A 57,671-nucleotide genomic window follows, 5' to 3' on the forward strand; every position below is an offset into this window, starting at 1 on the left:
TGAATAACACCGAAGCAGGCTCTTGGCAAGAATATTTAAATGGCGTAACCAATGACACATCTGCCGAAGGCGACGTAAGACTGTTCACGTCGAAGGTAGAACGTGCGGGCATCCCCAATATTGCCAACCGTATGCAGTATTACGGCGACGTTTCCAGCCATTACGTAAACGGTATGTCCCTTTACGACTCTGACCCGTCTAAGGTAAAACAACTCACGCCTGAACAGAGAGCCGAAAAAGAAGCGAAACGGTTGCAGCAATATTACAATACGCTCAACAAAGCCGCCGATACGCTCGAAAAAGTTGTTGGAGAAAAGTATAAGTACGCTATGGATGTTATCAATGAAGACCAGCAGTTGTTTGGTCAGAACATGGAAAACACTGGCAAGCAGCTCGACACCTACCAGGCGAAACTTGTGGACGACGTAAATATTACGGAGCAGTATTCCAAGGTGCTTGAAAAAGTTGTCAACAACTTGAGCGATGCTGACTCACAGCGGCTTTTCCATATGGGTAAAGACGACTTTTTGAAACTTGAACTGGAAGAGCAGCAAAAGCTTATTGCCGGGATTGATGCAGAATCAGCCCTCTATAAACCTATTCTGGCAACTTTGAATGAGATTGTCAAGGTTAAGCAAAAGATTCGTGAGTCGGATGAGCAATATCATAAAGACCAAATGGAATGGGTTAAGCTGTATCAGAACCGCACAAAGCTTCGGTATGACAAGCCAATCCAAAGCGAAAACGACGACATCCGGGAATGGGAAATTACGCATAGCAATGAAAGATATGATGCGTTTTATCGTAATATTTTCGAACAGCAACATCTTGAAGAAATCGCAAGACTTGCCAAGGAAAAATACGACGAAATGATGCAGCCTATCTTGGATGCGGAAGGGAACCCTGTGTATGACCGAGCTGGCAATCAGTTGTTCGGTGGTTCTCCCGAAGAAATCGAAAAGCAGAAACAGGCATGGCTTGAAGCGGATGCAGCAGCCAAAAAGTATGCGGCGACGCTCAAGAACGACGTAAACCAGCAGTTTACCGAGTTTACTAAGAGTGTACTAATCCAAGGAGAAAGCTTGCGGGATAAACTCAAAAACCTTTGGAAGCAGCTTGGCGAAGATGCTTTAACGTTACTTTTGAGCGGTGGCAAAGAAGGGACAAATTCGCTTCTTGGAAACATCCTGCGTCAATTCGTAAATCGTCATCGTGACCAGAAAGACCAATTTTTAGATGGCCCATATGGCTATAAAATGCCATATGACACAACCTTTACAACGTATGCGACTGGTCCCATGTCGGCATATATGAGCAACGGCACCTATCGGCCTAGTATGGCTTCTTGGGGACAAGCAATCGGAGCAACCGAGCCAGTTGTAGGGGTTGACCCGTTGACAGGTAGCCACTTCTCGACCATCAATACAGCCACATTGGCGAATCCGACACCCGTGTACGTAACTAACGCAGCTAACATTGCAGGTGGAATCGGGAACGCAGTTAACTCACTCACTGATGGGCTACCTGCAGGCACGGCTATCCCTGATATGAAATATTCTTTTGGCGTCGACGGAAGCGTAACCAATATGGCTAAAACTTTGCAAGGTATAGCCGGTTTTACGACTAAATACAACTGGGGGATGCCAACCTCCGGTGGCGGTTGGGGAGATTTAGCTCTTGGCAATAAGCTTGGTATTTTTGCTAATACACTTCCTTGGCTGTTCCGTTTATTTGGCCATCATGCGAGCGGTGGCAAAGTAGATGAAGAAGAAATAGCAACCCTTGGCGAAAATGATAAGACCGAATACGTCATCCCTACGGAGCAGAACCGCCCTCGTGGTGTGGCTCTTTGGAAGAAAGCTGGGGAAGATTTGGGTGTACTCTCAAAAGGTTCCCCGGTAGTCCCGAACTTCAAGAACAAGGAACTTGCCACGAGGGGTGTCATGTCAGTACAAGTCAAACAGCAGGCAGTCTACATGGAGCAGATGAAGCGGCAGAATCAGACGTTGCTTAACATCCTTTCGGCGATGGCTAATAACCAGGCCAACAACGGCGGTGGCGGAACAGCCGTTATGCAGCCGGTTGTCGTTAAGCAGTCTATGGACATGAACGAATTCACTCGGATGTACCAGAAAGGGAAAAGCTACAACTACTTGAAATAAATATTCTCTCTCAAATAATGCAAAAATGTGTCACAAACCGACACTTTGGGACATTATATATAGAGGGGTAATTTTTAGGGACTCTCGCGTGGGAGTCCCTTTCTTTTTACTAGGTGATTTATATGAAAGAAAATTTGAATAAATATATTGGGAAAGTCCATGAGTACCAAGGGGCAGGCGACACCTGCGACTGTCTAAATCTTGTGCAGCAGTTTTATAAAGACCACGGCTACGAACAAGATTTTGACGACGGCAGGCCCAGACCTGCGACCTACGACGAATATATTAAGCACGAACCAACACGGCTCATTCGGTACCTTTTGAAGCACTTTGCCGTAACGGAAAACCCCGACGAGCTAGAATACGGAGACGTTATCCTTGTGTTGGTCGATGGCGACCCCCACGTCGGCGTTTATGTGGGCGAGGGGAAAGCTCTTGCAATGGAAATTCCGGTAATTTATGGGAAGTCAAAGAGTACGATTTATAGGGCTAGATATTGGAAGCCTTTCTTTCGTGCGGGATTTAAAAGGAGAAAATAAATGGCATTACAGAAATTTCCGTTGCCATATATCTTCGAAATAGACAAGAGTAAAGCGTATGCTACCAAATCGGTCAAATTCTACTCCCAGAAGGAACAGGTGCAGATTCAGTCGTTGAACCCTGTTCGCACATGGAAAATTAATGTAAGGGGGACTGCCGACGAAGCGGCTGTATTAGAGTCCTTTTTTGACGATTGTGTAGGCGATGCTTATCCTTTTCTTTTTACAGACGAAAATGGCGACGAGCAGCAAGTGCGTTTTGCAGACGCAACACTAAATATAAAGAAATATAGAGATTTTGACAAAGGAAGCGCAACGCATGGCTTTGTGGTTGGTTTTGAAGCGGATATTAACTTGAAGGAGGTGTTATAACTTGGCAGTATCGTTGCCTGTATCAATGGCCGGAGCAAAAGAGTCCGGCACGACGTTTTTCATTGAACTGTATCGGATTGAGTTACCTAGTTATGACCTCTTGATTGCTTCGTGCGACCAAGACATCCCCTTTGCAGGAGAAACCTACATGGCTTATCCTGTCAAGCGTGGGGAAATCACAAAGACGGTAGATAGCCGTGTCGATAACTGCGACATCGAAATTAGCAACACCAATGACTATTTTACGCTGGCTTTATTAAACGGTAAAAATTTCTTGGGGTGCCGCTGCTATATCTATCGGATTCAATACCCCGAAAGCCTGACAGACCCGAATTGTGTGTCGCTAGTCTTTTACGGGCAGATAGACAGCCCGGAACTCTCCGAGGACGCAACATTTAAGTGCTCTATCGTGTCGGACATCCCAAACATGGATAGTTGTCGTACAATGGGGTATAACTGTAGCGCAGAATTCGGGGACGAGAATTGCAAACACTCCATCGCAACCGCAAGCGGCTCCTGCCGTCTTGAGACGATGAAATTTGACGGGGTGATGCGGCCAACGTGTTACAGTACCGTCTTGGGCAACGGGTATTGGCTCAACGCAATCATAACCATTGACGGCCTGTCTCGCAGGGTTGTTGGGCAGGGGCCAAATTATGTTGTCCTTGAATACGAATTTCCTTCGGAGATTGATACAAGTGGCGGATTTAAGATTGCACAGAATTGCGACAAGACGGTTCCCTCGTGCAAAGCATATGGCAACTTACATCGCTACGGCGGATTTTTGTACGTACCGTTTGAATATCAGGTTAAGACGTAATGAGAGGTGAATTAATTGGGTAAAGGCGGAGGCAAAGGCGGAAAGTCAGGCTTAGGGAAAGCGTTAGGCCTTGTTGGGGCTGTGGCCGGGTTTGCATTTCCAGGGATGTTTGGGATTTCTTCTGGGCTTTTATGGGTACAGAGAACAGCCGGAGCCATTATGGGGTTGTCTTTAGGCCAGACAATCGGGTCGGCATTAGACCCTATTGACCAAGAGACAAAGGCAAGTTCGTTCGATTCCAAGATGAATACCGTCGACTCGGATGCTCGTATTCCTTTGGTGTATGGGACCCGAATGATTGGCGGATTACAGTCTTGGCACCAAACCAATTCAGATGATAAATGGTTAATTAAAGACGTAATCCTCGGTGAAGGGCAGTTCAGTGGTGCATACGGCTTGACAGCCAATGGCTACTTATTGAAACCGAACGGGAATATCCCGACGGTTGTTCGTCAGTACACGACAAACAGCCACTATATGTCCTCTATCAGCACTGGGAATAATCCTGTTTTTGGGCTAATTAACTGGAAATATCCAGACGCATCCGTTGAAATTAAAAATGGCGGATGGGGACGGCCCACTGATAACGATAAGCAGCTTATTCTTCGTTGGGGAACCAACGAGGTAAAGATTTGGTTGCAAGACCCAGTAGATTTAAATGACGATAGTTCCAATGATTATAATTGCTCTTTCTCTTTGTTGTACCAGTATCTCGAAGGGATTCATTATGATACCAATTTTGCAGCGGAAGGGTGGCAAGTAGTCAACCCTGTTGTTATTTCTGACCCGCCGGAAGATTTAGCTACGTGTAGTCGTACAGGCTGTTACCAAAAGCCAGTCATGTTCCGGCTGGAATCATATGACGCCACAAACGATTCATGGATTCAGTTTTTTGATGGCACACAGGGTGCGCCGGAATATTACGAAAAGTCCGGGGCATACCCCAACATGGCATATCTCCATGCGTACCTTAAATATTCCGACAAGTTGGGGGCAGGGAACCCTACAGTAGTCTGTATTGCACATGGCCGTAAAATTTACGACACACGGACCGGCAAGACCGACTATTCGGAAAACCCCGCGATGATTGTCCGAGACTTTTTGATTAACCGAACGTTCGGCGCAGGGCATTTCATCACAGCGGACATGCTTGATGAGGATTCCTTTAAGGATGTGGCGAATTATTGTGATGAAATTATTACGAGTACCGATGGCGCAGGGCGTTCCATTACGGAACCCCGTTACCGGCTGAATATCGTTGTCAACGAAAAGCAGACTTATCTTGAGACGTTGCAGAATATGTTGGCTTGCTTTGCCGGGTTCCTCGTATTTACCAACGGGAAAGTAGCACTAAAAGTAGAAAAAGCCGAATCGGCGGTTTATTCTTTTACGGACGATAATATTATCGCCGACAGTATTTCCTATAAGGCCGACTCTACGGCAGACAGCCCGAATCGCTACAACGTAAAATACATCGAACCGAACCTTAACTGGACGGCAGTCCCGGTTATCGTGGAAGATTTAGTAAGCCAGGCGGCAAGCCCGATTGGCCGAGGAAAAGTCATTTCCAAAGATGTTGAGCTGATTGGGGTTACAAGCCAGTCCCAGGCTTCACGGTTAGGGAAAATTTATCGTGACCTTGTACGATTATGCCCCATCACCATGACCTTTAAAACTGGGATGCAGGGGATGCATTTGGAACCGGGCGATGTCGTGTTGGTTTCGCATAAAATGGTCGTTGAAGGCAAAGAAGTGGATTTGTTCAAGGATATGCCGGTGCGTATCTTGCAAATCCAAGACGACAACGGCGAATACACGCTGACTTGTCGTCAATACAACGCATCCATTTATGACGACCGATTCGGTGGTAACTTACAACTTCATTCGTATACGCCGATTCAGCCCGGCGACGAGGAAGAAATTATGCCCACGGCTGTCCCTCAACCAGAAAATCTAAGTGCCTACACCGTGTATAAGCAAGGGCCAGATGGTGCGGTTGCCTACGATTTGGTTGTTAAATATGACTTGCCGGATGGTTATGGAATTGAAACTGGTTTGGTCTATTATAAAACCAATGAAGATTACGACTTGGAAAACGCCGGTGTTATTGAAGAAGATGTCCCGGCTGACGAAATTGGTTTTTCTCGTGAGTGGAAATATGCCGGTGACGCGCCTGGCGAATTCATTTTTAGTAACGTGAATGTGGGCGTAACGTATAAAATCATGGTCCGCTGCCGTAACATTAATGGCGGCGTTTCGTCCGAAGTCGGCGCGCCTACGGAAACCATTACGATTGCCCGCAAGACAGAAGTCCCGAACACTCCTGCAGGTTTCAGCGTTGTATTTGGGCAAACGTGCAAATTTGTCTGGGAGCCGGTAACAAACTCTGATGTCGACTTCTACGAATTGCGTAGCGACGAAAACGCAGGCGAACAGGAAGGATTAATTGCTAGAACAACCAACACGAGCGTTGAAGCTTCATTAACCGAACGGACTGGGACGGTCTATTTGTTCGCTCATAATGCTACAAAAGCCTATGGTTATCCTGCGGTTTTGGAATACAGCAAGGAAGAACCGCCGACGCCAGAAGTTCCTAAACTAGAGGCTAAATTAGGTGGCTTTAGCATTACTGCCGACCCAATCCCTAATGGATGCATGGGGATGAGCATTTATATTAGTGCTTCTGGTGCTGATAATGCAGATACCGTCATCTATACACAAAATAACGTCTACTCTCATATGTGTGGAGCAGGTATTTACGACGTACAGATTGCCTACAAGGACATCTTCGGCGAAGGCAATAAGTCTCAAGTCTCAAGCGTCCTTGTAAAAGTGTTGGTTGACAACGACTTTTTGGATGACGAAGCGGTCAGCGTAGAAAAAATTGATAAGGTTATCCAAGATGCTATCGACCAGGGCATTGAAGCTAAGAATCAAGTAGTCCAGTTAGTTGGCAACTTGAATTCTGAGGATGGGGCAAAGAACTATTCGGCGTTGGTACAGCTTGAAGACGCAATTAATCTGCGAGTCAAAAAGGATGATGTGATTAACCAAATCAATGTATCCCCAGAGAGTATCTTAATTGATGGTAGCAAGGTTCATGTGACTGGTGACACTATTTTTGATAATAACGTTATCACAAACGGTATGGTTCAAGCCGGAGCCATTTCGACCGATAAATTAGCGGCCCAAGATATAGCTATCGGCGTTGACCCGACGACAGGCATTGTGGGTGGCGCAGTTCGGCTTGACGAAAATGGTCTTACGGTAACAGGAGATATGGGACGTCGGTTGTCTTTGACGACCAAGGCATGAGCTTTAAAGATTCTTTAGGGAACCGCTTTGCTGGCGTCGGCCGATTTTGTACAGGTGTTGCTTCCGACGGAGACAAAGTTAGGTTTAGCACCCCTTGGGATGTTGTGCCGTCAGTGCTTATTTTCCCGTCTAATTTACAGACATCTGCTGTTGGATATTCTAATGTCAATATTTACCAAATGGTATCAGCATCTGAAATATCTACAGCCGGATTTACCGTAAACTGCCGGAGTATTTTAAAAGCCGGTTCTGGTGGACAGGTTATTGTAAATAAACAGTTTGCCGATTGGAATGGCACTGATGATGGTGGATGGAAAGAATATTCGTATACATTCCCAGTTACATCAAATGCTAACTCCATGACATTTGCTGTATCTGTTTCTGGTTGGGGACACGTTATGGAGTATCGGGACCCTCATTATTACCAATATGGGCAATGCAATGTAGATGTAAAATGGGTAGTAGATGGCGTAGCTGTTCAGGATTGGACGAATGTTATATATCACGCTCAATCAGCTACAGTAACCAAAAATATAGAAAAAACAATTCCCGTTACTGGGAAAAAGAATGTTGTTTTTTATGTAAAATTCTATGGTGGGAAAACTGGTGATGGGAGTGGGGACTTAAGCTATCCACCTTGCTCTGGCACCGCTTATGTAAACTATTACAAATCAGATGTCACCACCGACACGGTAATTACTAGAGGGAAGGCCGGTTTTATCGCAGTCGACCCCAATACTGTCCCGTATCGCATTGAATAGGAGGCATTGTGGCATACAAAATTTACAAACAAAAATTACTCCATATCCTTGCAGAGCAGCAAGAGGATGGGAGCTACGTCATCAAACCTTATAGGTACTCAGAAAACGGTGACGTGGAGTTGCTTAATGCGGATAGCACACAAACCATGCCGCAAGAAATTTTTGAACAAAATTATGAAGTAGTGGAGGAATAAGTGAAGCGACAAGCATTTCAGCGCGGGGAAATCCGCGATTCAAACGACAATATTATCCAAGCCGGTTCATATGGCAAAAAGTCGCCGTTTGTCACAAAGGATAACCAAGGTATTCTTGACTATATCATAAACAACTTCCAGGCGTTGTTTGATATGGTCAGCGGAGCCTTTATTTACGTAGACAACTATGCTTCATTGCCCGAAGCCGGCTTAGATAATGCATTTTATGTGACGAAAGATGACGGTAAGACGTATCGCTGGGACGGGGAATCATGGGTTTTAGTTTCTTCGTCCGTGGATGGTTTGTCTGCATACGAGATTGCCGTAAATCATGGTTTCGAAGGCAGCGAAGACGAATGGCTTCAAAGCCTTATTTGTCAAGTTATCGACGCCGAAGTGGATGATAACGGCAATCTGTTCTTTAATTTCAACAATGGGGTTAAGGTAGAGACACCGATTCAGCCGATTATTGATGCTATAAAATATCGCGACGAAGCAGCGGAAAGTGCGACCGAGGCGAAAACAAGTGAGACTAACTCGAAGACATCAGAACTTAATGCTAAATCTTCCGAGACAGCAGCTAAAGCGTCGGAGAATGCGGCGGCGGAATCTGAATCTAATGCCCAGGTCAGCGAAACTAATGCAAAGGCATCCGAAAATTTAGCTCAGGCTTGGGCCGTATCGGAAGGTTCCCCAGACAACCAAAGCGACAACGAAAGCCCTACAGGAAAAACTAGAAGTGCTCGTTCATGGGCGTTAGAAACGATTGCGGCGAAAAAAGCTGCGGCAGTATCGGAGGCTAACGCAAAGGTCAGCGAAACGAACGCCAAGGCGTCCGAAGTGTCTAGTGCCAATAGCGCATCTGCTGCGGCATCATCAGAAACCCATGCGGCAAGTAGCGAAACGTCCGTGGCCCAAGCGTTAGCTGAAATTAAAGTCATCCAAAATTCCCTTGAGAGCGCGCTCTCAAAAGTTACTGGCATGGCTAAGTATTGTGGCTCGGTCAATAACTACTCAGACTTGCCGACAAGCGGGAATAAAACTGGTGATGTGTGGAATGTTGTGAATGCTGATTCCTCGCATGAAATCAAAGCTGGTGACAATGTTATCTGGAATGGGGCTGGATGGGACAACCTTAGTGGCTTCGTAGATTTGTCCAATTACCCAACGAATGCGGACGTGTCAAAAGCTGTGGTTTCTGTCACTTACAGCAACGACCAATTAACATTTATTCAAAAGGATGGCAGCCGTATTTCTACTACGGTGAATAATGTTAATTCTGCCGTTAAGGCCACATATGATGGTAATGGGCGTAACATAGCCAATACTTACGAAACCCAAAGCGATGCGTCTAGTGCGCATCAAGAACTAAGCGGGTATATTAACGGTATCGTATCTGGGACAACAACTGTAGGGAAAGCCAAACAGGATGCTTCCGGCAACATCATCAATGAAACATATTTGCGACAGGATGTAGCTTCGAGTGTTTACGAGAGTAAATCGCAAGCTAATAGCTTGGTCAAAACAGTTACGGAAAATGAGGGGAAAGTCACGGTTACGACTCAAGCTGGCTCTCAGAATAGTTTTTACACCGGTTTGAACTTATTGCAACGTAATAAGAAATACGCTGTAGGCGATATAGCGTATAGCCCAAATCTTCCTAGTTGGGCATACCTAGAATGTATTCAAGCAGGCACAACGGGTGCGGCTGAACCCGACCTCCAAAGTAGTGGGGGGGGGGTACTAACGTCTGATGGGAGTGTACGTTGGCGCATTCGAGACAAAAGATGCCGCTATGAAGTTGGCGATATAGTGCCTAAATTGGTATCACCCAAGGATTACGAATATTTGCTTATATGTGACGGCAGTAGCTTTGATACGAGTAAATACCCTTTATTGGCTGAGGTGTTCCCGGATGGAGTATTGCCAGATTTAAGAGAGCGGTATCTCGAAGGAGCTGCTACATCAAAACAATATCGGGAAGCAGGGTTGCCGGGGATATATGCTGCGGTTGCTGCTAAAGACGCTGTTGCATGGGGGAGTACAGGCGGAGCCTTTTACCTTAGTGGAGATTATTACAATGGGCCATTAGGGAATGGCACGCAACCATATGCACAGAATATACTCAATTTCAATGCGTCATTGTGCAGTCCGATTTATGGCAAATCTGATACAGTACAACCTGCTTCTTATACAGTTACTTACTATGTGTGTTGCGGAGGATAAAGATTGAATATAAACGATGTGATTACAGACGGTACGGCAAAATTTGTCGTCCGCTCTATGGGATTTTTGGATTTACTGGATGCCCTTCATCCTATTGGAGATATTTATTTGACAGTAAAAGAAGGGACTCCTTTTGCCAAATTTGGTTTCGGCCAGTGGAAACTTGTAGGACAAAACAAATGTCTCTGGGGGGGGGGGTACTGATAATGTAGCAGGGACGGAAATCGAAGCAGGTTTGCCAGAAATATATGGCAACACTGATATAGGCGGATTCTCTGGGATATATTCTGAGGCTAGTGGCGCGTTCCACTCAACGATTGTTGTTCCTAATACTACTGTTGCTACGGTAGCAAGTGCGGACACTCATTTAGAAGTAGTAGATTTTATGGCTTCTCGGTATAACCCTATTTACGGCAAATCTACTACAGTACAACCACCAGCTTATATAGTATATATATGGCAGCGAATAGCATAGCAAGGAGGATATATGCAGGAAAACGATATAATTACAGATGGAGCAGCCAAGTTTAAGGTTGTAAGTAAATCAATGTTACATTGGTTTGACATTATATACCCAGTTGGGAGTGTATATGCAACAACGAAAAAAGGGAAACCCTTTGAACTTGGCGAATGGGAATTAGTCGGGCAAGACGGGACTCTCTGGGGAGTAGGAGAAGATGAAGAAGCCGGGCAGAAGAAAGATGCTGGCCTACCGAATGCGACCGGCTCTTTTGCCACCTTTAATTGGTGGGACAAGTCTGGTGCTGGAGAGACTGCGGATTATGGAGTTATTCGTAGGCGGTACAATAACAATACAAAGGCGAGCACGGTTGCTGATAATAGTGGCGGAAAAGGATTTTTTAATACGTTTATAGACGTTGAATTATCAGGCGGGAATGGTATTTATGGCAACTCAGATACAGTTCAACCCCCAGCATACACCGTCTATTTTTGGCATAGAATTGCTTAGGAGGATATATGATACAGGAAAATACAATTATTACGGACGGTTCATGTAAGTTCGTAGTACGAAATATTGGTGGGGGGGGGGTAATTTCTAAAGGTTTCATTGCGATGTTCGATGGGACTTTTCAGAACGGATACCCCATAGACGAAACCACAGGACTTCCCGATACTCATTGGCATATATGTGATGGCACGAATGGGACTCCCGATTTGAGGGATAGGTTTATTGTTGGTTCAGGAAGTTCATATAAGGTGGGCGACAAGGGCGGCGAAGAAAAACATAAGTTAGCGGTAAACGAGTTACCAGAAAGAACTGTTGTTTCTTTTAAAAACACTAGCGGGAAAGGTATTACCACCCAACCAATTAGAGTCTGGAATACCGAACTTGAGACGATGGTGAATAATGGCTGGGGAGATTGTAATATTTATGACGCTAAAAATAATGTAACCCCACCATTAACCTCTGGTAATTTATGGCAACCCCACGAAAACCGACCACCATATTACGCTTTAGCATTTATTAAAAAGATTAGATAGGAGAAATTATTGGACAATATGATTACAGACGGGACAGCTAAGTTTGCTGTCCGCAGCTTCAAATTCAAGGATATTTTAGTTGGCGTATTAGACGCCATTTTCCCCGTCGGGAGCATTTACTTGACAACAGCCGAGGGTAGCCCATTTGAAAGCTTTGAATTTGGCACTTGGGAACTTGTGTCGCAGGATAGATGCCTGATGGGGGGGGGGGCTAAACACCCTGTAGGAGAGAACGTAGAAGCAGGGCTGCCAAATATTATAGGTGGTGCTAATTTTAGAGATTGTACTACCGAAAATAGAGATACGTTAATGCAAGCACACGATGCATTTTATACTAAAAAAACTCTTTGGAAAGGCCGTCATGGGTCACTTACTATAGAAGCGAACGAAGACCCATATTATAACTATTTATATATGGATGCTTCTCGTTGTAGCAGCATCTACGGTGCATCCGATACGGTACAGCCCCCTGCGTACACGGTTTATGTGTACAAAAGAATAGCATAAGGAGAAATATGGAACTATCACAAGATTTACAAAATAAAATTAACGCTGTCGCTGTTACGAGCCAAATCAATAAACTATTAATTAAAGTAGCATTGGCGATACTTACGGGGCAGCCATACGACGACATCAAGACTGAATATGAATCAAAATTAGCCGCTGTAGATGATACAGTGGCTTTATGTATGCCAGATTACTTCCCTGCTTGGGATGGGAACGGAGTAGCTTATGAAGTTGGGCAAAGGGTTGTGTATGATAATGTTTTATATAAAGTCATCACAGCACACACATCACAAGCTACATGGACACCTGTGGATGCTCCGTCATTGTTTGCCAAGGTGCTGACCTCCGACGATGGAACGCCATTACCTTGGGAGCAGCCAGACTCGACGAACCCATATATGAAGGGCGACAAAGTGCTCTATAATGGTAAGGTTTATGAGTCGTTGATTGATAATAATGTTTGGGCACCAGACGCGTATCCTGCAGGATGGAAGGAAATAGGAGACGCAGAAACATGATGTTGAATTACTCTGTAACCGAAGTTTTAAACTTGTTAATGATTATTGGGGTTTTAGCTACATGGTTCCACTATGTAGCCTTGCGCCCTATCAAGCAGCTTTTGTTTGCGCTCAAGGATGAAATTAAAGAGCTGTCGGTCGAAATAAAAAACAGTCGGGAAGACCGCCGACATTTTGCGGAAAAGTTGTCTGGCCTTGAAGAAAGTCTCAAAGCGGCTCATGCGCGTATCAAGGAATTACGTCAAGAGCTTTTGACGTTGCGGCGAGAAGTAGAGGATGGCAAGAAATGATAGAAAAAATCGTCAACCTTTTAAACAGCGTAACATCTAAAGCTGTGGCGTTAAAAAAGCCTATTTTATGGGTTGTCATGGCTTACTTATTGGCTGTAGCTTTTATCGTTGCTGCGGTCATTGTGGGATGGGTTGCCTTATGGTACACGAGTGGCAACCCTAATATACCTCAGGGGTTGCAAATCATTCATGAATTGGTTGGCCCGTCTACGGTTGCTTTCGTGACTTTCGTTGCGGGTTGCTTCGTAGACACTAATAGCAATAATATCCCCGACAATATGGAAAAGAATGTTTCGAAAAGTGAACCTCAAAAATTGCACAATAAAAATGAAAGTCCGGCAGTTAATTATTGTCCTGGTAGACGGAAAAGTAAAAATAATGGAGGATTGAATAACTAATGTTAGGAGAATTATCAGCACGTTATGAATCAAACGGCGATTGTGGCTGCATTTCAAGCGGCTACAATGACGCCGGGGGTAAATCTTACGGTACGTATCAGTTGGCAAGCGCAGTCGGCAGCGTAGATGAGTACATCAGCTGGCTTTGCGATAAAGGGTATTGGTTCGGTAAAGAGCTGGCTAAATATCAGGTAGTTAGTTCTGAATTTGATGCGACATGGCGATGGCTTGCGGAAACCAATAAAGCCGACTTTGAAAAGTCCCAGCACGACTATATCAAGGAAAAGTATTACGACCACGCAGTTGCTCTTTTGGCTTCTAAAGGCTGGCACATTGAAAACCACAGCGAAGTCATGAAGGATGTTGTTTGGTCAAGAGCTGTCCAGTACGGCATTGGTGATGGCTCTGGGGCGAATGGCGGCGTAGATGAAATGTGGGACGATGCGGTACACCAGATGTGGAACGTCAACGATGGCGGTTATACGGGCTATCCTAATTTGTCCTATATTGACGATGCACGGTTCGACTATGACTTCATCTATGCCATCTACATTCTGGTTTGCTCAAGCCCTGAATGGAATAGCTCGGCCTTGCGGGATAGCCTGAATAACCGATTTGCGGACGAATGTAACAGAGCCTTGGCACGCTTATAGGTGACTCAATGTGGAAAGCCGTAAAAATCTTTTGCCTGTGCTTGGCGTTGTCTTGTTCATCTGCTTTTGTTTTGCCATCGCAAGCTGCGTCCACGATAGCAACAACGCAGCAAAAGCAGACAGTGACAATATCCGAATCACAGTTGAGCAATCTCAAAAGGACAGCCAGCGAGCTACGGATGAAATTGGAACTGCTCAACAGCAACTCTCAAGCGGACAAGAAACGCTTGGAAGAGCTAAATCAACAGTTGCAGACTTACGAGAATCAAATCAATCAAGCGCAGACCTCATTGGCCAATGCACAGACTTACTTGACGAACTTGACCGCCAACTTGGAGAAATTGGGAACTCAGGTAAATGAGTTGGAACATAAGTTGGCCGTCAAGAATCGTCAAAATAAGACTGGTTGGACAGTTGCTGGGATTGCGTTGTTGATGGCCGTAACAAAATGACAAAAAAGCCAAAAGAGCCAATTCTTTTGGCTTTTTTTATTAGAAAAATTAATATCAATATGGTAAAATAAAATTAAATAGCGACTATTAGAAAACCATGGAAGAGGTTTTTGTATGAATCCATATGTGCAAGATAATGAATTTCCAGATTCATTTCCTCGGAATTTTGTGAGTGAAATTTTGCCAGAAAACGCAGTCCCGATAAACTTAAATGTTTATCGAGTATGTTTAGAAGGGGTTATAAATGCAGAAGCATTTCAAAGTTCTTTTGAAGCCGAGTCTCGACTAATCAGGCCAAGAGAACTTGATTTAAAAGACCCGTCGACGTATTCAACTAGTTGTTTCGAAAAAGCAAAAGACATAAAAAGAAGTTTAAAAATGTTTCGAAAGAAAAACCATCCTAAAGCAATAGTGGCTAGAGGAGAAACTGGTACTACTCATGGACTAGTTTTACAGGCTCCGCATAAGAGCAAAACAAGCCATGTAAATTGGTGGATTTATAAAGGACATGATGTGTCTGGGAATTTTACAGATGTTACAGATGAGATTGTAGGGGGAGAATAAAGTAATGAAAATACCAAAGCCATATTTTACCAATGTCCCCCATGTTGGGGATTTAGAATTTTATTATGCTTTTTACATGCTTGAAAGACCCATTTTATTTATTTGCAAAGACGCTAACAACAACGTTTATTTGTGTTCATGTTGTGAGTTGTACCCAGAATTACAATGGGTAATAGCTAAGATTTCTATTCAAGAGATACTTTCTTTAATCGATAATAAGCTTTCACTGTTTGACATTTTCCAGTCAAGTGAAAACAAATGGGTTGCCGAATGGAAAGAAGGAGATTTAACAGAACGTATTTATGAAGTGAATTTATTTGACGATGATATGTTGCCTGACCAAGGCGAATTCCTAGATGCAGAAGATGGCGAATTTAACGATGTTGCTTCTGTGTTATTGGCAGAAAATATTGACACTAATGATATTCAATATGACCAAGACGATGGAGTTGGGGCTTCCGAATACTTCTCCGAAGGGGTTTATGTATGTAACTTTAATTGGTCAAGTGAAATTAACCAAAAAACGATTAGTCTTGCTGACAATTTCTCATCAGCGGCATAGTAAAAAAGGAGGGGTTGATTTTGGAAGAAAGTCACGTTCAGTTTAAGCAACCAATGTTAGAAGAATGTTGCTTTAGTGTTAATAAAGGTTTTTTTAAAGCGGACAAAAAAAACACAAGTAAATCCCAAAAAATAAAGTTACCATTAAAAACCGAAATTAATGTGGGGGAAATAATAGATAATAAATCGTTTGTCTCGTTATTGGTAGAAGTTGGCGAGAAAAATAACAATACCCCATTTTACGCTCGCACCAAAATGAGTAGTTTGTTTGTTTTAGGAGAAGGCTTATCAGAAGATGAATGTGAAAGTTTTTTAAAAATAAATGCTCCGGCATTATTATTGAGCTACACTCGTCCCATTATCGCATCGTTAGTTAACGATGCTGCCCTTCCTAAATATAACATTCCTTTTATAAATTTTACTAAATAAAAAAAATGATACCACCAAGAAACTCTATGTGGTATCATTTTTTTATGGTGTTTTAGAGTTAAAATAGATTGGAAAATATTGGAAAAGAGGTCTAAGGGCTACCTCCGAAAAATGGCTTAACCAAGCCGTTTATTAAGTTTTTTAACGCCGGCCTTCGCATCCGTGAGGTCGAGGGTTCAAGCCCCTTCATCTCCACCATGGAAAAGACCCTGAGCGGGGTCTTTTTTTTGTGTGAAAAATTGAATGCAGCTAGTAGCATTTTGCCGTGCGGCATGCTATAATACAGTAGCTTACTAGAAGTCATTGCAGGGAGGAAGACAAGCCGAATGAAAGTACAGCAGCGAGTACGAGTTGCCATGTCGGTTTCCGTACCGGGAATAGCCGCGCTGAAGCGGATAGAATTATATATGCGGCAAAATCCGGATTTGACGATAGCTTCGTTGTTTGCCTTAGCGACGACGATTGCCGTTCCCGTTTCGCCGGAGCAGCTGGTCGGGAGCATCAACGCGCCGCTGCTGGCGACGTTGTTCTGCCTGATGGCGATTATTGCCGGCTTTCGCCGCGGCGGCGTCTTGACCTATGCCTACGGCCGATTGTTTTCCGGAGCCGTATCGGCGCGCCGTCTCGTGCAGTTTTTCGTATTCAGCTGCTTCTTTTTCTCCATGGCCGTGACGAACGACGTGTCGCTCATCATCTTTGTGCCCCTGGCCATTGCCGTACTTTCGGCGGCAGGCATGGAAGACCAGCTATTGTTTGTCCTGACCTTTCAGACGATTGCGGCGAATATGGGCAGTATTCTAACGCCTATCGGCAATCCGCAGAACCTGTTTATCTATTCCTATTATCAGATGAATTTAGCCGAATTTCTTCGTATTACGGGGCCGCTGACGGCGTTCAGCGGGCTGCTGCTGTGGGCTGTTACGTATTATATTCCCAAGACGGCTGTCTCCGTGCCCGACGGCGAGGCGCCGACGATGGGGCGGCGAAAAGGGCTGGTCTTTGCCCTGTTGTTCGGCGTGTGTATCTTAGCTGTCCTGCGTCTGATCACGCCGCTGGTGATGTTTCTCATCGTCTGCCCGGCCTTGCTTTTGGCGGACAGGCAGGTATTTCGCGACGTCGATTACAAGCTGCTCTTGTTGTTCATCTTTCTATTTATCGGCGTAGGCAATATCGGCCGTCTGCCGATTATGGCGGCAGGCCCGGCTCAGCTGCTGCAGGGCCATGAATTTATGCTGTCCTTACTGCTCAGCCAGGTTCTGAGCAACGTGCCGACTGTCGTTCTCCTCGCTCCCTATACGGATGCAGCGCAGGAACTGCTGCTGGGCGTCAACGTCGGCGGCTTGGGTACGATTATCGCTTCCATGGCCAGCATCATCTCTTTTAAGGCCTACTTAGGAACAGCTCATTGCCGTCCTCTGCGGTATTTGGCCTTTTTCACGGCGGCAAACGTCGTGTTTTTAGCCACTGTCTTGGCAATGGAAAGCGTTTTTATCTAATTCAATACGAATCTACTAAAAGTCATCTGTGGACTTTTCCGGACATTGTCATCTTTTAGCCACACGATTGTCGTCATGCAGTCGTGCGGCTTTTTTGCGTGTAGGAGGTAATTGTATGAACGAAACCTTTATGAAAGAGAAACCGATGTTGCCGCTCATCGCGTCTATGTCGCTGCCGGCTGTCGTATCAATGATCGTCAATTCATTATATAACATTATCGACAGCTTTTTTGTCGCCATGATCAGCGAAGATGCCCTGACTGCGGTATCACTCGTATTTCCCATGCAGAACTTCGTCAACGCCGTGAGCATAGGCTTCGGCGTCGGCCTGAATGCGGTCATTTCCATCTGCCTGGGAGCTAAGCAGAACGATACGGCCCATACGGCGGCGACGCACGGCATGGTACTGTCCGTCGTCCACGGCGTCGTGCTGACAGCCGTGACCTTCGCCCTGATTCCGTCTTTCCTGCGCATGTTTACCGACGACGAGGCTGTCGTATCCATGGGGTTAACCTATGCCTATATTGTCTTTGGATTTTCTACGATATTGACCATCGGCCTGGCCTATGAAAAGATGTTTCAAGCCGTCGGCAGGATGAATGTGACGATGATAGCCCTTATCTGCGGATGTCTGACGAATATTGTCGGCGATCCCATTTTGATTTTCGGCTTCGGCCCCATTCCGGCTATGGGGATCGCCGGCGCGGCCTGGGCGACGGGACTGGGGCAGACCGTGTCGCTGGCCGTATACCTTGCCGTATGCCGGTATAAGACTCTGCAGGTACGTATTTCGTCGGCCTATCTGGTATGGAATCCCCTGCTGGATAAGCGGCTCTACGGCATCGGCATTCCCGCCGTGCTCAATATGGGCCTGCCGTCGCTGCTCGTATCGGCTCTCAACGGTATGCTGGCGCCTTTTTCGCCGATATACGTCGTCATCCTCGGCATCTACTATAAACTCCAGACCTTTCTGTATATGCCGTCCAACGGCATCATTCAGGGCGTGCGGCCCCTTATCGGCTATAATTTCGGCGCTGGGGAATATGGCCGCGTCGGCGCACTGTATAGGACGACGTTAGGGCTGAACAGCCTCATCATGATCGGCGGAACCGTTGTCTGCTTTGCTGTTCCAGATGTACTCATAGGCTGGTTTACGGAAAATCCCGAAACGGTACGCCTCGGAGCGTCGGCCCTGCGCATTATCAGCTGCGGCTTTATCGTGTCGGCCCTATCCGTTACGGCGTCGGGAGCTCTTGAAGGACTGGGGAAGGGCGTACCGTCTCTGCTGATATCCCTCCTGCGCTACGTCGTCGTCATCATTCCGGCAGCGTTTGTCTGTGTCAGCCTGTGGGGCCCCGACGGTATTTGGCACTGCTTTTGGATAGCGGAAGGCGTTGCGGCGTTGCTGGCTTTCTTCATATACAGGCGAACGGCGGCGGCTGCCATGGGGAAGGCAGGTAAATAGCTGGTTTTTTCAGGTATTTTTCTGTATAATGGTAACGATGTCACTTGTATGTCAGCAAGGAGGAACTGCGATGCTGCAAGAAAAAAACGGTATTTTTTATATTACCTTTGATATATTTAAGGCGCTGCCTAATGTGACCGCCGCCGTATCGGCGCGGAAGGGCGGCGCGAGCGGCGCTCCCTTTGCGTCTCTCAACATGAGCTTTTCCAGCGGCGACGATCCGCGGCATGTCCTGGAAAACCGCCGCCGCTATTTGTCGGCCCTGCACGTCGTGCCGGAGCACATCATCTGCTGCAATCAGGTACACGACGTCAACGTCGTTCAGGCCGGACGGGCCGACCGGGGACGGGGGGCCTTGGAGCGGGAGAGCGCGATTCCGTCGTGCGACGGCCTGATGACCGATGAAACCGGCGTGCCGCTGACGATGAATTTCGCCGATTGCACGCCCTTGCTGTTCTGCGATCCCGTGCACCATGCTGTCGCCGTAAGTCACGGCGGCTGGCGGGGAACGGCGGGAAACATCGCGGCGGAGACGCTGCGGCGCATGGGCGAGGCCTACGGCACGGAGCCGGATGACGTGCTGGCCGCCATAGGGCCGGCTATCGGGCCCTGCTGCTTTGAAGTAGGGCAGGAAGTCGTCGATGCATTTGCTAAGCTGTTTTCGCCCTTGGAGATGAAGGAACTGACCCGGCCGGCAGGGAATAAATACTATTTCGATTTGCCGAAGGCAAATCGGCTGCTTCTGCTGCGCGCCGGCATTCGGGCGGAGCATTTGGAAGACGCAGGCCTTTGCACCTATTGCCGCGACGACCTCTTTTTCTCGTACCGAAAAGCCAGCAAGGCCGGCGAACAAACGGGCCGCCATATGGCGGTTATCATGTGGAACGAAGGAGACTGAGCTGTGAAGGATATTCGCATCATTGCAGGACGAGATATTCGGCCTGACGCCGCGGCATCCCTGGCTTTGGCCGGATATGGAAAGGACGAGGCCAGTCAGGCCCAGGGCAAGGCCTTATTTGCCGAGCTGGAGCGCCCCGTCCGTCAGGTTGTCCGGCCGAAAGCCGCCCTGGCCTTTGCCGACGACGGACAGGGGCGTATGGGATTGTACGCCGTCCTGACTATAGGGGCTGCCGTGAGCCGGCAGAGTGCTATGTACGTCGCCCGCAAGGAGTATTCGGAGGCCGTCCTGTTCAGCGCCATGGCGGACAGCTGTCTGTTTTCTTTCGAACGGCAGCTGGGCGAAGCGATACGGGGCCTTTGCCGTGAACAGGGCTGCGGCATTGCCAGTCGGCATGAGGCCGGCGTGGACTGCGGCTTTTCCCTGCAGGAACAGGCGGTGCAGGCCGTCGAAGCCGGACGTACCTTAGGCGTGACCCTGACGGAGCATCATATGCTGCAGCCCGAGAAATCCATGGCAATTTTATATGAATTGACAGACGACCCGGACGTATTTCATATAGAACACGATTGCCGGCGCTGCGGCAATGCGTCCTGCGCCTTGCGGAAGGAAGAGACGCAGGAAGAGTATATTCGTTGTCCCAAGGGCATGCGTATCAGCCGATGGCTGCGGCAGCAGGGATATATGGACAGCTTTCCCTGCGGTGAAACGGGCCGGTGCGGAAAATGCCGCGTCCGCGTCGCAGAAGGAATGGTCACCGTATCGCCGGAGGATCGCGAACTGTTTACGCCTGCCGATTTGGCTGCCGGCTGGCGGCTGGCCTGCAAAGCCGTGCCGTCAGAAGACGTGCAGATTGTGATTCCTAAGAGGAACCGCGGAGTTCTGGCGGCTCTTGGCCGCGACGGCGACGATTATGAAGCGGATATCGGACACTCGTACGGTCTGGCCGTCGATATCGGCACGACGACGCTGGCCCTTTCCTTGGTAGATACGACGGCAGGACGCACGGTTCATACGATTACGGCGGCCAACAGCCAGCGGGCCTTCGGTGCCGACGTCGTCAGCCGCATACAGGCGGCGAAGGACGGCAAGGGGCCTCAGCTTCGCAAGGCCGTCTGCCATGATTTGCAGCAGATGTTTCACCAGATGTGGGATACATATCCGCAGGCCAAAGACCGCTGCCTGAAGGCTGCCGTTGCCGGCAACACGACGATGCTCCATTTGCTGATGGGCTGGGACTGCGGCGGGTTAGGTTCCTGGCCGTTTCGTCCCGTATCTTTGGGCGGAGATTGGTACTCGTGGAAGGACGTATTCGGCGAGTACGACGGGTTTTCCAATCAGCCTGTCGCCTTGCTCCCCTGCATCAGCACCTATGTAGGGGCCGATATAACGGCCGGTATTTGGGCCTGCAGCCTCATGAAGTCAGAAGAAACGACGCTTCTGATCGATTTAGGGACGAATGGCGAAATGGTTCTGCGCAGCGAAGCGGGCCTCCTGACGACGGCGACGGCTGCCGGCCCGGCTCTGGAAGGGGGAAGCCTGCAATGGGGAACGGCCAGTGTGCCTGGGGCCATCTGCGGTGTAACGATGAACGGCGTCCGGCCGAAGGTGCGGACTATTAACGGCGCGCCGCCTGTCGGCATTTGCGGCACCGGCGTTATCGAGGCCCTGGCGGGCCTTATCGAAACAGGTCTTGTCGATATGACGGGCAAGCTGAAGGAACCGTATTTTCGGCGGGGCTTTCCTTTGGCGACGACGCTAGACTGCGAGCAGATCGTCATGACGCAGAAGGATATCCGCGAGGTTCAGTTAGCGAAAAGCGCCATCTGCGCCGGTATAGAGACACTTCTCTGCGAAGGCCGGATGACATGCGAAGATATAGACCGCGTGTATATTGCCGGAGGGTTCGGCTATTATTTGCAGCCGGCCAAGGCCGCGGCCATTGGATTGCTGCCGCCGCAGCTGGTTCATAAGACTGCAGCGGCCGGCAATACGTCCCTGGCCGGTGCTGCCGCTGTACTGGCAGACAAATCGGTTTTGGACGATATGAAGAAAATCTGCCGTCATGCCGGCGAGGTCATACTGGCCAATAACGACTTTTTCCAGTCGGCATACATCGAACACATGAATTTTTAACGCTGCGGCGTTATGTATATATAAGGGGTAATGAAAATGACACGAGAAGAATTTCGCCGCCTGCTGGAGCAGGGAATCGTAGTCCTGGACGGGGCGACGGGGACGAATTTGCAGCAAGCCGGCATGCCTGTCGGCGTATGCCCGGAGCAGTGGATATTGGAACATAAGGAAGCCCTGCTGGATTTGCAGCGCCGCTTCGTCGCGGCAGGGACGCAGATCCTCTATGCACCGACCTTTACGGGAAACAGGCTGAAGCTGGCCGAATATGGTCTGGAAGACAAGCTGACGCAGATAAACGGAGAACTCGTCGCCCTCTGTAAGGAAGCGGCCCAGGGCAAGGCCTATGTTGCCGGCGACATGACGATGACGGGGCAGCAGCTCTATCCGATGGGCGAGCTGACGTTTGACGAATTAGTATCTATTTATAAAGAGCAGGCGAAGGCCTTGTATGACGGCGGCGTCGACTTGTTTATTGTCGAAACGATGATGAGTCTCCAGGAGACGCGGGCCTGCGTGCTGGCCATTAAAGAAATCTGCGATTTGCCGATTATGGCCAGCCTGACCTTTGAAAAAGACGGCCGCACCCTGTACGGTACGCCGCCGGAAGCAGCCGTCGTCGTGCTCCAGTCTCTCGGCGTCGACGCCGTCGGGGTGAACTGCTCGACGGGACCGGAAGACATGGCAGCTATGATTCGGACGATGTACGATTACGCTGATATTCCCTTGCTGGCCAAGCCTAACGCTGGATTGCCGGAATTGGAAGACGGCCGGACAGTGTATCGCATGACGCCGGAAGAATTTGGCCGCGACGGCAAGCTTCTCGTCGAAGCGGGGGCCCGCATCGTCGGCGGCTGCTGCGGCACGACGCCGGAACACATCAAGGCTTTGAGCGGCGCCGTGCGGGATATGCCGCCCCGACCGATTCGGGCCGTACGCCGCCGTGTACTGGCCTCGGAACGGCAGGTGACGGAAATTTCCTTATCCGGGCCCTTTCAGATTATTGGCGAACGCATCAATCCGACGGGGAAGAAGGCCCTGCAGGCGGAACTGCGCCAAGGGAAGCTGTCGTTAGTCCGCCAGATGGCCCGGGAACAGGAACAGAACGGCGCGGCGATTCTCGACGTCAACATGGGCACGAACGGCATCGACGAAAAGGCTATGATGGTCAAGGCTATTTATGAAATCACGGCCGTATCGGGATTACCTCTGAGCATCGACTCGAGCTATCCTGAGGTCATTGAAGCAGCGCTGCGCATATATCCCGGCCGTGCCCTGATCAATTCTATTTCCTTTGAACGGGAAAAGATAGACAAGCTCCTGCCGATCGCCAAAAAATACGGGGCCATGTTTATCGCCTTGCCCTTGTCGGACGAAGGCATTCCCGCTTCTCTAGAAGAAAAGCATGCCGTATTGGATGCCCTGTTGGCCGAGGCCTACGCCCAGGGCTTTACGAAAGAAGATATCGTCGTCGACGGCTTAGTCGCCACTGTCGGCGCAGCGCCGTCAGCGGCTCTCGACTGCCTGGCAACGTTTATCCACTGCAAGCACGGCCTGGCCCTGCCGACGGTATGCGGCTTGTCCAATATTTCCTTTGGCCTGCCTGGCCGGGCTTATGTCAACATGACCTTTTTGGCGATGGCGATTGCCAGCGGCCTGACCATGGCGATTGCCAATCCGTCGCAGGACATGCTCATGAACGTCGCCGCGGCGTCGAATATGCTTATGAACAAAGAGGGCGGCGATATGGCGTATATCAAGCGGATGCAGTATTTTACCGCAAAGGAAGAAGAACGAAAGCGGCAGGAAGCGGAAACGGCACAGCGCTCTCAGGCAACTGGAGGGCAAACTGCTATCCTATCTTCCGATAAAGCGGCTGCCGATCCGGTATATCAAGCCGTCCTCGATGGGGAACGCGACGCCGCTGTCCGCTATGCTGAAGAAGCCGTAGCTCGGGGCATGTCGCCGGAGCAGGTTATCGACGAGCTCCTGATTCCGGCCATTAACCGCGTCGGAGAGCTGTACAACCAGCAAGTGTATTTCCTGCCCCAGCTCATCGCCAGTGCCAGCGCTATGGAACGGGCTATTGCCCTGCTCGAGCCGCTTATTGAAAGGAAAGGCCAGAAAGAATCGGCTACGGTCGTCATCGCGACGGTAGAAGGCGACGTCCACGACATCGGCAAGAACCTCGTCGGCCTGATGCTGCGCAACTACGGCTACCGCGTCGTTGATTTGGGAAAAGACGTGCCCGCTTCGGCCATCGTTGCCGCGGCGCTGGAAGAAAAGGCTTCGATTATCGGTTTATCGGCCTTGATGACGACGACGATGATGCGCATGAAGGACGTCATCGCCGAAGCGGCGGCGAAGGGCTACGGCGGCAAGATCATCATCGGCGGAGCCGCCGTAACGGCCAGCTTTTCCGATGAAATCGGCGCCGACGGCTATTCAAAGGATGCGGCGGACTGCGTCAAGCTCGTGTCGGATTTGTTGTCCTGCTAGGAGGAAACGCCTGTGAAGCTGCGAATATTAGTAGACAATTATACCTTTATCGACCAGTACTACGTCGGCGAGCCCGGCCTTTCCTACTATCTGGAAGAAGACGGCAAGACATGGCTGTTTGACGCCGGCTATTCAGATATATTCCTGAAAAATGCCTTTTCCATGAATCTGCCGATGCATGCCCTCGACGGCGTCGTCATTTCTCACGGCCATAACGACCACACGCGGGGCCTGCTGTATCTGCACGAATGGTATGAGAAGCTGGGACGCTACGGCGTGCCCCTGCTGGCCCATCCGGCGGCCTTTGCTCCCAAACGCGTCGGAACGCTGGACATCGGCTCGCCAATGACGGCTGAAGCCCTTTCAGGCGTTTTCGCCCTGCGCTTGGAAAAGCAGCCCTTATGGCTCAGCCCTAAGCTGGCGTATTTGGGAGAAATCGAAAAGACCAATTCTTTTGAAGGCCATCGTCCTATCGGCAAGACGAAGGTCGGCGGCCAGTGGGAAAGCGATTTCGTTTGCGACGACACGGCGCTGTCCTATCGGTCGGAAGATGGGCTGGTCGTCATTGCCGGCTGCTCTCATGCCGGTATCTGCAATATTATCGAGCAGGCCAAGCGCGTCTGCCGGGACGAGCGGATTGCCGCCGTCGTCGGCGGATTCCACTTGATGAATCCGGATCCAGATGTATTGGAGCAGACCGTTGCCTATTTTAAGGCCCTTCAGCCCGGCGTCGTCTACGCTGCCCACTGCTGTGATTTCCCGTCGAAGCGCGCCTTAGCCGACGTCGTGCCGGTCAGGGAAGCCGGCGTAAATTTGGAGTTGGAATGGGTATAGGAGGACGTTATGAATCAACTGCGGTATAACTGGGCGATAATCGGCTGCGGTACTATTGCCCATGAATTTGCCCAAGGTGCGGAACGCCTCGGCGGCCGCATATACGGCGTAGGGAACCGGACCCAGGAGAAGGCCGCAGCCTTTGCCCTGCAGTACGGCATAGAAACAGTGTACGACCGGCCGGAAGACGCGGCGCACGATCCCAATATAGACATCGTCTATATCGCCACGCCCCATAATCGTCATATCGAATACATCCTGCCGGCGCTGCAAGCGGGAAAGCACGTCTTATGTGAAAAGGCCATTACCCTCAACAGCGGCGAGCTGAACCAGGCCATGGAAGCGGCACAGGAAAATGGCTGCATTTTAGCTGAAGGCATGACATTATATCACATGCCTTTGTATGAAGAACTGCGGAAGCGCTTCGAAGGGGGAGCGTTAGGCCGGCTGCGCCTGGTGCAGGCCAGCTTCGGCAGCTATAAGCCGTACGATATGACCAATCGCTTTTTCAGTAAGGAACTGGCTGGGGGCGCGCTCCTCGACATCGGCGTGTACGCCTTGTCCTTTGCCCGCTGGTTTTTATCGTCCAAGGCGACGCAGGTCCTTTCGCAGGTCTCCTTAGCGCCGAGCGGCGTAGACGAGCAGTCCGGCATCCTCCTGCAGAATGAAGCGGGAGAAATGGCTATATTATCCTTATCCCTTCATGCCAAGCAGCCTAAGCGGGGCACGGCCGTTTTCGACAGGGGATATATAGAAATCTATGATTATCCCCGCGGCAGTAAGGCTGTCGTTACGTATACAGATGACGGCCGCCAGGAAATCATAGAAGCCGGCCATACGGACATGGCTTTATGTTATGAAATCCTGCACATGGAGCAAGCCGCAGCAGGCGAAGGCAACGCCATGTATTTGCAGTATACGGCCGACGTGATGGAAACCATGACGACGCTGCGGCGGCAATGGGGATTGACTTATCCCGAAGAAGCATAACGATAATCATGAAAAAGGCTCTGATCAGGGCCTTTTTTTGTATGCTTTTTGCCAGCAAAAACAAAAAATATGGGAATGTCTAAGTGATTTGACAGAAAAAACGCAATCTGTCCTATTTACTGTGGTGTTTTATTGTAATAAAATTAGGTACAGATTAAAGAACATCGTCTTGTGCCGGCGTCGAGACCGAAAGGAAGGATGCGTTATTTATTCGCACACAGCAAGAAGACAACAACCTGTTTCGACAAAATCACTTTGCATGACTGCCGTTTGTATGGCTGTCGTATTTATGATGACGTTTATGCCGCGTATTCCCATTCCCTTTGGCTATGCACACTTAGGCGACGCCGTTATTTTTCTGCTGATCCTGTTTCTTCCGCGCCGTCAGGCTGGATTCGCTGCATCTATCGGCTCGGCCTTTTCTGACTTGTTAGGCGGATTCCCCATATGGATTCTTCCGACGCTGGTTATTAAATGGGTCATGGTAGAGATAGTTTTCCGTATGGCTGCGATAACCGCAGCGGGAGAACGGCCCTCGGTCTTGTCTATGCAGATGCTGCTGGCCTTTTCTGTATCGGCGCTGTGGATGGTCATTGCCTATGCCGGGGCAGGCGCCTTATTATACGGCAGCACCGGAGCCGGCTTGCTCATGACGCCGGGACTTATCGGTGAAGGAGTGATTAACGTCGCAGCGGCTATGGCCGTCGGAGCGGCATTGCAGAAGGCAGCGGAGTGTTTTTAGGGAAACGAGGTAGCGTATGAAGCATCAGAAAAAAATTGCCTTGATCAACGACGTGACAGGATACGGACGCTGTTCCGTCGCCGTAGAACTGCCGATTATTTCGGCGCTGAAAATACAGGCCTGCGTATTGCCGACGGCGATCTTGTCGGTTCATACGGGATTTCCGACGTACTATATTGACGATTATACGGACCGAATGAAGCCGTACATGGAAAATTGGAAGGAAAACAATTTGACCTTTGACGGCATATCGACGGGATTTCTCGGTTCGGTGCAGCAAATCGAGCTGGTGCTGGACTTTTTGCGGACCTTTAAGAAAGAGGGCACGACGGTCATCGTCGATCCTGTCATGGGAGATTACGGCAAGCTCTATTCCTCGTATACGGAGGAACTGTGCCGCGGCATGCGGCATCTGCTGCCCTATGCCGATGTCATCACGCCGAACCTGACCGAAGCGTGCCGACTTTTACGGATTCCTTATCCTGAAGATGGCCGTACCACGCTGGCAGAGCTGCGCGATATGGCTGGAGCATTATCGGGGTTAGGGCCGGAAAAACTGGTCATTACGGGGATTCACTGCGGGGAAGACATCGGCAATTATATTTATGAACGCGGCGCAGAGCCGCAGCTGCTGAAGACAAAGAAAATCGGCAGCGACCGATCGGGAACGGGCGACGTTTTCGCCGGCATCGTGTCAGGCATCGTCGTTCAGGGCCGTCCGCTGATAGAAGCCGTCTGTACGGCCGCCGATTTCATCACTAAGACCATGATATACACGGAAGAATTAGACTTGCCGCACAACTGCGGCTTGGCTTTTGAAGAATTTTTGACAGAATTGAAGTAGGGAGGAAATACTCATGATAGTGTATGCTTATGACAAGGGAGAATATATCACTCTCGAAGAAAGCTTAAAACGCCAGCCTGAAGGAAAACGCGCCATATACGTGAACCTGACCAACCGCTGCACTTGTTCGTGCACCTTTTGTCTGCGCAGCATGAAGAAGATGGCCGAAGAAACGACGCTGTGGCTTAAAAAAGAACCAACTGTCGCCGAAGTACAGGCCTTGCTCGACGCTGCGCCGTGGGACTACGTGGGCGAAGTCGTATTCTGCGGATTCGGCGAACCGACAGAACGGCTGGAAGATTTAAAGAATTTGCTGGCTTATGTAAAGCAGACCCATTCCGATGTGCTGACGCGGCTGAATACGAACGGCCTGTCCGACCTGTCCTATGGCCGCGATACGGCGCCGGATTTTAAGGGCCTTCTCGATACCATTTCTATCAGTCTGAACGCATCCAATAAGGAACGCTATTTGGAATTGACCCGCAGCCGCTTCGGCATACAGTCCTATGACGCCATGCTGCAGTTCGCTCAGCGATGCAAGCAATACGTGCCGAACGTCGTCCTAACCGTCGTCGATCACGTTGAAGACAGCGAAGAAATCGCCAAGTGCCGGGCCATATGCCAGGAACGAGGCCTGACGCTGCGCGTGCGTGTCTATGAAGACTCGTAAAACGTTGTCGCATTCACAACTGCATATCGCCGACTCATATACTGTTCAGCTTAACCTGGACAGTATTTTTTATGGCAATTATTATTTTGCTGAAAGATATAGTTAGCATAGAGCGCAATGATAATCGTTTGACAATCAGAAATATGATATGCTATTCTCAATACATGCAGCAGGTTACAGTGACGGTTCAATATTTTTAATCAAGTATAGTATGCTGGCTTCAGGAGGAGATCATAGATGATAAAGGTGCTTTTTGTCTGCCACGGCAATATTTGCAGATCTACCATGGCGGAGTTTGTCATGAAGGAATTGGTGCGGCAGCGGGGGATTGCTGATTTGTTTTATATTGCTTCGGCGGCGACGAGCCGGGAAGAGATTGGCAACGATACTCATTGGGGAACGAAGGAGAAGCTGCGCGAGCAGGGGATTCCTTTTACGAAGCGCAAGGCCGTGCAGATTACCAAGGCCGATTACGAGGCGTACGATTATGTTGTCGGCTTTGACCGGGAAAACGATTATGAAATTCGCCGCATTTGCGGGCCGGACGATGACGGCAAGGTATACTCTCTCTTGTCCTTTGCCGGACTTGACCGCGAAGTAGCCGACCCGTGGTATACGGGGAATTTTGATAAGACCTATGAAGATGTCGATATGGGCTGCCGGGCGTTATTAGCGTATATATTGCAGAATAAGTAGGTGGAAACTGTGAGACGATGGTGAAGCTGATGTTTTCATGAGGGAGGGAAGAAGATGCGGGAGGTAAGCTGTTGGGACGGCTTGTGTGTCGGCATCAGCGGGACGACGCTGAAATGGCTGGCCTTGATTTCCATGACCATCGATCATATAGGCGTGTTTTTCTTTCCCGGATGCATGGAGCTGCGTATGATTGGCAGGGCAGCGTATCCTATCTTTGCCTATATGGTAGCCGAAGGCTGCGCTCATATGCGTCGTAAGCAGCGATACTTTCTTTCTGTTTTGGGAGTAGGACTGCTGTGCTCTGTCGTCAGTTATATAGCCGATGGTAATTTGTACCAATCTATTTTCATTACCTTTGCCTGTTCGATTGCCCTTATTTTCGGATTATCTTATGTGATGCAGTACCGTCAGGTCCGACGGAGCGCTTGTCTGGCGATGTTTGGAACGGCAGGAGGCCTCGTTTTCTTATATGTTCTGTGTCATGCTTCCTTTGTGCCGGGCTTTGTTATAGATTATGGGTTTTGCGGCGCCGTTACGCCCGTCATGATTTGGCTAGGAACGACGAGGACGCAGAAACTGGCTGCTCTGACGTTCGGGCTGTGCTGTATTTCGCTGGAGCTGGGCGGCGTTCAGGTCTTTTCCTTAGCGGCACTGCCTCTTTTAATGTTATATAACGGCCGGCGCGGAACGAACGGCGGGAAATATATATTTTACCTGTATTATCCGGCTCACTTAGCCATTTTGTACGGCATTGTCCAAAGGCTTCGGCTATGATACCGGGATTGGCTGTTGTATAATATGCGTAAATTGTCTTTTGTCTCTTTTATGATGTGGTATAATATGTATATGTAAAGATATTCCGTCATAGAAAGAGGTCCCGTATATGGATAAGCAAATATTGGATTTTGTAGTAGAACAGACGCATGCGCTTATGGCTGCTCCGTCGTGCAGTCAGGGAGCGAAAGCCGCGGCCCAGGCTTGGCTTGATGCCGTTGGGACAGACCGGGAAGCGGAAGAAACGAAGAAGTATATTGCCGAGCTGGAAGGGGATATCATGCCGATCGACATGCTGATCCAGTTTGCTGAATCAGACGGCGGCGTCCAGGTTTTCGGCGAAGAAACGGTGAAAGCTATTGCAGCCCATGCCAGAGACATTCAGTCTAAGGGCGCTGTATATTGTGATTGTCCGGCCTGTTCGGCGGCTGCTGCAATTTTGGAAAAGAAAGACAGCCTGTTATAATTCAATATAGTTTTCTAAATGACACCTATCTACGGTGTCATTTTAGTATTCGGATATAAATTGATATATGAGATTGGAAGGATGGTACATTGTGGAAACATGGCTTGATTTGCATATGCATACGAAATACAGCATGGACGGGGAGTTTGAGCCGGCTGATTTGATGCGGCAGTGCGCTGGCGCCGGTCTGCGGGCGGCAGCCGTTACGGATCACGACGCCGTAGGCGCTCTGGACGAGGCAAAAGCCGCGGCGTCAGCCTTGCAGCTATCCTTTATTCCGGGAATCGAAATCAGCTGTCAGCATAAGGGCAAGAATTTCCATTTGCTGGGATATGGCATTCGCTATCAGGCTCCGGTCTTTGCCGAATTGGAACAGGACCTGCACGCCCAGCGGCTGGCTATTTCTGAAAAGGTCCTCGATGCCGTCGAAGGGTTAGGCATTTATCTGGATCGGCAGGCCATATGGGACATGGCTTCCAGCGGCGTCGTCGCTTCGGTCAATATTGCTAAAACGGCGTTAGAAGACCCGCGTAACGACGGGAATCCCCTGCTGGCCCCCTACCGGCCCGGCGGCGCTCGCAGCAATGCACCGTATGTCAATTTCGGCTGGGATTTCTGCGGCCAGGGAGGGCCGGCCTTCGTTTCCATGGTCCTCATGCCGTTCTCCCAAGCCGTCTGCATCATACAGGAACACGGCGGCGCTGCCGTGCTGGCCCATCCGGGAGCGAATATGAAGCAAAATCGGGACATAACGGAAGACTTAATCGCTCAAGGCATAGACGGCATCGAAGCGTACTGCAGCTATCACGACGACGATACGGCGGCTTTTTATGCAGCTATCGTTAACGAGCACGATTTGCTTGTTACGATTGGCAGCGATTATCACGGGCGGGCTAAGCCGCATATTCGCTTGGGGCAATACGGTCATCCTGCGCCGCAGGCTACGTTCGACGCGCTGTGCCGCATCATTCAGGACAGAGACGGGGACGTATGCCTATGAGCCAGATGAAATTTTATATACACGCGCTGGTTTGCTGTATCTGCTGGCTGGGCGCTCTAACTGTCGCCGGTGCTGAGGCGAAGCCGGCAGATGCAGCTGCTGTACAGACAGAGGCAGTACAAGCCATTCCGGACAAGGAAAAGCTGCCGCATGCTAACAGAAAAGAAGAAATGCGCCGATATGATCCCGCTGCTGACAGAAGCCCAGCTGAAGACATTCCCGTTGTCGAAACGAATTTTTCCTTTGCCGAACCGCTTCTGGTGCGGCCCGATACGAAAGGGATCGTCATCCATCATGTAGGCGTGCCGTCCGGCGACACGTCGGCAGAGGCCATTCACAAGGCCCATTTGGCGAAAGGCTGGGCCGGCATTGGCTATCATTACGTAATCCGAAAGGACGGTACGATTGAACGAGGCCGTCCATTGGCTGCTGTAGGAGCCCATGCTCAGGGCCATAATTTCGACTATTCGTACAATCCGCCGGAATCGGTGCAGTCGTGTAGGAGCCCATGCTCAGGGCCATAATTTCGACACAGTCGGCATCAACGTAACGGGGAACTTCGATACGGAACGGCCGACGGCTGAACAGCTTGCCTCGCTGGAGCGGCTTCTGGTGTTTCTGTGCCGCATATACGATATCGAGGCGGGCGTTACGACGATCGAAGGCCATCGCGACGTGAACGCGACGGATTGCCCCGGCGACAACTTATACCGTCTGCTGCCGCAGATACGCCGCGACGTCAAGGTGCAGACGGCAGAAAAAGAGCTGGAAGACGCCGATATATGGGAGCTTCTCAAGAAAGACCGGTAATCCCGGCAAGTCATGCCTATGCGTTTAGCAGGAAAATATGATATAATACAAACCGTGTATATAGTAAGACAACGTAAAACATTACTAAATAGGGCTTTAGCGTACTGTCTAAAGCCCCATTTTCTATGAGGTCAAGCAATGAATCAAGTATTTCAATGGATGAATGACGATGAAAATATTAAAAAGGCAGCGGAGCAGTTTCATCAGCCTGGACGGCACAGCATTTACGGGCTGGGCGGCTCGGCAAAAAGCGCCTTTACGGGAAACGCGCTGGCAGACATAAAGGGGCCGGCGCTGCTCGTCGTGCCGGGAAAAGAACAGGCCGCGGCCTGGCAGACCGATTTGCAGTTCTGGCTGCCCGACATGGCGGTTTTGGATTTTCCTTTTGTCGACAAAGCCGTCTTTACGACGACGGCGAAGAGCATCGAGCGGTCAGCGCAGCAGATGCGCGTTCTCGGTTTTCTGCGCGAAGGCCGGCCCGGCGTCGTATTGGCGACGGCGGAGGAAGCTTTTCAGTATGTACTGCCGCCGCAGCGCATTGACGACGGCGCAGTCGATATAAAGACCGGCGCGGAGTACGAACGGGACATGCTCCTGCAGCGTCTCGTAGAAGGCGGATACGAACGGGTTGATCTCGTTGAGCGGCGCGGCCATTTTTCCGTTCGCGGCGACATTATTGATATATATGCAGTCAATCAGCAGGATCCGCTGCGCGTCGAGTTTTTCGGCGACGACATAGACAGCCTGCGCTTTTTCGACGTCAACAGCCAAAAATCGAAGGAAGCGGTACGGCAGGTCCGCCTGCTGCCGATTTCCCTGGAAGAAGAGCAGGACGAACGGGCTTGTACGGTCCTCGATTACATCGGCGACGGCATCATTATCTGGGACGAGCCCAACCGGATACGGGAAAGCCTGAAAAAGCTTTTGAAGGAGTCCGACGATTATAAAGGCCGCCTCTGTCCTTGGCAGAAGGCCGTGACAGCAGAACGGGTTGCTAGTCAAATCATGCTGTCCCTCATGGCCCAGTCCGTGCCGGATATGCCGGCCGATTCTTCGTCGAGCTTCGCCGCTAAGATGATGGCAAGCTTTCAAAAGCAGTTTACCCTGCTGAAGGATGAGCTGAGCCACTGGCAGAAAAACGGCAATACGGTTCTCTTCGTATTGGGCAGCCGCGAGCGGACGGCGTCTTTGACAGCTTGGCTCCGTCAGCAGGACGTGGAGCCGCAGTTGTATGCCGCAGACAAACCCTTGCAGAAAGGGGCCGTGTACACAGCAGACGGCGAAATCCGCAGCGGCTTCGAGCTTCCCTACGCCAAGCTCGTCGTTTTGGCCGAACGGGACGTATATGGTATGCAGAAGCGCCGCCTCCGCCATCATGCGGCCAAGGGACAGGAAATCAACGTATTTACGGACCTGAAGCCCGGCGACTACGTCGTCCACGAGTCCCACGGCATCGGCCGGTACGAAGGCATTAAGACCATCGAGCTGGACGGCGTGCATAAAGACTATTTGGAAATCCATTATGCCGGCCAGGATATCCTGTACGTGCCGACAGATCAGCTGAAACTGCTGCAGCGCTATATCGGAAATGAAGGGACGACTCCGAAGCTGCACCGAATGGGCGGCAACGAATGGCAGAAGGTGCGGAAAAAGGCCCAGAAATCGATTACTGATTTGGCGGAAAAGCTCGTCGCTCTGTACGCTAAGCGGGAAATCGTTCCGGGATATGCTTTTCCGGCCGACACGTCCTATCAGAAGGAGTTTGAAGACGCCTTTCCCTATGAAGAAACGGACGACCAGCTGCGGGCTGTCCAGACGATCAAGAAGAGCATGGAAAAGCCCTTTCCCATGGATTGCCTCGTCTGCGGCGACGTAGGCTTCGGCAAGACCGAGGTTGCCATGCGGGCCATTTTCAAGGCCGTAATGGGGGGCAAGCAAGTCGCCGTCCTCGTGCCGACGACCGTATTAGCCCAACAGCACTTTCAGACCTTCAGCGAACGGTTCGGCCCCTTCGGCGTAGCCTGCGATGTGCTGAACCGTTTCCGCTCGTATAAAGAAAAGAAGGACATCTTGGCCCGTACGCTCCGCGGCGACGTCGACGTCCTCATCGGCACGCACAGCCTGCTGAACAAAAAGGTAAAATTTAAAGACTTAGGCCTGCTCGTCGTCGACGAAGAGCAGCGTTTCGGCGTGGCCCAGAAGGAAAAATGGAAGGCCTGGGCCGCCAATATCGACGTGCTGACCTTGAGCGCGACGCCGATTCCCCGGACGCTGCACATGTCCCTGGTTAACCTGCGGGAAATGTGCATTATCGAGACGCCGCCGACGGACCGCCTGCCGGTGCAGACCTATGTGACGGAGTACAACGCCCGTATCGTCCGCGACGCAGTCATGCGTGAAAAGCGGCGAGGCGGACAAGTATTTTTCGTCTACAACCGCGTCGAATCCATTGAAACGATGAAAGACGAGCTGCAGGCCCTGCTGCCGGACATTACCATCGGCATCGCCCACGGCCAGATGGCAGGGACGCTGCTGGAGCAGATCATGTTTGATTTTTACGAAGGAAGATACGACGTGCTCCTGTGCTCCAGTCTGGTAGAGAATGGGCTGGACGTGGCTAACGCCAATACGATTATCGTGTACGATGCCGACCATTTCGGCTTGTCCCAGCTGTACCAGATGCGCGGCCGCGTCGGCCGGAGCCATCGCATGGCTTACGCCTATTTCCTGTATCGCCGCGATAAGGTGCTGTCGGAAGTGGCAGAAAAACGGCTGCAGGCTATTAAAGAATTTACAGAGTTGGGATCAGGCTTTAAGATTGCCATGCGGGATTTGGAAATCCGCGGCGCCGGCAACCTGCTGGGCCGGGAACAGCACGGCAACATTGCCAGCGTCGGGTTCGCCATGTACTGCCATATGCTGGAAGAGGCTATTGCCAAGGCCCAGTCCGGCAAGCCCGCCGAGCCGGAACGGCAGGATACGGTCATGGAAATCCATGTCGACGCGTTTATTGACGACGAGTATATCAGCAACGGCGGCCAGAAAATCGAAATGTACCAGCGCATGGCCCTGCTGCGGACTGAAGAGGAACTCAACGCCCTGGCGGCAGAGCTGGAAGACCGGTACGGCAAGCCGACGAAGCCCGTGCAGACGCTGCTGCAGGCGACGAAGCTGCGCTTGCAGGCCCAGGATCAGCACATCGTGTTGATTTCGCAGAAGAGAGATGTGCTGGAACTAAAATGGCAGTATCCCAACCTGCTTCCCAAAGCGAACCAGCTGGATATATCCCTGCGCCGCCGCGTGCGGCCCGTGCCGGGTAATCCGCTGATGCTGCGCGTGTCCCTGGCTAATACGCCGGATATACTGACGCTGCTCTCCGAGCTGCTGACTACGTTTTCGAAGCTGAGAAAGGGGAATCCCCTTGAGTAAAACTTCTTTTTTGCAAGGCGCTATGGTTCTGACCGTCGCCGGTATCGTCGTAAAGATACTCGGCGGCGCGAACCGCATCCTGTTGTCCCGGCTGTTGGAAGGCGAAGGCATCGGCTTATATCAGATGGCCTATCCCTTGTATATCTTATTTCTCAGCATTGCCGGCGCGGGTATACCGATTGCCGTCTCCATCATGGTAGCCGAACAGACGGCTAAAGGGAACTACAGCGGCGCCAAGCGTATTTTCCATATTACCCTGGCCGTCATGACCTTGGCAGCCTTAGGCTGCGGCGTCGTCATGGCTTTTGGGGCGAAGGCCCTGATTGCCTACGGACTGGTCCGCGATGACCGGGCGTACCTGCCCCTGCTGGTGCTCGCGCCGGCCCTGACAATTTCCATCGTAACGTGCTGTTTCCGCGGCTACTTCCAGGGGCTGCAGCTCATGACGCCGACGGCAGTGTCGCAGATGGTCGATCAGTTTGTCCGCGTGTGCACGATGCTTGTCCTGGCCTGGCTGCTGTTTCCGTACGGATTGGAAATCGCGGCGGCTGGCGCTACCTTCGGCGCCGTGCCGGGGGCGGCGGCCGGATTGGCTGTCATAGCCTTCTTGTATTACCGTCACAGCCGCGCGCCCTTGCCGGCTGACGAGGGGCAGTTTGCGCCCTGCCGGGCCGTTTCGGTTATCCGGCGGCTTGCCGTCCTGGCCGTCCCCGTCGCAGCGGCGAACATGCTGCTGCCGGCCGTAGCGAGCATCGACCTGTTTATCGTGCCGCAGCGGCTGGAGGCGGCCGGATATACGATACACGAGGCGACGACGCTGTTTGGCTATCTCACCGGCATGGCCAACGGCCTTGTCCAGCTGCCGACGATATTGACGATTTCCCTGGCGACGAGCCTGGTGCCGGCCGTTTCGGCAGCCTATTCCAAGGGACAGACTGATCTGGTCTTGAAGCGGGCCCATACGGCTATGCGCATCGCCAACATCATCACGGTGCCGAGCTGCTGCGGCCTGGCCGTATTGGCCGTGCCGATTTCGCAGATGCTCTACGCGACGCCTGAAGCCGGCCCGGCTATCTGCGTGCTGTCCATATCCGTCTTTTTTATCGGCGTGCAGCAGATTACGAGCGGCCTGCTCCAAGGCATGGGGCATACGGCCATTCCTTTGCTCAACATGGCCGTTGCCGCCGTATTTAAAATCGTATTCAGCTGGCATTTGACGGCGATTCCCTGGCTGGGGGAAGTCGGTGCGGCCTGGGCTACGAATATTGACTTAGCCGTGGCGACGATTTTAAATTTGTATTTTGCCCATCGGCTCATTGCGTACCACGTGCAGTGGGGATATGTGGCCCGCTTGTTCCTGTCGGCTGCGGCTATGGCCGGGACGGCCTGGTTTGCATATCACGGATTATTGCTGTTTTTGGGCAATACGGGGGCAACGCTCGCCGCGATCAGCTCGGCCGGGGCCGTATACCTCCTCTGTCTGTTCTTATTCCGTGCCGTCGCCGCCGACGATCTGCGCCGCGTGCCTGTCGTAGGCGCGAAGGTGTCATCGCTGCTCGGCAGGCTGGAAAAATAACTTGGAAAAAGCCTGAAAGGGGGATACGTCATGGGAACTATTGAAATCATTCCGTTAGGGAAGGATGCGGCTGGCTGGGAGCGTTCGTTTGAAGAAACGTACCGGCCTGTCGTGGACTATTTAGTCAAGACGTCGTATGTGAGAGATGTCGTGCATACCGTGCCGGGCGGACCGGCTATGGCCGAAAAAGTCCGCCAGATGATCGATGACGCGCTGAAGGAGGAAGCGGCGCAGGGGCACATGCCCTTCGATATGATGCCTATCGTAGACGTCATGGCCAGGCTGCGCGGCCCGAATGGCTGCCCGTGGGATATTGCCCAGACCCATCGGACGCTGCGCCGGTTCCTGCTGGAAGAAGTATACGAAATGCTCGACGCCATCGACCAGGGCGACGACGCGGGAATGCGGGAAGAACTGGGCGACGTGCTGTATCAGGTCGTCATTCACTCCCGCATTGGCGAAGAAGAAGGGCTTTTCTCTGCCCAGGATATCGTCCGCGATATTACGGAAAAGATGATTCGCCGCCATCCCCACGTTTTTAGCGAAAAAAGCCTTGAAAACAAGGGTGAGAGTGTGTTAAACTGGGATAGATTAAAGCAGGGCGAAAAGCGCCAGCATCATGACCAGATGCTGGACGGCGTCGTCAAAGGACTTCCGTCTCTGCTGCAGGCCTATAAGCTTCAGGAAAAAGCGGCCAAGGTCGGCTTCGACTGGGATAAGGACGAAGACGTGCTGGCTAAGCTGGACGAAGAATGGCAGGAGTTTCAGGAAGCCCTGCAGGAGCAGGACGGAGACCACGCGGAAGAAGAAGCGGGCGACGTGCTATTTGTCTTTGCAAATGTATGCCGGCATTTTCATATCGAGCCGGAATGCGCGTTACATCGAGCGAACAGCAAGTTTCGCCGCCGGTTTTCTCACGTCGAGCAGCGCGTTAAGGAATCGGGCCGTTCGTGGAACGAGTTTTCCTTAGACGAACTGGATTCCTTTTGGAAGGAAGCCAAGGACTTGGAACGGCGCGGCTGCGGCGACGGGGAATAGGTTGGCTGTGAAGATAGATGTAACCAAATAAAGGAGGACTTGTAATGAACAAAACAGAATTAATTGCGAGTGTCGCACAGAAATCTGATCTGACGAAAAAAGATGCTGAAAAAGCGGTAAAGGCTGTATTTGAAGCCATCAGCGAAAGCTTGATCGAAGGCGATAAAGTACAGATTATCGGTTTCGGCACTTTTGAAGTTCGCCAGCGCAAAGCCCGTGAAGGCCGCAATCCGCGCAACAACGAACCAATTCAGATCGAAGCTTCCAAGACACCGGCATTTAAAGCTGGCAAACAGTTAAAAGACTTGGTCAACAATAAATAATGTCGTAAAACGAGGGCCGCATAGTACACGGCCCTTTTCTTTACTTGATTTTTGTCGTAACATAGAGATAGTAAGGTAATCGTATCTTCTACCCAAAAGAAGGGATTTGTATGACGAAGAAAAAGGTCCTGATCATGTCGGCGTCGATCGGCACAGGACATACGCAGGCAGCGCGCGCAATAGAAGAATATGTGAAAACGATTCCTGCCGACTGGGAGGTAGAGCACGTCGATTTTCTTTCTAACGACGTCTTGTCTATCGATAATATCGTCAAGGAGACGTATATCAAAATCCTGGACTTATTCCCTTTATTATACGATTTGATGTACTACTCTTCTCAGGGCTATAAGAAGGGCATGGCAGTTAAGACGCTCATTTCTTGGGGGCTGAAGCGCCGCATGCTGCGCGTTTTAGCCGACAAGAAGCCGGACGTCCTCGTCTTCACCCATCCGTTTCCGGCCGGCGCGGCGGCTCTGCTCAAGCGTCAGCACCGCTTAACGATTCCCCTCGTCGGCATCATTACGGATTTTGCCATTCATCAGCTGTGGGTATACCCGCAGATCGACGCGTATTTTGTTGCCGCGTCTCCCCTGAAAAAGCTGCTGACCGAGCAGGGCATCGACGGCCGGAAGATTACCGTGTCGGGAATTCCCGTCCGCAGCGCCTTTAAGCAGGGCACGTGGCGCTGGGATGAAGACCATCAGCTCAATAAAAACGTCCTCATCATGGGCGGCGGATTGGGCATGGGGTCTATCCGCCAGTCTCTGGTACGCCTTGACAAGCTGGACGACGTCGACAGCTTTACTGTCGTTACGGGATATAACGCCGATTTATACGATGAAATTTATCAGCTTCGCCGCGAACTGCGCCATCCCGTCAAGGTGCTGGGCTATACGAACCGTATTGCCGAACTCATGGCGAAGGCGGCCCTTCTGGTCACGAAGCCGGGAGCGCTGACCTGTACGGAAGCGGCGACGGTTCAGGTGCCGATGGTGCTGTACAGCCCTATTCCCGGACAGGAAGAGGCGAACGCCATGTACATGCAGGAGAAGGGCTGCGCCCGCTGGGCGAAGGGTCAGGAAAATCTGGCCGTCATTACGGCAGATTTGCTGCGGCACCCGGAAAAACTGCAGGCTATGTCAGAGGCCAGCGTGTCGTGCCACCGCGATGGAGCGCGTATTATTGCGACTCATATTCGTCAGATTGTATTTCCGGACGATGAGGAATCCCTGTCGGTCTGCGGCAGCGAATATTCTCACGAATCAATATAACTAAGCCGGATGGCCCATAGTCTTCGCTATGGAGGCAGCATCCGGCTCTTTTTATAGGAGGAATGGCAAGTGAAACAGACTACTACACGGCGGCCCCGCCAGACCAGACAGCCGCGCCGCCCCAAGGGCTCGTCATCGCGGCCGTGGATCGTCCTGCTGTGCCTTATTGCCTTATGCATCGGTGCGTATTGGCTCGCCGGCGACAGGGACACGGGCAGGGAGCCGTCGTCGGATCGGCAGATGGAGCAGATTGAAACGGTTCGCGACGACGGAAAAGACGCCGTATATACAGATACTTCTCAGGAATTAAGCGACGCTGTCGCCGCTTGGCTTAAGGAACAAGGGGCCGACATACAGGAGCTGAAGCGCGAAGAGCGGAGCGAAGACCGGCAGGCGACGGGCGGCGCGATTTACTGGACGACGCGCAGCACCGCCGTGACGCCGTCTGAGCCCTTCTCCCGGGAAAAATTGGAAAAATTCCTGCAAAAGAGCGGCGGCAAAGCGTCTATATACCGGGTGACCCAGACGAAGCTCGACGGGAAGGACGCGGTGGAATACGATATCGCTTACTTCGATACCCTCGACGGCGATCCGCTGTACCTGGTGACGGACAAGCTGTACGTTTTGCCGGTGCAGGAAAAGGGCGGCTTAGTCAAGAATATAAAGGACATATTCACAGAATCGTCTTCGCCTGACGATGAAAAGAAGCAACAGGCAGAAACGAAGAAAGCTGTAACGGAATCGAAGCCAGAGCAGACTGAGCCGAAGCAAAGTCATCCGGCTCAAGTACAGGGCCGTCTGGCCATCGTTATTGACGACTGCGGCGTCGACCTCGATACGTTGTCGCGTATGAATTCCATTCCCGTCCCGCTGACATATGCCGTCATGCCGTATAAGGCTCATACAGCCGAAGCCGCCGCCAGCGGCTACAGCGCGGGACGCAAGATATTTGTGCACATGCCCATGCAGCCTCTGAACACGACGTCGTCGGAAGAAATATTTATCGGCGGCGACATGAGCGACAGCAAGATTCAGGCTACGGCTAATGAAATCCTCGATCAGGTGCCCTATGCCGTCGGCATGAACAACCACCAGGGATCAATGGCCACGGCAGACGAACGCATCATGAAAAGCGTCATGTCCGTTATGAGGCAGCGCGGGCTGGCCTTCCTCGACAGCCGCACGAACAGCGCCTCCGTAGGCGAGCAGACTGCCTCGGCTATGGGCGTCATGACAGGCCGCAATAACCTGTTCATCGACAATGATTCCGATGTGGCTTCTATTAAAGAACGGCTGCGTCAGGGCGGAGACATGGCGATACGAAACGGCAGCGCCGTCGTCATCGGCCACTGCCGGCCGAATACGGCGCAGGCTCTCAGCGAAATGGTCGATGAGCTCCATGCCAAGGGCGTCGACATCGTATTTGTAACGGACTTGATGTCGTAGCGGGGGAAGACTATGGATATAGGGGATAGTACGATTTCTATATACATTCTGATATTCGTCATGGGCGGCGGATTTTTGGCAGGCTTCGTCGACGCCATTGCCGGAGGCGGAGGCCTTATTTCCCTGCCGGTGCTGCTGGCGACGGGCATGCCGCCCCATCTGGCTATCGGTACGAATAAATTTTCCGCTACCTTCGGCGCCGTCATGAGCGCCTGGCAGTTCTGGCGGGCCGGCAAGGTAGACGTCCACCTGATGAAGATAGCCCTGCCCTGTACCTTCGTTGGAGCCGTGCTGGGCTGCGCCTGTATGCTTCACCTGTCGGCCCAATGGCTCCAGCCGATTATCATCGCGGCCCTGGTGGCGACGATTCTCTTTGTTTTCAGCCGGGGAAGCTCTATGGGAGCGGTCAATACGTATCAGGGCGAGACGAAGAAGAACCTGGCCTTAGCCATGGCCGCAGCCGGCGCTATCGGATTTTACGACGGTTTCATCGGTCCCGGCACGGGAACCTTTCTCATCGTGGCCTTTGTTTCCCTGGGCTTTGATTTCATCATCGCCGCCGGCAACGCCAAGGTGCTGAACCTGATGAGCAATCTGACCAGCTTCGTCCTCCTCGTATACTGGGGAAAAATATTGTATATTTACGGCGCGGCGATGGCCGTTTGCCTGTTTGCCGGCGCATATTTCGGCTCCCGTCTGGCGATACGGCGCGGTACGGCCTTTGTCCGGGCGATTATGCTCGTCGTGACGACCGTGTTAATTGTTAAGCTGGCCTTGGATTACGCCGGATTACTATAGCGAAGGAGGAAATGCGATGATGGAATCTGCTCAGAAAACGGTCTTCATCAGCGGCGGCACGTCGGGCATCGGCCTGGCGGCAGCGGAAATTTTACTGAAAAGAGGCTGGACCGTCGCGGTCAGCGGCCGCAGCGCTGAGCGGGGCAAGGCGGCTCTGGACTATTTGAACGCCGGCAGCCGTGCCGTATATATGAGCGGCGACGTAGGCAATGACGAGGACTGCCGCCGCATGATCGGCGAAACGGTTCGTCAGTTTGGACGGCTGGACGGCCTCGTTACGTCGGCAGGATATTATGAAGAATGCCTGCTGGAATATACTGACGATGAACAGGTGCGGCAGATGTTTGCCGTCAACGTGTACGGCACGATTTCTTTGTGCAGATATGCTCTGCCGTATCTCAAAAAGACCTGCGGCAGCATCGTCACCGTAAGCAGCGACGCCGGCCTGCAGGGAAACGTGGCCTGCTCGGTTTACGGCGCGACGAAGGGGGCCGTCGTGGCTTTTTCGAAATCCCTGGCACTGGAGGCGGCGCCCCATCAGGTGCGGGTTAACTGCGTTTGTCCCGGCGACGTAGAAACGCCGCTCTTGGAAAAGCAGCTGCAAGGCGACCCGTCCCGGACGATAGAATCCATGAAAGAACAGTACCCCTTATACCGGCTGGCGAAGCCGCAGGAAGTGGGGAAGGCTATCGCCTTTTTGCTCAGCGACGATGCGTCGTTTATCACAGCTGCGGCACTTCCCGTCGACGGCGGTTTGACAAGCTGGTAAAAACATGGGAAAATAAATTAACTCATCAAATTTGCGCAAATGAGGTGGTATATATGTCAGAAGAAATGAAAACAGTAGAACAGCTGCAGGAAGAAATTGCCAAGCTGAAACAGGAATTGGCCGATTTGAAGTCTAGCCAGGCTCCGGCTCAGGAAGCTGAGCCCGTCGCTGCGGCCGACCAGGAAATTCCCGGCGGCGAAAGCGAAATGGCCCTGCAGGTCCTCCAGACCATCGAGCAGTCTACGGACGACGTAGACGTCAAGGTTGAGACGCTGTGCCGCTGGGCGGCAGCCCGTGCCGGCGCGATTGTCGTCGCGCCGCTGCTGGGAACGGTAGCTCTCATGGCGAACGAAGTATATCTCGTCAGCCGCATCGCCCGCATTTACAACGTCAAGCTGACCGAACGGGCTCTCATCGCCTTCCTCGGCGCCGTCGGCAGCCGCATGATCGGCACCCTGCTCACGACGCTCATCCCGTTCAGCGTCATTCAGGTTCCCGTAGCCGTAGGCATTACGTACAGCCTGGGCCGCGTGACGCAGCGCTGGATGAAGGACGGCATGCCCAGCGACATGACGCCGTACGTCGAAATGATGGGCGAATGGAAGGACAAAGCACGCGAACAGGTCGACCGCCTGCGTGAAAATCCCTTGAAAAACGTTCCCCTCGGCGACGAAACCGTCGATTTCATCAAGCGGTGGGGCGGTACGGCTGCGGAAAAATTCCAGGACGTCAAGGAAAAAGGTCAGGAATTATACCACAATGTCTGCCATAAGGACGATTTAGTAGAAGAAATTATCGAAGAAAAAGCGGCGGAAGACGCGGCGAAGGCCGTCGCTGCAGAAACGGCGGCCGAAGCTGCCGACGACGCGGCAGAACAGGCTGCGGCAGCCGAAACAACGGAAACAGAGAAAAAGACTACGGTAGAAGAACAGGTCAAGGCCGCCGTAGAAGACGCCAAGATTCCGCTGGATTAAAAAGGGACGATGCGTATGTGGAAACTGCTGAGCTTTTTCGCCCGTTTTTATACGCCGGGAAAATTTATTCGCTTTATACGGGGAACGGGACGGCGCCTTCATTTCCTGCCCAAGCTGATGACAATTTTTTACTGCATGCAGGATAAGGATACGCCGAAGTTCGTCAAGCTGGCCCTGATGGGGGCCCTGGGGTACGTCATACTGCCTCTGGATTTAGTGTCCGACGCCTTTATCGGCATCGGCTGGCTCGACGACGCCGCCGTCGTAGCGGCGGCCCTGCGCTTGGCCGGAACGTACGTCAAGCCGGAGCACCTGGAAAAGGTACGCCGCATGTTTCCCTTTGCCAACGTGTGACGATATAGACAATTCCGATACGGATATCCGTGTTGGGATTGTCTATTTCTCATGAATTGGCGAAATTCCTTTGACAAACATACGCACTCATCGTAAAATGATGTGAGTGTGCTATATAGGAGGATGAATTGGCATGGTTACTGTTACTGAAAAAGTGCGGTTTTATGAAACCGATATGATGGGAATTGCCCACCACTCCAACCACATCCGCTGGTTTGAATGCGGCCGCTGCGAGTATTTAAGGCAGGCCGGCATAGACTTGTTCGAGCTGATGGACGAAGGCATATTATTTCCCATAAAGAGCGTCTCCTGCGAGTACGTCAGCCCCATTAACTACGCCGATACCATCGTGATTGAAACGCGTCTGACCCGTCTGTCGCGGGCCCAGATGACGTATTCATACCGCATTGTGCGCAAGGAAGACGGCGTCCTGCTGGCCGTCGGCACGTCGCAGAACGTGTTTACTCATAAGGATACGGGGACAGTGGCCCGCTTGGACGACAGGCACTACAATAAATTGAAAGCATGGTATGAGCGGGAGGAAGCTTCTGCCCAATAATGGAGGAATGACAAGTGGAGCGGAATAGACAGCCTATCGGCGTATTCGATTCCGGCGTCGGCGGTTTGACTGTCGTAAATAAGCTGCGCATGCTGCTGCCTCATGAAAATATCATTTATGTCGGCGATACGAAGCGCAATCCCTACGGTTCGCGCACGCCGGAAGAAATATTTTCATATACGAGAGATATACTGCGTTTTATGAGCGAAAAAGAGGTCAAGCTCGTCGCTATCGGCTGCAATACCGTAACGGCCGTGGCCTACGAGACGGTGCGGAAAGAAGTGCCGTATCCCCTCATCGGCATGAGCCGCGGCATTCGTACGGCCCGGGAAATCAGCGCCAAGAAAAAAATCGCCGTCTTCGCGACGGATTTGACGATTGCCAATCACAGCCATAAAAAAATGGCTGCGGCCATCGATCCGGACATCGAAATTGTAGAACAAGCCTGCCCGGCCTTGGCCAATCTCGTCGAGCGGGGCGTCCTGTCCGGCGAGGAGATCATGGAGCCCCTTCGTCGATATACGGCCCCGGTCATTGCGTCCGGAGCTGATACGGCCATTTTTGGCTGCACGCATTTTCCCTTTGTGCAGCCTTTATTCGAAGAGCTGTGCGGCGATACGATTGCCTTTGTAGACCCGGCTCACGAAATGGCCTTGCAGACGCTGGAAGTATTAAAGAAGGGCGGCCTTCTCAATCACGACCGCCTGCCGGGATATCTGCGCCTTTGCTTTACCGCCGAGGCCCGGCGCGGCGGCAAGCTGGCCGAACATCTCATTCCGGCCAACGAATTTACAGTTGAAGAAATATCCTTTGCCTGAGGGCGGAGAAAATTACGGCCTTATCGGATAGATAAGGCATCAAAAAGGAGTCTTGCGCCGTGTTATTGTATGTATTGATCAATATCGTCATTGCCGTTATCGGCATCGTCGCCGTACTGTATCTTCTGTTCCGCTTGTTTGCCTGGAGGCAGGGCGACGCCCGCTTCGTCATCGAGGCGCGCCGCCGCAAGCCCTTTGAGCTGAAGCAGATGACGGCTGATACGGCTGTCTTTGAAACGGAAGTTCCCTTTCATAATGCCGGTCGTCAGTTAGGCACGATCATGGATTTTTATCCCCGTACGCTGCTGCCGAGAGAACAATACGACAAATGCGTCGTCCATTCGCAGCTGGCTAATAAAGAAGCCGAACGGGACGACAACTACTGGGAATCTGTCATTTACTATCCTGGAAAAGGAAGCAGCCTTCGCGTCACCATCGCCCTCGTCAGCAAGAGCGGCAATATCCGCGAAGATTTGAAGACTTTCCCCGACATGCCCATCGATTTGGTATACCAGGTCGTGTCGAGAAGCGAATGGTACATCCACAAAGCCCGCATTACCCTGAAGGCTTCGGAAGTACAGCACGCATTGGAACTGCATTAGGAGGTATATGGAAATGGCAGAATTAGAACTTGTACCGATTAAGACGAGAATCCTTACGGATAAAGATGACATTGTCGATGCCATTGAAGAATATGCAAAGGATATTGTCGGTCCCGACGATATCGTATGCACGGCCGAAAGCGTCGTAGCGATTACGCAGCGCCGCTATACGCGCCCGGAAGAGCTGACGCCGTCGTGGCAGGCCCGCCTCATGCGCCGCTTCGTTCCCGGCGAGGGCAGCATGGCCAGCCTGTACGGCATGCAGGCCGCCATGGAGCTGGAAGGGGAATGGAAGATGCTCTTCTGCTTCATCATCGGTTTCCTGGCCAAATTAATCGGTAAAAACGGCGTTTGGTACCAGCTGTGCCGCCAGGCTTCCCTGACGGACGACGTCACGGGCACGATGCCGCCTTTTGACAAATGCATCGTCTACGGACCGGCTGAACCGGATAAGGTAGCAGAAAAGATTAAGCAGCGCCTGGGCTGCTACGGTGCCTGTGTCGCCGACGTCAACGACTTGAAGCGCTCTGCCGTCCTCGGCCATTCAAAGGGCCTCAATCCCAGCGAAATTGCCCGCATTCTTATCGACAATCCCTTTGGAAACGCTTCGCAGAAAACCCCTATCGTCGTCATCAAGAATTATGCGAAGTTCGTTCATCAGAAGCCCGAAGCTGCGGCGGCAAACTAAGGAGTGACGACGGAACTATGAAACAGACAATCGTCCTGGCAACTCATAACGCCGGAAAAATACGGGAATTTAAAAGCGTATTGGAGCCCTTGGGGTATACGGCGACAGCTGTCCGCGACTTGTGTCCTCAGTTGCCGGAGCCGGAAGAAACAGGAACGACCTTTGAAGAAAACGCCCGTCTGAAAGCGGCATATTACATGAAGGCTACAGGGCTTCCCTGCCTGGCCGACGATTCCGGCATCATCGCCGACGCCTTAGGCGGACGGCCTGGCGTCTATTCGGCCCGCTATGCCGGCCCGGAATGTGACGATGAAAAGAACAACCAAAAGCTGATCGACGAATTGTCGGCCTTCCCGCCGGAAAAGCGGACGGTTCATTATGCCTGCGTGCTGGCCCTGCTGTTTCCCGACGGACGGGAAATCGTCAGGGAAGGCCGCTGCAGCGGCGTGCTGCGCGATTTTTATGCCGGTACGAACGGCTTCGGCTATGATCCGTTGTTTTACGTGCCGGAAAAGGGCAAGACTATGGCCGAAATGACGATGGAAGAGAAAAATGAAATCAGCCATCGGGGCAAAGCCCTGGAGCTGCTCGTCGAGGCCCTGTCATGAAGCCCGTCCTCGTAGGCGTCGTCAGCGACAGCCACGGCCGCTTTCGTCCGCTGGAACGCATGGTATCGCAGGCGCCGGATGTAGCGGCGTGGATACACTGCGGCGATTACAGCGACGACGGCGATGATTTAGCCATATATACTGGCGTGCCCGTATATTCCGTCAGGGGCAACAACGATTTTATGAGCGACGCGCCGGCGTGCCGCAAGGTGACCATCGGCGGCGTGAATATCATCGCCGTTCACGGGCACCAGTGGTACGGCGAAGCGCGGCTGGCTAAGCTTCGGCAGCTCGGAAGAGAACACGAGGCTCAGCTCGTCCTGTTTGGACATACGCACCGCCGCTTTTGCCAGCGCGACGACGATATGACCATCGTCAATCCCGGCAGCGTTTCCCTGCCCCGCGACGGCAGGGTGGGCACGTATGCCGTGTGCGCCATAGCCGACGGCGTGCTGACGGATATACAGTTTTATGAACTGACAAAGTAACTTTTATTTGGAAATTTTATTGAAAAGGTATGATGAAATGGCAACGAAAACGAATAAATTAAAATTGTATGGCTTCAATAATCTGACCAAAACGCTGAGCTTCAACATATACGACATTTGTTATGCCCTCAGCGAAGAGTCGCGCCGCCAGTATATCGAATATATTGATGAACAATATAACGCAGAACGGCTGACGAATATTTTAAAAAATGTCTCGTCTATTATCGGCGCAAATATTTTGAATATTGCCAGCCAGGATTACGATCCCCAGGGGGCCAGCGTGACCATCCTCATTTCGGAAGAGCCTGTCGAACCGGCCGACGCCGACGTAGTTTGTCATCTGGATAAGAGCCATCTGACAGTTCATACGTATCCGGAAAGCCATCCCCAGAAGGGGATTATGACCTTCCGCGCTGATATCGACGTATCGACGTGCGGTCGTATTTCTCCTCTCAACGCGCTGAATTACCTGATCGACAATTTCGATTCCGACATCGTAACCCTCGACTACCATGTCCGCGGCTTTACCCGCGACTTGAGCGGCAAGAAGCTGTTCATCGATCACCGCATTAATTCCATCCAAAATTACATTTCCCAGAGTACGCGCAGCCGCTATAATATGATAGACGTCAACGTGTATCAGGAAAATATCTTTCATACGAAAATGATGCTGAAGGATTTTGATTTGAACAACTACCTGTTCAACATGACGGCTGACCAGCTGACAGAACGGCAGCGCAATCAAATCCGCAAGCTCGTGTATCAGGAAATGCTGGAAATATTCAACGGCCATAACATGCCGACGATGCGTTAATTTTTTATCTCTGCAAACAAAACTGCCTGTTGTCTTAAATTAAGACGGCAGGCAGTTTTTCTTTTATAATCTTGATACTCATGGTATAATACCTGTAACATCATATAAACAGAAAGGAGAGGCTTTCCTGTGAATATAGTGCTGCAACTCCGTCGGCGAAGCGTCGACAGTATCCGCCGTTTTACGGTGCCGTTCCTCATTTCCATCTTATTGTTTGCCGATTTGGCTTATCAGACTTGCTGGCCGTCAGACGAGAAATGGCCTGTCTATGGAGCCATATCTCTGTGTATTGCTGCTATGTTTTCTGTTTGGTGGCAGCTGGTATTGGAAGCGCGTCGGATCACAGGGATGAAGGCCTGGCTGTGGCAAGGCGCGTCCCTTGTCGTATGGGCTGGCTCGTACGGTACGTGGATGGCCGTACAGGACATGACCTATATCATCTTATATGGCTCCGGTATATTTCTGGCCTTGACAGCTGGTATTCTGGCCTGGCTGACGTATTATGCCGGTGAAAGCGCCTTCAACCGCGTATTCTGCGGCGCCCTGCAGGCCGTCGGCGTCGCCGTCGTCGCTGACATATCCCTGTCTATTTGCGCCATGGCTCTGCAGACGCTGCTTCAGCTGTCCTTATCTTTTTCCAACTTGTACGCATTGATTTTCTATGCGTCGTTTTTGGTCGTCGGGTGGAACGTATTCTTGTCGTCTGTTCCCAAAGTGGGATGTCCGGCATTGCCGTCCAAGCCCTTCGGAAATGTCATGGCCTACGTCGTCGTGCCGGTCTACGGCGTATTACTGGCGATTCTGTACATATACATCGCCATGATTTTCTTTAAGGGAGAAATGCCTGTAGGGAAAATGAACTGGTTTGCTTCCATTGCGCTGCTGGTATACGCCTTTTGTTATTTGACCTGCAGCGGTTATGACAAGCATGCCTGGCTGCTGCGTTACCGCCGATGGGGCGGTTTGCTTCTCCTTCCTGTCGTAGCCGTACAGCTTTGGGGCGTGTATATTCGTCATGAAGCCTATGGATTGACAGAGCTGCGCTATTTGTCCATGGCCTGCACAGCCTTTGGTATTGCCGTGATTCCGGCGGCCCTGCGCCGTCTGTCCGGAACCTGGTTGTTTCTGTTGGCCGCGGGTATGACGCTCATCATTTCCGTAACGCCCCTAAATGTGCTGGACACGCCGTACCGCAGTCAGGAAAAGCGGCTATTGGCGATGATGGAAGAAAAGGGAATGCTTCAAAACGGCGTGGTCTCAGATGCCGCGGATTTATCTCACGAAGACAAAGAAGAACTATACAGCACGTACCGCTACGTGAAGAGCTATACGGGCCAGCGGGACCCAGCTGTCGAAGCCGTTCTGCAGTCTCCAGTCATGGAGTCTCTCCGCTATGCCGGCCCCCATTACCAGTCGCGGTATTTCATCAATGACAGTACAGCCGCGCCGGTATCCGGATACGCGACGATGTACGTCGTGGAAAGGACGGCCGGTAAAGACGGCATGATCACGGTTCAAACGCAGAGGGGAGACGTAGCGATTTCCCTGCTGCCCTATGCCGAACAGCTGTGCCGGCAGTACGAAGGCGCCGGTCAGATGGCCAACCGAAATGTGGCGAATTTGTATCTCCTTCCCGACGATGGCCATTATCTCTTTATACGCACGATGAATGTCGATTTGGCCGACGATGTCGTTCAGAGCATTTCCATATCGGCTATCTTGTTGGAAAAATAAAGTTGCCTCAGGCCGTAGTCATGGTATAGTATACATAGATGGACATGAAGGAGTGTTATATATGGATACGAAGAAAAAATTGTGTAAAATCGGTGAAAAAATGAAGGAAGCCGGCCTCGTTGCCGCCTGCGACGGCAATATCAGCTTCCGCAATCCCAATGGAACAATCGTCATCACGCCGTCGGGCCTTCCGAAGGGCGAATTGAAGCCGTCTCAGCTTCTGGTCATGGATATAAACGGCAAGGTGATAAAAGGAGAAGGCAAGCCGTCGTCGGAAACGCCTCTTCATTTAGAAATCTATAAGGCTCGTCCCGATGTCAACGCCATTATCCATGCTCATCCCATCGTCGCTACCGCCGTAACCGTCGCCGGGCTGGCCTTTCCCAGCACCATTGTAACCGAAGGCGCTATCGTCTTGGGGAAATCCGTGCCGACCGTGCCGTACGCTGCGCCGGGCAGCGCCGAATTGGCCAAGGCCTGCGCCGAATACGCCAAGAAGGTCAACGTATTTCTCATGGAACGCCACGGCGCGACAGCTCTGGGTAAAGACCTGAAGGAAGCCCTGTACCGCATGGAAACGCTGGAGGCCGTTGCCAAAGTCTACCGGGCGTCGCTGGCCTTCGCCGTCAATTCCCGGGCTTTGCAGGATATCAGCCGTAGCCAGGAGCTGGCATCGTTTTTCCTGCGCTAGTCAATTCAGATTAACTTATACAATACAAAAAGCTGTTCAACCTATCATCGGCTGAACAGCTTTTTGCTGTTTTTATGTGCCCAGTTATTTTTTAGATTTTTTAATAAAATGCCTCTTTCATCAGCGGATTCACAGCAGGGGAGGTGTTTCAGTTACTTGCTCCAATCCTTCGGCTCTACGACGTAGGTCGTCTGGTTTTCAAATACGACGAAGCCCGGTGCGGCGTGGGCCGGCTTCTTGACGTTGCGCACGAGGGCGCAGTCTACTTCGGCCTTCGACGTGCCGCGGGCCTTACTGTAATAGGCGGCCATCTGGGCGGCCATTTCGATTTGCTCGTCTGTCGGCGTCACATTGTGGCAGGCTAATATGACGTGAGAGCCGGGCTGATTTTTGATGTGGAACCACAGGTCGTAGGGATGGGCTTTCTTCTGGGTCAGGAAATCGTTCTGCCTGTTGTTGCGGCCTACCCAGATGGGGATGCCGCCGGCGTCGGCTGTCAGGATTTGCTGGGAAAATTCCCGCTTCATCTTATCTTTGGATGTAGAGGAAATAAGCCCCATTTGCCGCATTTCGGCCTTGATATCGACAATTTCCGCCTTGCTGCCGATGTTGTCCAGGGCGTATTCCAGCGAGTAGAGGTACTGGAGATGCTGCTCGTTTTCTGCGATGAGCTCGGCCGATTTCTGCTTGCGGTTGCGCATCTTCGTGTAACGCTTGTAATAGCGATTGGCGTTGTCCGTCATGGAATAGGCCGGTTCGAGGGGAATGGTAATCGGTTCCTGCTGCTCCGACAGGAGATTGGCGACGGTGACGCTCTTTTCGTGGTCGTGCTTTTCGTAGGCGTAAATCATGAGCAAGTCGCCGTAAAGCTTATAGGTATCCATCTTATCCGTCTCTTTCAATTCGGACGAAATGCGCTTGATCTTTTTCTTTTGCTTTTCGATGAGCTTGGCGACGCGCTTCTGCATGTCTTCCTGCTCGCCGTTGAGGCTGCCCTTGCTGGCGGCCTGATAGTCGTCGAGGTATTCTTCGATGGACGAGAAGCGGTGGCGCGGATAGGCGGACAGGCTTTGCAGTTCCAGTGGGAAGATGATTTCCTTTCCCTTGACCATATAGACGAAGGCTCCCGATACGCCGTCAAGCTCTTGGCCTAGGCGTTCGATACAGCGGCACCAGGAGAATTTGTCGGCCGGCGACAGGTCCTGGACGAGGGCGTTTTTATCGAGGCCGCTTCGGACGGCCAATTCGTCGAGGACGACGGTGCTCATGCCGTTGAACCGTTTGAGCATCCATTTTCCCAACGGTTCGTCCGTACCCGTTTCCATCATGGCGGCTAGTTCTTCAGCGGAGAAATCGAAGGGATTCATGCGCATGAAATTCGGCGGAAAGTCATACGGTTCTTTGGGGAAGATGGCGCGCAGGGCCTGCTTGTCCTTGCGGGTCTTGATGAGGGCTTCGATGATGACGCCGTCTTCGGTGAAGATGACGTTGCTGTACTTGCCCATGAGCTCGACGTGGATCTTCCGCGTCGCCAGCTGGCCCGACGTGTCGAGGACGTCGACGGCGATTTCAATGAGCCGGTCCATGTGGAGCTGGCTGATCGAGGCGATGCGGCCGTTTTCGTAATATTTGCGCAGAAACATGCACAAGCCCGTCGGCACGTCCGGCGTCGGCGGCATCTGCCGCGCGACGTACAGCCGCGGCGAATCGTCCAAGGTCATGATGAGGTGGTGGACGCCCGTGTCGTTGAACACGCGGAAGTAAAGAGAACGGTTGTCCAGCTGGTATATTTTGGAAATCTGACCGCCCTTTAATATATCTTTTAATTCATTGGTAATGCAATGAAGCGTAATGCCATCGAGATTCATAATGACAACTCCTATTCTTTCACAAAATTACTCTATTCTGACATCATACCATAAATACGGGGCCGTGAGTAGATAGGCCTGCGGCTGGACGCGGATTTTTGAGGGGAAAAGTCGGCCTTTTGCGCAAAAGTATATAGACCTGCGGCCGGATTTACGTTATACTAATACATTAGATAGAACGATGCTGTAGAGGAGGTCATCATAGTGCGCAGCATGACCGGCTTCGGCCGAGGCACGTACAGCGATGAGCACGTCAGCGTGACCATTGAAATGCGTGCCGTCAACCAACGATTTTTAGAGTTAAACATCCGCATGCCCCACGCTTATCTGGCGCTGGAAGATAAATTGCGGAAGAGCATAAAGGAGACGCTGCACCGCGGCAAGGTCGACGTATACGTCACCGTCGGAGAACTGACGCCGGCAGCACCGCAGATCCGCATCGACTACGCGGCCCTGGCAGCCTGCAAGGCGGCGCTGGACGACGTAAACCAGTCGCTGTTCGGCGGAGAAAAGACGACGCTGCCGCTGATCATGGGCTTGACTAAAGATTGGTTCGTCCAGGAACCGCCGGCAGTCGACGCCGAAGAGGTATGGCCCGTCTTCGCCCAGGCTCTGCAGGGCGCTTTGGACGGCATGGTGGCCATGCGTGATAAGGAAGGGGCCAATATCCGCCGCGACTTGCTGGCGCGGACCGATAGGATGGCGGCTATGATCGATGCCATAGAAGCGAAGAAAGAAGACGTCGTCGCCCGCTATAAGGAACGGCTGGAAAAGAAAATACTGGCCTTGTTCGACGCGGCCCGTCAGGTCCCCGACCAGGACCGGCTGCTGCAGGAAGTAGCCACATACGCCGACAAGGTGGATTTTACGGAAGAAGTTGTGCGCTTCCGCAGCCATGTGGTACAATTAAAGGGCTTTCTGGAGCAGGACGGCGACGTAGGCCGCAAGCTCGATTTCCTCATTCAGGAAATGAACAGGGAAGTCAATACGATTGGCTCGAAGGCCAACGACACCGACGTGACGGAATATGTCCTGCAGTTGAAAAACGAAATCGAAAAAATTCGCGAACAGGTGCAGAATATCGAATGATGGTGAGGCTATGAATTTCAACTTATTGAATATAGGGTTCGGCAACATGGTAATGGGCTGCAAAGTCGTGGCCATTATCAGCCCCGAATCGGCGCCGATCAAGCGCATGGTGCAGGAAGCGCGGGAGCGCAATACGCTCATCGACGCGACCTTCGGCCGCAAGACCCGCTCAGTCCTCATCATGGACAACGGGCAGATCATCTTATCGGCCCTGCAGGCGGAAACTATTTCCCACCGTATTTTGCAGGTCGACGGGGAAGATAAGGAAGAACCAGAAGAAGATTTATAAGAGAGGATGGAGCGACCATGATCGATTCAGGTCTGCTTATCGTCGTCTCCGGCCCGTCCGGCGCCGGCAAGGGGACGATATGCGACGCACTGCGGGAGCATTTTCCCAATATCCACTATTCTATTTCCATGACGACGCGCCAGCCGCGTCCGGGCGAAGAAGACGGCGTCAATTATTATTTTACCGACAACGGCCGTTTTGAAGAGCTGCTGAAGGAAGACGCGTTTCTGGAACACGCCAAGGTATACGACCATTATTACGGCACGCCGAAGGAATACGTATACCAGATGCTCCGCCAGGGCAACCACGTCATGCTGGAAATCGACATTCAGGGAGCTATGCAGGTAAAGGAAAAGTATCCCCAAGGCGTCTTTATCTACATCGTGCCGCCGAGTAAGGCCGTTCTGGAAGAGCGGCTCCGGGGACGTCATACCGACTCGGATGAAGTCATCGCCGCGCGGCTGGCGAAGGCCCGGAACGAGCTGGAATGGATTGATAAATACGACTATGTCATCGTCAACGACGATCTGGGCGAAGCGATTCAGAAGGCCGCTGCCGTGCTGAAAGCCGAGGAGTGCAGAGTTATGCGCAACGCCAACTGTATCGAAGAGACCAAGCAGGCGTATCAATAGAAATTTGTATGCAGTAAAGAGGAGAGATGTTCTTATGTTGATCAAACCGACGTTGGAATCGTTAATGAAAAAAGTAGACAGCAAATACACTTTAGTCACGCTGGCGGCAAAACGGGCCCGCGAATTGACGGACGGCGACGAACCGCTCGTAGATGTAGAAACGACGCGCGTCGTTTCCATCGCGATGGAAGAAATCGACCAGGGCAAGATTACCTATGAAAAGCCTCAGGGCGGCATTAAATAATTGCGGAGGACATCATCGCCATGTTATTAGAAAACAAGAAAATCGTCTTGGGTATCAGCGGCGGCATTGCCGCGTTTAAGGCCGCCGAAATTGCCAGCATGCTGCGCAAGCGCGGCGCCGAAGTCAAGTGCATTATGACCGATCACGCGACGGAATTTATTACGCCGCTGACGATGCGGGAAATTTCCGGCAATCCCGTCGCCGTATCCATGTTCGGCGATATTCCCGAATTTAACGTCGAGCACATCGCCCTGGCCCAGTGGGCCGACGTGTTCGTCATCGCTCCGGCTACGGCCAACATCATCGGAAAAATTGCCGGCGGCATTGCCGACGATATGCTGACGACGACGGTCATGGCTACGACGGCTCCCGTCGTCATCGCCCCGGCTATGAACAGCAACATGTACACGAATCCCATCGTGCAGAAAAATATCGCCGCTCTCAGAGAGTACGGCTATGAAATCATCGAGCCTGCTACAGGTCATTTGGCCTGCGGCGTTACCGGCGTCGGCCGCCTGCCAGAACCGGAAGATATTGTCGACTACATTGAATTTGCAGCCTGCCGGACGGACCTGCTGAAAGGGAAGAAGGTCATCGTTACGGCCGGCGGCACGCGTGAGCCTATTGATCCGGTCCGCTTTATCGGCAACCATTCCAGCGGCCGCATGGGCTTTGCTATCGCTAAAGCTGCAGCCTTTGCCGGCGCAGACGTCACCTTGGTCGCCGGCAGCAACGACCATTTGAAGACGCCGGCCGGCGTAGCGCGCCGCGTCGACGTAGGCAGCACCAACGACATGAAGGCCGCCGTCGATTCGTATTACGACGACTGCGATCTGGTCATCAAGTCGGCTGCCGTCGCCGATTACCGTTCGGCTCATCCGGCGGCGAATAAGATCAAGAAATCCGACGAAACGCTGACCTTGACGATGGCTAAAAACCCGGACATCCTGTACGGCTTGGGGCAACGCAAGGCCCATCAGGTGCTCATCGGCTTTGCCGCCGAAACGACGAACCTCATCGAGTACGGCACGGCTAAGTTAAAGAAGAAGAACCTCGACATGCTCGTCGCCAACGACGTCAGCGCCGAAGGGGCCGGCTTCCAGGGCACGACGAATATCGCCACCTTCCTGTTCCCCGACGGATCGATGGAAAAACTGGAGAAAATGGACAAGGAAGACCTGGCAACGGTCATCGTAGAACGGGCCGCGGCGATTTTAGCCAAAAAAAATCAGTAATGGAGGCCATGATTTTTCGAATAGGTCTTGCATAATTCCTCTTGTTAGTATACAATAGGTCAAGTGAATAAAATATTTAACCATCAAGAGCTGTGGAGGGATTGGCCCGATGATGCAGCAGCAACCTTCAGTGAATGAAAGGTGCTAAATCCAACAGTGTAGCGTACTGAAAGATGGGCTGATACATACCCCTCTTTTCAGAGGGGATTTTTTTTGAACGCATAAGGAGGATATAATGGCAAAGAATCGTGAATTTTTTACGTCTGAATCCGTAACTGAAGGCCATCCCGACAAAATGGCCGACCAAATCTCTGACGGCATTTTGGATGCAATTTTGGAAAAAGATAAAAACGCCCGCGTCGCCTGCGAAACCCTCGTAACGACAGGCATGGTACACGTCGTAGGCGAAATCTCTACGACGTGCTACGTAGATATTCCGCACATCGTACGCGAAACGGTTCGCAATATCGGTTATACCCGCGCAAAATACGGCTTTGACTGCGATACGTGCGGCGTCCTCGTTTCCCTGGACGAACAGTCCCCGGACATCGCCATGGGCGTTGACGAAGCGCAGGAAAAGAAATCCGGCACGACGGATAAATTCGACTCGATCGGCGCCGGCGACCAGGGCATGATGTTCGGCTACGCGACGAACGAAACGGACGACTACATGCCGCTGCCGATTTCTCTGGCTCACCGCCTGTCCCGCCGTCTGGCCAAGGTCCGCAAGGACGGCACGCTGCCGTACCTCCG

62 protein-coding genes and 1 riboswitch (2 of these 63 only partly in view) are annotated in these 57,671 nt (G+C 51.7%); of the genes, 61 read left to right on the forward strand and 1 reads right to left on the reverse strand.

The window, feature by feature from the left end:
* The 55 genes from CJ260_RS00905 to CJ260_RS01165 form a co-directional block, all read left to right on the forward strand.
* A protein-coding gene (locus CJ260_RS00905; RefSeq protein WP_095628806.1) for a phage tail tip lysozyme crosses the window boundary here: on the forward strand, positions 1 to 2,162 show its 3' portion. Its footprint begins 2,068 nt before the window's first position; 2,162 of the gene's 4,230 nt are visible here — the last part of the coding sequence; its start codon lies off the left edge, out of view; the stop codon is at positions 2,160 to 2,162.
* 122 nt (positions 2,163 to 2,284) lie between these two features.
* A complete protein-coding gene (locus CJ260_RS00910; RefSeq protein ID WP_095628807.1) occupies positions 2,285 to 2,701 on the forward strand; it encodes an NlpC/P60 family protein in 417 nt (138 codons plus the stop codon).
* On the forward strand, positions 2,702 to 3,073 hold the full coding sequence (locus CJ260_RS00915) for a hypothetical protein (protein WP_095628808.1): 372 nt from the start codon (positions 2,702 to 2,704) through the stop codon (positions 3,071 to 3,073).
* 1 nt (position 3,074) lies between these two features.
* Positions 3,075 to 3,893 carry a DUF2163 domain-containing protein gene (locus CJ260_RS00920; RefSeq protein WP_095628809.1) on the forward strand — a complete coding sequence of 273 codons (819 nt, stop codon included), beginning with the start codon at positions 3,075 to 3,077 and terminating at the stop codon, positions 3,891 to 3,893.
* Positions 3,894 to 3,908: 15 nt separating this feature from the next.
* Positions 3,909 to 7,208 carry a phage tail protein gene (locus CJ260_RS00925; protein WP_095628810.1) on the forward strand — a complete coding sequence of 1,100 codons (3,300 nt, stop codon included), beginning with the start codon at positions 3,909 to 3,911 and terminating at the stop codon, positions 7,206 to 7,208.
* The gene (locus tag CJ260_RS00930; RefSeq protein WP_095628811.1) at positions 7,205 to 7,969 is read left to right on the forward strand and encodes a hypothetical protein; all 765 of its coding nucleotides are present in this window, start codon (positions 7,205 to 7,207) and stop codon (positions 7,967 to 7,969) included. Before CJ260_RS00925 ends, CJ260_RS00930 begins: the two co-directional genes overlap by 4 nt.
* A gap of 8 nt (positions 7,970 to 7,977) precedes the next feature.
* Positions 7,978 to 8,163, forward strand: a complete 186-nt coding sequence (locus CJ260_RS00935) for a hypothetical protein (protein ID WP_095628812.1) — start codon at positions 7,978 to 7,980, stop codon at positions 8,161 to 8,163.
* Positions 8,164 to 10,389 (forward strand): tail fiber protein, encoded by a 2,226-nt coding sequence (locus tag CJ260_RS00940; protein WP_095628813.1) that lies wholly within the window; start codon positions 8,164 to 8,166, stop codon positions 10,387 to 10,389.
* A 3-nt stretch (positions 10,390 to 10,392) separates the two neighbouring features.
* Positions 10,393 to 10,593 carry a hypothetical protein gene (locus CJ260_RS00945; RefSeq protein WP_095628814.1) on the forward strand — a complete coding sequence of 67 codons (201 nt, stop codon included), beginning with the start codon at positions 10,393 to 10,395 and terminating at the stop codon, positions 10,591 to 10,593.
* A gap of 283 nt (positions 10,594 to 10,876) precedes the next feature.
* Positions 10,877 to 11,359: a hypothetical protein gene (locus CJ260_RS00950; protein WP_095628815.1), complete on the forward strand. Its 483-nt coding sequence runs from the start codon at positions 10,877 to 10,879 to the stop codon at positions 11,357 to 11,359.
* Positions 11,360 to 11,367: 8 nt separating this feature from the next.
* On the forward strand, positions 11,368 to 11,892 hold the full coding sequence (locus CJ260_RS00955; RefSeq protein ID WP_095628816.1) for a hypothetical protein: 525 nt from the start codon (positions 11,368 to 11,370) through the stop codon (positions 11,890 to 11,892).
* Positions 11,893 to 11,910: 18 nt separating this feature from the next.
* On the forward strand, positions 11,911 to 12,399 hold the full coding sequence (locus CJ260_RS00960) for a hypothetical protein (protein ID WP_143747665.1): 489 nt from the start codon (positions 11,911 to 11,913) through the stop codon (positions 12,397 to 12,399).
* Between the two features lie 8 nt (positions 12,400 to 12,407).
* A complete protein-coding gene (locus CJ260_RS00965; RefSeq protein ID WP_095628818.1) occupies positions 12,408 to 12,917 on the forward strand; it encodes a carbohydrate-binding protein in 510 nt (169 codons plus the stop codon).
* Positions 12,914 to 13,207, forward strand: coding sequence for a hypothetical protein (locus tag CJ260_RS00970; protein ID WP_095628819.1), 294 nt, complete (start codon positions 12,914 to 12,916; stop codon positions 13,205 to 13,207). Before CJ260_RS00965 ends, CJ260_RS00970 begins: the two co-directional genes overlap by 4 nt.
* Positions 13,204 to 13,605 carry a hypothetical protein gene (locus CJ260_RS00975; RefSeq protein WP_095628820.1) on the forward strand — a complete coding sequence of 134 codons (402 nt, stop codon included), beginning with the start codon at positions 13,204 to 13,206 and terminating at the stop codon, positions 13,603 to 13,605. The genes CJ260_RS00970 and CJ260_RS00975 overlap by 4 nt, the downstream gene beginning before the upstream one ends.
* Positions 13,605 to 14,258 carry a hypothetical protein gene (locus CJ260_RS00980; RefSeq protein WP_095628821.1) on the forward strand — a complete coding sequence of 218 codons (654 nt, stop codon included), beginning with the start codon at positions 13,605 to 13,607 and terminating at the stop codon, positions 14,256 to 14,258. The genes CJ260_RS00975 and CJ260_RS00980 overlap by 1 nt, the downstream gene beginning before the upstream one ends.
* A gap of 179 nt (positions 14,259 to 14,437) precedes the next feature.
* Positions 14,438 to 14,710 carry a hypothetical protein gene (locus tag CJ260_RS13065; protein ID WP_233127850.1) on the forward strand — a complete coding sequence of 91 codons (273 nt, stop codon included), beginning with the start codon at positions 14,438 to 14,440 and terminating at the stop codon, positions 14,708 to 14,710.
* Positions 14,711 to 14,824: 114 nt separating this feature from the next.
* Positions 14,825 to 15,274, forward strand: a complete 450-nt coding sequence (locus CJ260_RS12660) for a hypothetical protein (RefSeq protein ID WP_143747666.1) — start codon at positions 14,825 to 14,827, stop codon at positions 15,272 to 15,274.
* A gap of 4 nt (positions 15,275 to 15,278) precedes the next feature.
* Positions 15,279 to 15,836 carry a hypothetical protein gene (locus CJ260_RS00990; RefSeq protein ID WP_095628823.1) on the forward strand — a complete coding sequence of 186 codons (558 nt, stop codon included), beginning with the start codon at positions 15,279 to 15,281 and terminating at the stop codon, positions 15,834 to 15,836.
* A 20-nt stretch (positions 15,837 to 15,856) separates the two neighbouring features.
* The gene (locus CJ260_RS00995; protein WP_095628824.1) at positions 15,857 to 16,264 is read left to right on the forward strand and encodes a protein-export chaperone SecB; all 408 of its coding nucleotides are present in this window, start codon (positions 15,857 to 15,859) and stop codon (positions 16,262 to 16,264) included.
* A gap of 326 nt (positions 16,265 to 16,590) precedes the next feature.
* Positions 16,591 to 17,760, forward strand: coding sequence for an SLC13 family permease (locus CJ260_RS01000; protein WP_095628825.1), 1,170 nt, complete (start codon positions 16,591 to 16,593; stop codon positions 17,758 to 17,760).
* Between the two features lie 115 nt (positions 17,761 to 17,875).
* Entirely contained in the window at positions 17,876 to 19,225 is a 1,350-nt protein-coding gene (locus CJ260_RS01005; protein ID WP_095628826.1) for an MATE family efflux transporter, read from the forward strand.
* 70 nt (positions 19,226 to 19,295) lie between these two features.
* Positions 19,296 to 20,123, forward strand: coding sequence for a peptidoglycan editing factor PgeF (gene pgeF / locus CJ260_RS01010; protein WP_095628827.1), 828 nt, complete (start codon positions 19,296 to 19,298; stop codon positions 20,121 to 20,123).
* A 3-nt stretch (positions 20,124 to 20,126) separates the two neighbouring features.
* Positions 20,127 to 22,259, forward strand: coding sequence for an ASKHA domain-containing protein (locus CJ260_RS01015; RefSeq protein ID WP_095628828.1), 2,133 nt, complete (start codon positions 20,127 to 20,129; stop codon positions 22,257 to 22,259).
* Between the two features lie 36 nt (positions 22,260 to 22,295).
* Positions 22,296 to 24,755, forward strand: coding sequence for a homocysteine S-methyltransferase family protein (locus CJ260_RS01020; protein WP_095628829.1), 2,460 nt, complete (start codon positions 22,296 to 22,298; stop codon positions 24,753 to 24,755).
* Positions 24,756 to 24,767: 12 nt separating this feature from the next.
* Complete coding sequence (locus CJ260_RS01025; protein ID WP_095628830.1) at positions 24,768 to 25,589, forward strand: MBL fold metallo-hydrolase; 822 nt, start codon at positions 24,768 to 24,770, stop codon at positions 25,587 to 25,589.
* Positions 25,590 to 25,598: 9 nt separating this feature from the next.
* Positions 25,599 to 26,579 carry a Gfo/Idh/MocA family protein gene (locus tag CJ260_RS01030; RefSeq protein ID WP_095628831.1) on the forward strand — a complete coding sequence of 327 codons (981 nt, stop codon included), beginning with the start codon at positions 25,599 to 25,601 and terminating at the stop codon, positions 26,577 to 26,579.
* A 205-nt stretch (positions 26,580 to 26,784) separates the two neighbouring features.
* Positions 26,785 to 27,321: an ECF transporter S component gene (locus CJ260_RS01035; RefSeq protein ID WP_255378457.1), complete on the forward strand. Its 537-nt coding sequence runs from the start codon at positions 26,785 to 26,787 to the stop codon at positions 27,319 to 27,321.
* Positions 27,322 to 27,337: 16 nt separating this feature from the next.
* Positions 27,338 to 28,165, forward strand: coding sequence for a pyridoxamine kinase (locus CJ260_RS01040; RefSeq protein ID WP_095628833.1), 828 nt, complete (start codon positions 27,338 to 27,340; stop codon positions 28,163 to 28,165).
* A gap of 13 nt (positions 28,166 to 28,178) precedes the next feature.
* Positions 28,179 to 28,835, forward strand: a complete 657-nt coding sequence (locus CJ260_RS01045) for a TatD family nuclease-associated radical SAM protein (RefSeq protein WP_095628834.1) — start codon at positions 28,179 to 28,181, stop codon at positions 28,833 to 28,835.
* A gap of 237 nt (positions 28,836 to 29,072) precedes the next feature.
* Complete coding sequence (locus tag CJ260_RS01050) at positions 29,073 to 29,531, forward strand: low molecular weight protein-tyrosine-phosphatase (RefSeq protein WP_095628835.1); 459 nt, start codon at positions 29,073 to 29,075, stop codon at positions 29,529 to 29,531.
* Between the two features lie 54 nt (positions 29,532 to 29,585).
* Complete coding sequence (locus tag CJ260_RS01055; protein ID WP_095628836.1) at positions 29,586 to 30,305, forward strand: TraX family protein; 720 nt, start codon at positions 29,586 to 29,588, stop codon at positions 30,303 to 30,305.
* A gap of 109 nt (positions 30,306 to 30,414) precedes the next feature.
* Positions 30,415 to 30,771, forward strand: coding sequence for a molecular chaperone Hsp90 (locus CJ260_RS01060; protein ID WP_095628837.1), 357 nt, complete (start codon positions 30,415 to 30,417; stop codon positions 30,769 to 30,771).
* A gap of 91 nt (positions 30,772 to 30,862) precedes the next feature.
* A complete protein-coding gene (locus CJ260_RS01065; protein ID WP_095628838.1) occupies positions 30,863 to 31,771 on the forward strand; it encodes a PHP domain-containing protein in 909 nt (302 codons plus the stop codon).
* The gene (locus CJ260_RS13285) at positions 31,768 to 32,295 is read left to right on the forward strand and encodes an N-acetylmuramoyl-L-alanine amidase (protein WP_255378454.1); all 528 of its coding nucleotides are present in this window, start codon (positions 31,768 to 31,770) and stop codon (positions 32,293 to 32,295) included. The genes CJ260_RS01065 and CJ260_RS13285 overlap by 4 nt, the downstream gene beginning before the upstream one ends.
* Positions 32,213 to 32,581 (forward strand): peptidoglycan recognition family protein, encoded by a 369-nt coding sequence (locus CJ260_RS13290; protein ID WP_198947361.1) that lies wholly within the window; start codon positions 32,213 to 32,215, stop codon positions 32,579 to 32,581. Before CJ260_RS13285 ends, CJ260_RS13290 begins: the two co-directional genes overlap by 83 nt.
* A 138-nt stretch (positions 32,582 to 32,719) precedes the next feature.
* A complete protein-coding gene (gene mfd / locus CJ260_RS01075) occupies positions 32,720 to 36,010 on the forward strand; it encodes a transcription-repair coupling factor (protein ID WP_095628839.1) in 3,291 nt (1,096 codons plus the stop codon).
* Positions 36,003 to 37,586, forward strand: a complete 1,584-nt coding sequence (locus CJ260_RS01080; protein WP_095628840.1) for a polysaccharide biosynthesis protein — start codon at positions 36,003 to 36,005, stop codon at positions 37,584 to 37,586. Before mfd ends, CJ260_RS01080 begins: the two co-directional genes overlap by 8 nt.
* A gap of 30 nt (positions 37,587 to 37,616) precedes the next feature.
* The gene (mazG, locus tag CJ260_RS01085) at positions 37,617 to 38,624 is read left to right on the forward strand and encodes a nucleoside triphosphate pyrophosphohydrolase (protein ID WP_095628841.1); all 1,008 of its coding nucleotides are present in this window, start codon (positions 37,617 to 37,619) and stop codon (positions 38,622 to 38,624) included.
* A 44-nt stretch (positions 38,625 to 38,668) separates the two neighbouring features.
* A complete protein-coding gene (locus CJ260_RS01090; protein WP_087477379.1) occupies positions 38,669 to 38,947 on the forward strand; it encodes an HU family DNA-binding protein in 279 nt (92 codons plus the stop codon).
* A 110-nt stretch (positions 38,948 to 39,057) separates the two neighbouring features.
* A complete protein-coding gene (locus tag CJ260_RS01095; RefSeq protein WP_095628842.1) occupies positions 39,058 to 40,218 on the forward strand; it encodes a glycosyltransferase in 1,161 nt (386 codons plus the stop codon).
* Between the two features lie 69 nt (positions 40,219 to 40,287).
* The gene (locus CJ260_RS01100; protein WP_095628843.1) at positions 40,288 to 41,664 is read left to right on the forward strand and encodes a divergent polysaccharide deacetylase family protein; all 1,377 of its coding nucleotides are present in this window, start codon (positions 40,288 to 40,290) and stop codon (positions 41,662 to 41,664) included.
* A 12-nt stretch (positions 41,665 to 41,676) separates the two neighbouring features.
* Entirely contained in the window at positions 41,677 to 42,462 is a 786-nt protein-coding gene (locus CJ260_RS01105) for a TSUP family transporter (RefSeq protein ID WP_087477382.1), read from the forward strand.
* Between the two features lie 16 nt (positions 42,463 to 42,478).
* Complete coding sequence (locus CJ260_RS01110) at positions 42,479 to 43,231, forward strand: SDR family NAD(P)-dependent oxidoreductase (protein ID WP_369831663.1); 753 nt, start codon at positions 42,479 to 42,481, stop codon at positions 43,229 to 43,231.
* Positions 43,232 to 43,284: 53 nt separating this feature from the next.
* Positions 43,285 to 44,205 carry a hypothetical protein gene (locus CJ260_RS01115; RefSeq protein WP_095628844.1) on the forward strand — a complete coding sequence of 307 codons (921 nt, stop codon included), beginning with the start codon at positions 43,285 to 43,287 and terminating at the stop codon, positions 44,203 to 44,205.
* Between the two features lie 15 nt (positions 44,206 to 44,220).
* Positions 44,221 to 44,559, forward strand: a complete 339-nt coding sequence (locus CJ260_RS01120; protein ID WP_087477384.1) for a YkvA family protein — start codon at positions 44,221 to 44,223, stop codon at positions 44,557 to 44,559.
* 133 nt (positions 44,560 to 44,692) lie between these two features.
* On the forward strand, positions 44,693 to 45,118 hold the full coding sequence (locus CJ260_RS01125) for a thioesterase family protein (protein WP_087477385.1): 426 nt from the start codon (positions 44,693 to 44,695) through the stop codon (positions 45,116 to 45,118).
* Between the two features lie 14 nt (positions 45,119 to 45,132).
* Positions 45,133 to 45,936, forward strand: coding sequence for a glutamate racemase (gene murI / locus CJ260_RS01130; RefSeq protein WP_095628845.1), 804 nt, complete (start codon positions 45,133 to 45,135; stop codon positions 45,934 to 45,936).
* A 59-nt stretch (positions 45,937 to 45,995) separates the two neighbouring features.
* Positions 45,996 to 46,538, forward strand: coding sequence for a hypothetical protein (locus tag CJ260_RS01135; protein ID WP_087477387.1), 543 nt, complete (start codon positions 45,996 to 45,998; stop codon positions 46,536 to 46,538).
* A gap of 13 nt (positions 46,539 to 46,551) precedes the next feature.
* Positions 46,552 to 47,226 (forward strand): coenzyme F420-0:L-glutamate ligase, encoded by a 675-nt coding sequence (locus tag CJ260_RS01140; RefSeq protein WP_095628846.1) that lies wholly within the window; start codon positions 46,552 to 46,554, stop codon positions 47,224 to 47,226.
* A gap of 17 nt (positions 47,227 to 47,243) precedes the next feature.
* On the forward strand, positions 47,244 to 47,834 hold the full coding sequence (locus tag CJ260_RS01145; RefSeq protein WP_087477389.1) for an XTP/dITP diphosphatase: 591 nt from the start codon (positions 47,244 to 47,246) through the stop codon (positions 47,832 to 47,834).
* Positions 47,831 to 48,322 carry a metallophosphoesterase gene (locus CJ260_RS01150; RefSeq protein WP_095628847.1) on the forward strand — a complete coding sequence of 164 codons (492 nt, stop codon included), beginning with the start codon at positions 47,831 to 47,833 and terminating at the stop codon, positions 48,320 to 48,322. The genes CJ260_RS01145 and CJ260_RS01150 overlap by 4 nt, the downstream gene beginning before the upstream one ends.
* Positions 48,323 to 48,359: 37 nt before the next feature.
* A complete protein-coding gene (gene speD, locus CJ260_RS01155; protein ID WP_095628848.1) occupies positions 48,360 to 49,136 on the forward strand; it encodes an adenosylmethionine decarboxylase in 777 nt (258 codons plus the stop codon).
* A gap of 129 nt (positions 49,137 to 49,265) precedes the next feature.
* Entirely contained in the window at positions 49,266 to 50,870 is a 1,605-nt protein-coding gene (locus CJ260_RS01160; RefSeq protein WP_095628849.1) for a DUF4153 domain-containing protein, read from the forward strand.
* Between the two features lie 61 nt (positions 50,871 to 50,931).
* Positions 50,932 to 51,561 carry a class II aldolase/adducin family protein gene (locus tag CJ260_RS01165; RefSeq protein ID WP_087477393.1) on the forward strand — a complete coding sequence of 210 codons (630 nt, stop codon included), beginning with the start codon at positions 50,932 to 50,934 and terminating at the stop codon, positions 51,559 to 51,561.
* Between the two features lie 152 nt (positions 51,562 to 51,713).
* On the opposite strand, the gene CJ260_RS01170 is transcribed toward CJ260_RS01165, so the two are convergent.
* A complete protein-coding gene (locus tag CJ260_RS01170; protein WP_095628850.1) occupies positions 51,714 to 53,429 on the reverse strand; it encodes an NFACT family protein in 1,716 nt (571 codons plus the stop codon).
* Positions 53,430 to 53,642: 213 nt separating this feature from the next.
* Here CJ260_RS01170 and CJ260_RS01175 point away from each other — a divergent pair, with 213 nt between their 5' ends.
* The 6 genes from CJ260_RS01175 to metK all read left to right on the forward strand — a co-directional run.
* On the forward strand, positions 53,643 to 54,518 hold the full coding sequence (locus CJ260_RS01175; protein WP_198947368.1) for a YicC/YloC family endoribonuclease: 876 nt from the start codon (positions 53,643 to 53,645) through the stop codon (positions 54,516 to 54,518).
* A gap of 10 nt (positions 54,519 to 54,528) precedes the next feature.
* A complete protein-coding gene (gene remA / locus CJ260_RS01180) occupies positions 54,529 to 54,807 on the forward strand; it encodes an extracellular matrix/biofilm regulator RemA (RefSeq protein WP_095628852.1) in 279 nt (92 codons plus the stop codon).
* A 17-nt stretch (positions 54,808 to 54,824) separates the two neighbouring features.
* Positions 54,825 to 55,439 (forward strand): guanylate kinase, encoded by a 615-nt coding sequence (gene gmk, locus CJ260_RS01185; protein ID WP_087477397.1) that lies wholly within the window; start codon positions 54,825 to 54,827, stop codon positions 55,437 to 55,439.
* Positions 55,440 to 55,473: 34 nt separating this feature from the next.
* Positions 55,474 to 55,683 carry a DNA-directed RNA polymerase subunit omega gene (gene rpoZ / locus CJ260_RS01190; protein WP_087477398.1) on the forward strand — a complete coding sequence of 70 codons (210 nt, stop codon included), beginning with the start codon at positions 55,474 to 55,476 and terminating at the stop codon, positions 55,681 to 55,683.
* Between the two features lie 20 nt (positions 55,684 to 55,703).
* Positions 55,704 to 56,918, forward strand: a complete 1,215-nt coding sequence (gene coaBC / locus CJ260_RS01195; RefSeq protein WP_095628853.1) for a bifunctional phosphopantothenoylcysteine decarboxylase/phosphopantothenate--cysteine ligase CoaBC — start codon at positions 55,704 to 55,706, stop codon at positions 56,916 to 56,918.
* Positions 56,919 to 56,995: 77 nt separating this feature from the next.
* Positions 56,996 to 57,098, forward strand: a riboswitch (SAM riboswitch).
* A gap of 55 nt (positions 57,099 to 57,153) precedes the next feature.
* Positions 57,154 to 57,671, forward strand: the start of a protein-coding gene (gene metK / locus CJ260_RS01200) for a methionine adenosyltransferase (RefSeq protein WP_095628854.1). 673 nt of this gene lie beyond the right edge of the window; only the first 518 of its 1,191 coding nucleotides appear in the window; its start codon is at positions 57,154 to 57,156; the stop codon falls past the right edge of the window.

Origin of the sequence: Megasphaera sp. ASD88 (assembly GCF_002287425.1) — a bacterium.
Taxonomy (GTDB): Bacteria; Bacillota; Negativicutes; order Veillonellales; family Megasphaeraceae; genus Megasphaera; species Megasphaera stantonii.

What these genes read in the sequence shown, in the direction of transcription:
- CJ260_RS00910 (WP_095628807.1), top strand. Translation starts at nt 2,285, where the DNA reads ATGAAAGAAAATTTGAATAAATATATTGGGAAAGTCCATGAGTACCAA.
- CJ260_RS00915 (WP_095628808.1), top strand. Translation starts at nt 2,702, where the DNA reads ATGGCATTACAGAAATTTCCGTTGCCATATATCTTCGAAATAGACAAG.
- CJ260_RS00930 (WP_095628811.1), top strand. Translation starts at nt 7,205, where the DNA reads ATGAGCTTTAAAGATTCTTTAGGGAACCGCTTTGCTGGCGTCGGCCGA.
- CJ260_RS00950 (WP_095628815.1), top strand. Translation starts at nt 10,877, where the DNA reads ATGCAGGAAAACGATATAATTACAGATGGAGCAGCCAAGTTTAAGGTT.
- CJ260_RS00955 (WP_095628816.1), top strand. Translation starts at nt 11,368, where the DNA reads ATGATACAGGAAAATACAATTATTACGGACGGTTCATGTAAGTTCGTA.
- CJ260_RS00960 (WP_143747665.1), top strand. Translation starts at nt 11,911, where the DNA reads ATGATTACAGACGGGACAGCTAAGTTTGCTGTCCGCAGCTTCAAATTC.
- CJ260_RS00965 (WP_095628818.1), top strand. Translation starts at nt 12,408, where the DNA reads ATGGAACTATCACAAGATTTACAAAATAAAATTAACGCTGTCGCTGTT.
- CJ260_RS00970 (WP_095628819.1), top strand. Translation starts at nt 12,914, where the DNA reads ATGATGTTGAATTACTCTGTAACCGAAGTTTTAAACTTGTTAATGATT.
- CJ260_RS00975 (WP_095628820.1), top strand. Translation starts at nt 13,204, where the DNA reads ATGATAGAAAAAATCGTCAACCTTTTAAACAGCGTAACATCTAAAGCT.
- CJ260_RS00980 (WP_095628821.1), top strand. Translation starts at nt 13,605, where the DNA reads ATGTTAGGAGAATTATCAGCACGTTATGAATCAAACGGCGATTGTGGC.
- CJ260_RS13065 (WP_233127850.1), top strand. Translation starts at nt 14,438, where the DNA reads ATGAAATTGGAACTGCTCAACAGCAACTCTCAAGCGGACAAGAAACGC.
- CJ260_RS12660 (WP_143747666.1), top strand. Translation starts at nt 14,825, where the DNA reads ATGAATCCATATGTGCAAGATAATGAATTTCCAGATTCATTTCCTCGG.
- CJ260_RS00990 (WP_095628823.1), top strand. Translation starts at nt 15,279, where the DNA reads ATGAAAATACCAAAGCCATATTTTACCAATGTCCCCCATGTTGGGGAT.
- CJ260_RS01000 (WP_095628825.1), top strand. Translation starts at nt 16,591, where the DNA reads ATGAAAGTACAGCAGCGAGTACGAGTTGCCATGTCGGTTTCCGTACCG.
- CJ260_RS01005 (WP_095628826.1), top strand. Translation starts at nt 17,876, where the DNA reads ATGAACGAAACCTTTATGAAAGAGAAACCGATGTTGCCGCTCATCGCG.
- pgeF (WP_095628827.1), top strand. Translation starts at nt 19,296, where the DNA reads ATGCTGCAAGAAAAAAACGGTATTTTTTATATTACCTTTGATATATTT.
- CJ260_RS01020 (WP_095628829.1), top strand. Translation starts at nt 22,296, where the DNA reads ATGACACGAGAAGAATTTCGCCGCCTGCTGGAGCAGGGAATCGTAGTC.
- CJ260_RS01030 (WP_095628831.1), top strand. Translation starts at nt 25,599, where the DNA reads ATGAATCAACTGCGGTATAACTGGGCGATAATCGGCTGCGGTACTATT.
- CJ260_RS01040 (WP_095628833.1), top strand. Translation starts at nt 27,338, where the DNA reads ATGAAGCATCAGAAAAAAATTGCCTTGATCAACGACGTGACAGGATAC.
- CJ260_RS01045 (WP_095628834.1), top strand. Translation starts at nt 28,179, where the DNA reads ATGATAGTGTATGCTTATGACAAGGGAGAATATATCACTCTCGAAGAA.
- CJ260_RS01050 (WP_095628835.1), top strand. Translation starts at nt 29,073, where the DNA reads ATGATAAAGGTGCTTTTTGTCTGCCACGGCAATATTTGCAGATCTACC.
- CJ260_RS01055 (WP_095628836.1), top strand. Translation starts at nt 29,586, where the DNA reads ATGCGGGAGGTAAGCTGTTGGGACGGCTTGTGTGTCGGCATCAGCGGG.
- CJ260_RS01060 (WP_095628837.1), top strand. Translation starts at nt 30,415, where the DNA reads ATGGATAAGCAAATATTGGATTTTGTAGTAGAACAGACGCATGCGCTT.
- CJ260_RS13285 (WP_255378454.1), top strand. Translation starts at nt 31,768, where the DNA reads ATGAGCCAGATGAAATTTTATATACACGCGCTGGTTTGCTGTATCTGC.
- CJ260_RS13290 (WP_198947361.1), top strand. Translation starts at nt 32,213, where the DNA reads ATGCTCAGGGCCATAATTTCGACTATTCGTACAATCCGCCGGAATCGG.
- mfd (WP_095628839.1), top strand. Translation starts at nt 32,720, where the DNA reads ATGAATCAAGTATTTCAATGGATGAATGACGATGAAAATATTAAAAAG.
- mazG (WP_095628841.1), top strand. Translation starts at nt 37,617, where the DNA reads ATGGGAACTATTGAAATCATTCCGTTAGGGAAGGATGCGGCTGGCTGG.
- CJ260_RS01090 (WP_087477379.1), top strand. Translation starts at nt 38,669, where the DNA reads ATGAACAAAACAGAATTAATTGCGAGTGTCGCACAGAAATCTGATCTG.
- CJ260_RS01095 (WP_095628842.1), top strand. Translation starts at nt 39,058, where the DNA reads ATGACGAAGAAAAAGGTCCTGATCATGTCGGCGTCGATCGGCACAGGA.
- CJ260_RS01105 (WP_087477382.1), top strand. Translation starts at nt 41,677, where the DNA reads ATGGATATAGGGGATAGTACGATTTCTATATACATTCTGATATTCGTC.
- CJ260_RS01110 (WP_369831663.1), top strand. Translation starts at nt 42,479, where the DNA reads ATGATGGAATCTGCTCAGAAAACGGTCTTCATCAGCGGCGGCACGTCG.
- CJ260_RS01115 (WP_095628844.1), top strand. Translation starts at nt 43,285, where the DNA reads ATGTCAGAAGAAATGAAAACAGTAGAACAGCTGCAGGAAGAAATTGCC.
- CJ260_RS01120 (WP_087477384.1), top strand. Translation starts at nt 44,221, where the DNA reads ATGTGGAAACTGCTGAGCTTTTTCGCCCGTTTTTATACGCCGGGAAAA.
- CJ260_RS01125 (WP_087477385.1), top strand. Translation starts at nt 44,693, where the DNA reads ATGGTTACTGTTACTGAAAAAGTGCGGTTTTATGAAACCGATATGATG.
- CJ260_RS01140 (WP_095628846.1), top strand. Translation starts at nt 46,552, where the DNA reads ATGGCAGAATTAGAACTTGTACCGATTAAGACGAGAATCCTTACGGAT.
- CJ260_RS01145 (WP_087477389.1), top strand. Translation starts at nt 47,244, where the DNA reads ATGAAACAGACAATCGTCCTGGCAACTCATAACGCCGGAAAAATACGG.
- CJ260_RS01150 (WP_095628847.1), top strand. Translation starts at nt 47,831, where the DNA reads ATGAAGCCCGTCCTCGTAGGCGTCGTCAGCGACAGCCACGGCCGCTTT.
- speD (WP_095628848.1), top strand. Translation starts at nt 48,360, where the DNA reads ATGGCAACGAAAACGAATAAATTAAAATTGTATGGCTTCAATAATCTG.
- CJ260_RS01165 (WP_087477393.1), top strand. Translation starts at nt 50,932, where the DNA reads ATGGATACGAAGAAAAAATTGTGTAAAATCGGTGAAAAAATGAAGGAA.
- CJ260_RS01170 (WP_095628850.1), bottom strand. Translation starts at nt 53,429, where the DNA reads ATGAATCTCGATGGCATTACGCTTCATTGCATTACCAATGAATTAAAA.
- CJ260_RS01175 (WP_198947368.1), top strand. Translation starts at nt 53,643, where the DNA reads ATGACCGGCTTCGGCCGAGGCACGTACAGCGATGAGCACGTCAGCGTG.
- remA (WP_095628852.1), top strand. Translation starts at nt 54,529, where the DNA reads ATGAATTTCAACTTATTGAATATAGGGTTCGGCAACATGGTAATGGGC.
- gmk (WP_087477397.1), top strand. Translation starts at nt 54,825, where the DNA reads ATGATCGATTCAGGTCTGCTTATCGTCGTCTCCGGCCCGTCCGGCGCC.
- rpoZ (WP_087477398.1), top strand. Translation starts at nt 55,474, where the DNA reads ATGTTGATCAAACCGACGTTGGAATCGTTAATGAAAAAAGTAGACAGC.
- coaBC (WP_095628853.1), top strand. Translation starts at nt 55,704, where the DNA reads ATGTTATTAGAAAACAAGAAAATCGTCTTGGGTATCAGCGGCGGCATT.